Annotated in this window: 53 protein-coding genes, 7 tRNA genes, 2 pseudogenes and 1 riboswitch (2 of these 63 only partly in view); of the genes and pseudogenes, 30 read left to right on the top strand and 32 right to left on the bottom strand. The window is 65.9% G+C overall.

The window, feature by feature from the left end; genetic code table 11:
• Positions 1-198, bottom strand: partial view of an IclR family transcriptional regulator gene (locus ASPHE3_RS08340; protein WP_246084584.1) — the start only. It extends 591 nt beyond the left edge of the window; the window shows 198 of its 789 coding nt (coding positions 1-198); it begins with the start codon at positions 196-198; its stop codon lies beyond the left edge, outside the window.
• A 128-nt stretch (positions 199-326) separates the two neighbouring features.
• Between ASPHE3_RS08340 and ASPHE3_RS08335 the strand changes: the two genes are divergently transcribed.
• The 8 genes and pseudogenes from ASPHE3_RS08335 (at position 327) to ASPHE3_RS08300 (ending at position 9,789) form a co-directional block, all read left to right on the top strand.
• Positions 327-1,619: an MFS transporter gene (locus tag ASPHE3_RS08335; protein ID WP_013600777.1), complete on the top strand. Its 1,293-nt coding sequence runs from the start codon at positions 327-329 to the stop codon at positions 1,617-1,619.
• Between the two features lie 38 nt (positions 1,620-1,657).
• The gene (locus tag ASPHE3_RS08330; protein ID WP_013600776.1) at positions 1,658-3,379 is read left to right on the top strand and encodes an FAD-dependent monooxygenase; all 1,722 of its coding nucleotides are present in this window, start codon (positions 1,658-1,660) and stop codon (positions 3,377-3,379) included.
• 49 nt (positions 3,380-3,428) lie between these two features.
• A complete protein-coding gene (locus ASPHE3_RS08325) occupies positions 3,429-4,286 on the top strand; it encodes a fumarylacetoacetate hydrolase family protein (RefSeq protein ID WP_246084585.1) in 858 nt (285 codons plus the stop codon).
• Positions 4,283-5,551, top strand: coding sequence for a DUF3500 domain-containing protein (locus ASPHE3_RS08320; protein ID WP_013600774.1), 1,269 nt, complete (start codon positions 4,283-4,285; stop codon positions 5,549-5,551). The genes ASPHE3_RS08325 and ASPHE3_RS08320 overlap by 4 nt, the downstream gene beginning before the upstream one ends.
• On the top strand, positions 5,548-6,582 hold the full coding sequence (locus ASPHE3_RS08315; RefSeq protein ID WP_254363002.1) for a CaiB/BaiF CoA transferase family protein: 1,035 nt from the start codon (positions 5,548-5,550) through the stop codon (positions 6,580-6,582). The genes ASPHE3_RS08320 and ASPHE3_RS08315 overlap by 4 nt, the downstream gene beginning before the upstream one ends.
• 215 nt (positions 6,583-6,797) lie before the next feature.
• Entirely contained in the window at positions 6,798-8,000 is a 1,203-nt protein-coding gene (locus tag ASPHE3_RS08310) for an IS110 family RNA-guided transposase (protein WP_013599339.1), read from the top strand.
• 15 nt (positions 8,001-8,015) lie between these two features.
• A pseudogene (locus tag ASPHE3_RS08305) lies at positions 8,016-8,219 on the top strand (CoA transferase); the annotation flags it as partial.
• A gap of 1 nt (position 8,220) precedes the next feature.
• Entirely contained in the window at positions 8,221-9,789 is a 1,569-nt protein-coding gene (locus ASPHE3_RS08300; protein WP_013600773.1) for a carboxyl transferase domain-containing protein, read from the top strand.
• Between the two features lie 92 nt (positions 9,790-9,881).
• Here the strand turns inward: ASPHE3_RS08300 and ASPHE3_RS22480 are convergent, their stop codons facing one another.
• The 3 genes from ASPHE3_RS22480 to ASPHE3_RS22470 are packed head-to-tail and all read right to left on the bottom strand — an operon-like array spanning position 9,882 to position 10,854.
• Positions 9,882-10,349, bottom strand: coding sequence for a beta/alpha barrel domain-containing protein (locus ASPHE3_RS22480; RefSeq protein ID WP_217259050.1), 468 nt, complete (start codon positions 10,347-10,349; stop codon positions 9,882-9,884).
• Positions 10,350-10,369: 20 nt separating this feature from the next.
• The gene (locus tag ASPHE3_RS22475; RefSeq protein WP_049786050.1) at positions 10,370-10,621 is read right to left on the bottom strand and encodes a beta/alpha barrel domain-containing protein; all 252 of its coding nucleotides are present in this window, start codon (positions 10,619-10,621) and stop codon (positions 10,370-10,372) included.
• A gap of 14 nt (positions 10,622-10,635) precedes the next feature.
• Entirely contained in the window at positions 10,636-10,854 is a 219-nt protein-coding gene (locus ASPHE3_RS22470; protein WP_049786049.1) for a hypothetical protein, read from the bottom strand.
• An 86-nt stretch (positions 10,855-10,940) separates the two neighbouring features.
• On the opposite strand from ASPHE3_RS22470, the gene ASPHE3_RS08290 reads away from it, so the two are divergent.
• The 5 genes from ASPHE3_RS08290 (at position 10,941) to ASPHE3_RS08270 (ending at position 16,558) form a co-directional block, all read left to right on the top strand.
• Positions 10,941-11,618: a DUF4956 domain-containing protein gene (locus tag ASPHE3_RS08290; RefSeq protein WP_013600772.1), complete on the top strand. Its 678-nt coding sequence runs from the start codon at positions 10,941-10,943 to the stop codon at positions 11,616-11,618.
• A complete protein-coding gene (locus ASPHE3_RS08285; RefSeq protein ID WP_013600771.1) occupies positions 11,615-12,400 on the top strand; it encodes a polyphosphate polymerase domain-containing protein in 786 nt (261 codons plus the stop codon). Before ASPHE3_RS08290 ends, ASPHE3_RS08285 begins: the two co-directional genes overlap by 4 nt.
• Positions 12,401-12,464: 64 nt before the next feature.
• Positions 12,465-14,054: a carbohydrate-binding domain-containing protein gene (locus ASPHE3_RS08280; RefSeq protein WP_013600770.1), complete on the top strand. Its 1,590-nt coding sequence runs from the start codon at positions 12,465-12,467 to the stop codon at positions 14,052-14,054.
• 231 nt (positions 14,055-14,285) lie between these two features.
• Positions 14,286-15,026, top strand: coding sequence for a response regulator transcription factor (locus ASPHE3_RS08275; RefSeq protein WP_013600769.1), 741 nt, complete (start codon positions 14,286-14,288; stop codon positions 15,024-15,026).
• Positions 15,027-15,031: 5 nt separating this feature from the next.
• Positions 15,032-16,558 carry a sensor histidine kinase gene (locus ASPHE3_RS08270; RefSeq protein ID WP_013600768.1) on the top strand — a complete coding sequence of 509 codons (1,527 nt, stop codon included), beginning with the start codon at positions 15,032-15,034 and terminating at the stop codon, positions 16,556-16,558.
• 380 nt (positions 16,559-16,938) lie between these two features.
• Here the strand turns inward: ASPHE3_RS08270 and ASPHE3_RS08265 are convergent.
• Positions 16,939-17,020 (bottom strand) — tRNA-Leu (locus ASPHE3_RS08265).
• Positions 17,021-17,223: 203 nt separating this feature from the next.
• On the opposite strand from ASPHE3_RS08265, the gene ASPHE3_RS08260 reads away from it, so the two are divergent.
• Positions 17,224-17,829 (top strand): ANTAR domain-containing response regulator, encoded by a 606-nt coding sequence (locus tag ASPHE3_RS08260; protein WP_013600767.1) that lies wholly within the window; start codon positions 17,224-17,226, stop codon positions 17,827-17,829.
• Positions 17,830-17,974: 145 nt separating this feature from the next.
• On the opposite strand, the gene pyk is transcribed toward ASPHE3_RS08260, so the two are convergent.
• The 11 genes from pyk to hisI form a co-directional block, all read right to left on the bottom strand.
• Complete coding sequence (gene pyk, locus ASPHE3_RS08255; RefSeq protein WP_013600766.1) at positions 17,975-19,465, bottom strand: pyruvate kinase; 1,491 nt, start codon at positions 19,463-19,465, stop codon at positions 17,975-17,977.
• 64 nt (positions 19,466-19,529) lie between these two features.
• On the bottom strand, positions 19,530-20,987 hold the full coding sequence (locus ASPHE3_RS08250; RefSeq protein ID WP_013600765.1) for a glutamate synthase subunit beta: 1,458 nt from the start codon (positions 20,985-20,987) through the stop codon (positions 19,530-19,532).
• The gene (gene gltB / locus ASPHE3_RS08245; protein WP_013600764.1) at positions 20,980-25,593 is read right to left on the bottom strand and encodes a glutamate synthase large subunit; all 4,614 of its coding nucleotides are present in this window, start codon (positions 25,591-25,593) and stop codon (positions 20,980-20,982) included. The genes ASPHE3_RS08250 and gltB overlap by 8 nt, the downstream gene beginning before the upstream one ends.
• Positions 25,594-25,857: 264 nt before the next feature.
• Positions 25,858-27,024 (bottom strand): prolipoprotein diacylglyceryl transferase, encoded by a 1,167-nt coding sequence (lgt, locus tag ASPHE3_RS08240; RefSeq protein WP_013600763.1) that lies wholly within the window; start codon positions 27,022-27,024, stop codon positions 25,858-25,860.
• Between the two features lie 3 nt (positions 27,025-27,027).
• Complete coding sequence (gene trpA, locus ASPHE3_RS08235; RefSeq protein WP_013600762.1) at positions 27,028-27,837, bottom strand: tryptophan synthase subunit alpha; 810 nt, start codon at positions 27,835-27,837, stop codon at positions 27,028-27,030.
• Entirely contained in the window at positions 27,834-29,162 is a 1,329-nt protein-coding gene (gene trpB, locus ASPHE3_RS08230; protein ID WP_013600761.1) for a tryptophan synthase subunit beta, read from the bottom strand. Before trpB ends, trpA begins: the two co-directional genes overlap by 4 nt.
• Before the next feature lie 114 nt (positions 29,163-29,276).
• Positions 29,277-30,098, bottom strand: coding sequence for an indole-3-glycerol phosphate synthase TrpC (gene trpC / locus ASPHE3_RS08225; RefSeq protein ID WP_013600760.1), 822 nt, complete (start codon positions 30,096-30,098; stop codon positions 29,277-29,279).
• Complete coding sequence (locus ASPHE3_RS08220; RefSeq protein ID WP_013600759.1) at positions 30,098-30,385, bottom strand: HGxxPAAW family protein; 288 nt, start codon at positions 30,383-30,385, stop codon at positions 30,098-30,100. Before ASPHE3_RS08220 ends, trpC begins: the two co-directional genes overlap by 1 nt.
• 103 nt (positions 30,386-30,488) lie before the next feature.
• A complete protein-coding gene (locus ASPHE3_RS08215) occupies positions 30,489-31,127 on the bottom strand; it encodes a Trp biosynthesis-associated membrane protein (protein WP_013600758.1) in 639 nt (212 codons plus the stop codon).
• The gene (locus tag ASPHE3_RS08210; RefSeq protein WP_013600757.1) at positions 31,127-32,689 is read right to left on the bottom strand and encodes an anthranilate synthase component I; all 1,563 of its coding nucleotides are present in this window, start codon (positions 32,687-32,689) and stop codon (positions 31,127-31,129) included. The genes ASPHE3_RS08215 and ASPHE3_RS08210 overlap by 1 nt, the downstream gene beginning before the upstream one ends.
• A gap of 112 nt (positions 32,690-32,801) precedes the next feature.
• Positions 32,802-33,242 (bottom strand): phosphoribosyl-AMP cyclohydrolase, encoded by a 441-nt coding sequence (gene hisI / locus ASPHE3_RS08205; RefSeq protein WP_013600756.1) that lies wholly within the window; start codon positions 33,240-33,242, stop codon positions 32,802-32,804.
• Positions 33,243-33,354: 112 nt separating this feature from the next.
• Between hisI and ASPHE3_RS08200 the strand changes: the two are divergent.
• Positions 33,355-34,000: pseudogene (locus ASPHE3_RS08200) on the top strand (TIGR03085 family metal-binding protein).
• Positions 34,001-34,004: 4 nt separating this feature from the next.
• On the opposite strand, the gene hisF reads toward ASPHE3_RS08200, so the two are convergent.
• The 14 genes from hisF to ASPHE3_RS08130 form a co-directional block, all read right to left on the bottom strand.
• A complete protein-coding gene (gene hisF, locus ASPHE3_RS08195) occupies positions 34,005-34,781 on the bottom strand; it encodes an imidazole glycerol phosphate synthase subunit HisF (RefSeq protein WP_013600755.1) in 777 nt (258 codons plus the stop codon).
• Positions 34,782-34,824: 43 nt separating this feature from the next.
• The gene (hisG, locus tag ASPHE3_RS08190) at positions 34,825-35,685 is read right to left on the bottom strand and encodes an ATP phosphoribosyltransferase (protein WP_013600754.1); all 861 of its coding nucleotides are present in this window, start codon (positions 35,683-35,685) and stop codon (positions 34,825-34,827) included.
• An 88-nt stretch (positions 35,686-35,773) separates the two neighbouring features.
• The gene (locus ASPHE3_RS08185) at positions 35,774-36,037 is read right to left on the bottom strand and encodes a phosphoribosyl-ATP diphosphatase (protein ID WP_009358176.1); all 264 of its coding nucleotides are present in this window, start codon (positions 36,035-36,037) and stop codon (positions 35,774-35,776) included.
• A 102-nt stretch (positions 36,038-36,139) separates the two neighbouring features.
• Positions 36,140-36,628 carry a 6,7-dimethyl-8-ribityllumazine synthase gene (ribH, locus tag ASPHE3_RS08180; RefSeq protein WP_013600753.1) on the bottom strand — a complete coding sequence of 163 codons (489 nt, stop codon included), beginning with the start codon at positions 36,626-36,628 and terminating at the stop codon, positions 36,140-36,142.
• A 61-nt stretch (positions 36,629-36,689) separates the two neighbouring features.
• On the bottom strand, positions 36,690-37,460 hold the full coding sequence (gene ribA, locus ASPHE3_RS08175; RefSeq protein WP_013600752.1) for a GTP cyclohydrolase II: 771 nt from the start codon (positions 37,458-37,460) through the stop codon (positions 36,690-36,692).
• A complete protein-coding gene (gene ribB / locus ASPHE3_RS08170; protein WP_013600751.1) occupies positions 37,457-38,212 on the bottom strand; it encodes a 3,4-dihydroxy-2-butanone-4-phosphate synthase in 756 nt (251 codons plus the stop codon). The genes ribA and ribB overlap by 4 nt, the downstream gene beginning before the upstream one ends.
• Positions 38,209-38,850 (bottom strand): riboflavin synthase, encoded by a 642-nt coding sequence (locus ASPHE3_RS08165; protein ID WP_013600750.1) that lies wholly within the window; start codon positions 38,848-38,850, stop codon positions 38,209-38,211. The genes ribB and ASPHE3_RS08165 overlap by 4 nt, the downstream gene beginning before the upstream one ends.
• A complete protein-coding gene (gene ribD / locus ASPHE3_RS08160) occupies positions 38,850-40,028 on the bottom strand; it encodes a bifunctional diaminohydroxyphosphoribosylaminopyrimidine deaminase/5-amino-6-(5-phosphoribosylamino)uracil reductase RibD (RefSeq protein ID WP_081459830.1) in 1,179 nt (392 codons plus the stop codon). Before ribD ends, ASPHE3_RS08165 begins: the two co-directional genes overlap by 1 nt.
• Before the next feature lie 173 nt (positions 40,029-40,201).
• A riboswitch (FMN riboswitch) is annotated at positions 40,202-40,351 on the bottom strand.
• A 39-nt stretch (positions 40,352-40,390) separates the two neighbouring features.
• On the bottom strand, positions 40,391-41,071 hold the full coding sequence (gene rpe / locus ASPHE3_RS08155) for a ribulose-phosphate 3-epimerase (protein ID WP_013600748.1): 681 nt from the start codon (positions 41,069-41,071) through the stop codon (positions 40,391-40,393).
• A gap of 124 nt (positions 41,072-41,195) precedes the next feature.
• Positions 41,196-42,797 carry an RsmB/NOP family class I SAM-dependent RNA methyltransferase gene (locus tag ASPHE3_RS08150; RefSeq protein WP_013600747.1) on the bottom strand — a complete coding sequence of 534 codons (1,602 nt, stop codon included), beginning with the start codon at positions 42,795-42,797 and terminating at the stop codon, positions 41,196-41,198.
• Positions 42,794-43,714 carry a methionyl-tRNA formyltransferase gene (fmt, locus tag ASPHE3_RS08145; protein WP_013600746.1) on the bottom strand — a complete coding sequence of 307 codons (921 nt, stop codon included), beginning with the start codon at positions 43,712-43,714 and terminating at the stop codon, positions 42,794-42,796. Before fmt ends, ASPHE3_RS08150 begins: the two co-directional genes overlap by 4 nt.
• Positions 43,711-44,295 (bottom strand): peptide deformylase, encoded by a 585-nt coding sequence (gene def / locus ASPHE3_RS08140; RefSeq protein WP_013600745.1) that lies wholly within the window; start codon positions 44,293-44,295, stop codon positions 43,711-43,713. The genes fmt and def overlap by 4 nt, the downstream gene beginning before the upstream one ends.
• A gap of 63 nt (positions 44,296-44,358) precedes the next feature.
• Entirely contained in the window at positions 44,359-45,219 is an 861-nt protein-coding gene (locus tag ASPHE3_RS08135; RefSeq protein ID WP_013600744.1) for a hypothetical protein, read from the bottom strand.
• Positions 45,220-45,325: 106 nt separating this feature from the next.
• Positions 45,326-45,397 (bottom strand) — tRNA-Val (locus ASPHE3_RS08130).
• A gap of 327 nt (positions 45,398-45,724) precedes the next feature.
• On the opposite strand from ASPHE3_RS08130, the gene ASPHE3_RS08125 reads away from it, so the two are divergent.
• The 6 genes from ASPHE3_RS08125 (at position 45,725) to ASPHE3_RS08100 (ending at position 46,691) form a co-directional block, all read left to right on the top strand.
• Positions 45,725-45,797: transfer RNA gene (locus ASPHE3_RS08125), tRNA-Gly, on the top strand.
• Positions 45,798-45,844: 47 nt separating this feature from the next.
• Positions 45,845-45,915, top strand: a tRNA-Cys gene (locus ASPHE3_RS08120).
• 38 nt (positions 45,916-45,953) lie between these two features.
• Positions 45,954-46,028: transfer RNA gene (locus ASPHE3_RS08115), tRNA-Val, on the top strand.
• 57 nt (positions 46,029-46,085) lie between these two features.
• A tRNA-Gly gene (locus ASPHE3_RS08110) sits at positions 46,086-46,158 on the top strand.
• A gap of 41 nt (positions 46,159-46,199) precedes the next feature.
• Positions 46,200-46,271 (top strand) — tRNA-Val (locus ASPHE3_RS08105).
• Between the two features lie 156 nt (positions 46,272-46,427).
• Entirely contained in the window at positions 46,428-46,691 is a 264-nt protein-coding gene (locus tag ASPHE3_RS08100) for an antitoxin (RefSeq protein ID WP_013600743.1), read from the top strand.
• A gap of 131 nt (positions 46,692-46,822) precedes the next feature.
• Here ASPHE3_RS08100 and zapE read toward each other — a convergent pair whose 3' ends face one another.
• The gene (gene zapE / locus ASPHE3_RS08095; protein WP_013600742.1) at positions 46,823-47,860 is read right to left on the bottom strand and encodes a cell division protein ZapE; all 1,038 of its coding nucleotides are present in this window, start codon (positions 47,858-47,860) and stop codon (positions 46,823-46,825) included.
• A gap of 215 nt (positions 47,861-48,075) precedes the next feature.
• On the opposite strand from zapE, the gene ASPHE3_RS08090 reads away from it, so the two are divergent.
• The 3 genes from ASPHE3_RS08090 to ybaK are packed head-to-tail and all read left to right on the top strand — an operon-like array spanning position 48,076 to position 50,021.
• Complete coding sequence (locus tag ASPHE3_RS08090) at positions 48,076-49,002, top strand: sulfurtransferase (RefSeq protein ID WP_013600741.1); 927 nt, start codon at positions 48,076-48,078, stop codon at positions 49,000-49,002.
• A gap of 38 nt (positions 49,003-49,040) precedes the next feature.
• Positions 49,041-49,496 (top strand): SufE family protein, encoded by a 456-nt coding sequence (locus tag ASPHE3_RS08085; RefSeq protein ID WP_174266591.1) that lies wholly within the window; start codon positions 49,041-49,043, stop codon positions 49,494-49,496.
• Positions 49,497-49,514: 18 nt separating this feature from the next.
• Complete coding sequence (gene ybaK, locus ASPHE3_RS08080; RefSeq protein ID WP_013600739.1) at positions 49,515-50,021, top strand: Cys-tRNA(Pro) deacylase; 507 nt, start codon at positions 49,515-49,517, stop codon at positions 50,019-50,021.
• Here ybaK and ASPHE3_RS08075 read toward each other — a convergent pair.
• Positions 49,998-51,281 carry an alpha/beta hydrolase family protein gene (locus ASPHE3_RS08075; protein ID WP_041652029.1) on the bottom strand — a complete coding sequence of 428 codons (1,284 nt, stop codon included), beginning with the start codon at positions 51,279-51,281 and terminating at the stop codon, positions 49,998-50,000. The genes ybaK and ASPHE3_RS08075 overlap by 24 nt on opposite strands.
• 117 nt (positions 51,282-51,398) lie before the next feature.
• On the opposite strand from ASPHE3_RS08075, the gene ASPHE3_RS08070 reads away from it, so the two are divergent.
• From ASPHE3_RS08070 to ASPHE3_RS08045, 6 genes are all read left to right on the top strand, one after another.
• The gene (locus ASPHE3_RS08070; protein WP_013600737.1) at positions 51,399-51,890 is read left to right on the top strand and encodes a hypothetical protein; all 492 of its coding nucleotides are present in this window, start codon (positions 51,399-51,401) and stop codon (positions 51,888-51,890) included.
• 14 nt (positions 51,891-51,904) lie between these two features.
• Positions 51,905-52,426 carry a peptide-methionine (R)-S-oxide reductase MsrB gene (gene msrB / locus ASPHE3_RS08065; protein WP_013600736.1) on the top strand — a complete coding sequence of 174 codons (522 nt, stop codon included), beginning with the start codon at positions 51,905-51,907 and terminating at the stop codon, positions 52,424-52,426.
• Positions 52,427-52,569: 143 nt separating this feature from the next.
• Positions 52,570-53,949 carry a DUF6421 family protein gene (locus tag ASPHE3_RS08060; RefSeq protein ID WP_013600735.1) on the top strand — a complete coding sequence of 460 codons (1,380 nt, stop codon included), beginning with the start codon at positions 52,570-52,572 and terminating at the stop codon, positions 53,947-53,949.
• Complete coding sequence (locus ASPHE3_RS08055; protein ID WP_013600734.1) at positions 53,946-54,680, top strand: SDR family oxidoreductase; 735 nt, start codon at positions 53,946-53,948, stop codon at positions 54,678-54,680. The genes ASPHE3_RS08060 and ASPHE3_RS08055 overlap by 4 nt, the downstream gene beginning before the upstream one ends.
• Before the next feature lie 48 nt (positions 54,681-54,728).
• The gene (locus ASPHE3_RS08050; protein WP_041652684.1) at positions 54,729-55,838 is read left to right on the top strand and encodes a threonine aldolase family protein; all 1,110 of its coding nucleotides are present in this window, start codon (positions 54,729-54,731) and stop codon (positions 55,836-55,838) included.
• Positions 55,839-55,889: 51 nt separating this feature from the next.
• Positions 55,890-55,910, top strand: the 5' end (the start) of a protein-coding gene (locus ASPHE3_RS08045) for a DUF3000 domain-containing protein (protein ID WP_013600732.1). Its footprint extends 633 nt past the window's final position; only the first 21 of its 654 coding nucleotides appear in the window; it begins with the start codon at positions 55,890-55,892; the stop codon falls past the right edge of the window.

Here is a 55,910-nt window from a genome sequence, read left to right as displayed (position 1 = left end):
CTCGAGGCGCTCCAGCGCACCCCACTCCGTAAGATGGCGTACGATCCGCAGGGCTGTCGCCGTGGACAGGCCGGCGAGCCGGGAGATCTCCGCGAGCCCGAGGGTGCGGCGTTCATCAGAAAATTGGGCCAGGACGTTTAGGGCGCGGCGGACCACAGGTTCCCCGGGCTCGCCGCTATGACCGGGCCTACCAGACACCTGGATCCCCTCCTCGTGTGTTCTCGACCACCAATATTAGTTCACTCAGTGAAATGCGCTCTCCCGCCGAATTCCGCGTTCGGCGAAGGTAGTTGAGTTCACAATGTCCCTCTGGATTGGAATCAAAGATGAACTCCACCAGGAAGCCAGTATTTTGGATCTTCTTTATTTGTTGGCTCGGTCTCGTTGCCGATGGCTATGACCTTTATGTTTACGGCGCAACGCTGCCCGGGATCATCGGTCCTTCGCCATTTGGAGTCACTACGGGTGCCGCGGGGGCTGTTGGCAGTTTCGCCCTCGTTGGCATGCTGCTTGGTTCTCTCGTGGTTGGTACACTCACTGACCGGCTCGGTCGCCGGCGGATTTTTATCTCCGCGCTGGCCCTCTTTTCCGTTGCGATGCTCGCCTGCTCGCTGGCGCCGTCCTGGGAGGTGTTTGCTGCGTTCCGCTTCGTGGCCTGCTTCGGAATCGGAGGGCTACTCCCAACTGCTGTTGCCCTCACCAACGAATTTGCTGCCCCTGGCCGCAAGTCGCTAACGCTGGGTTTCGTACTGACAGCCCCTGCCATCGGGACCGTCCTCGCTTCCCTCACGTCGTTGGCCTTGCTTGAGAGCAGCGGGTTCCGTCCGGTCTACGCCGTCGGCGCGGCCGGTTTGCTGCTGATACCGTTCGCATACCTCCGGCTCCCTGAGTCCCCCTCGTTCCTGCGGGCCCGTGGCCGCGAAGCTGAAGCCGCTCGTATCGAGGCGCACTATTCGCTCACACCCGCTTCAGAGGCCCCAGTGGGTAGCGCTGAACCGACCTCCCCTGTCCGTGCTCTCGTCTCTCGGCAGCTCCGCCGGCCGACTCTCACGTTCTGGGCCGTCACCTTTCTGAGCCTGCTGACAATCTTCGGCGTCAGCACCTGGCTTCCACAGATCATGCGTTCCGCTGGATATGGCATCGGCTCCTCGGTGTCCTTCCTGCTCGCTTACTCCGTAGGGGCAGTAATCGGCACTGTAGTCGGCTCGGGAGCAAGCCAGAAGTTCGGCCCTAAGCCGCTGGCAATCGCCGGATTCGTGAGCGCAGCCGTCGCGCTGCTTCTGCTGTCTCTGAATCCGCCCAGCGCGGTCGTCATGATCCTGACAGCAGTCGCAGGGTTCGGCGGCCTCGGTACACAGAACATGATCAATGACTACATCGCCCAGTACTATCCGGCGGCCGTGCGTGCTACCGGTCTGGGATGGGCGCTGGCCATTGGCCGCGTCGGCGCTATCGTCGGCCCGACCTACGGTGCCCTCCTCGTGAGCGGAGGCGGCGGAGTCCCCGTTGCAGCAGCCGCTTTCGCGGTCCCCGCCGTCATCGGCGCTGCGTTCATGTTCACCCTGCCTTCCAAGACCCGCACCCAGTCGCCGACGCCTGCCGCTCAGCCGGTCGCCTGACCAATTTCTGAGTGTCTTCACATACACGAGAGCAAACCATGTCCCATATTTCATCCCCGCAGTCCCTGGGCGTTCTGCCCGGCACTGTTCCAGTCCTGATAGCCGGGGGTGGTCCGAGCGGCCTCTTCCTTGCACTTGACCTCGCTCATCGCGGTATCCAGAGCCTCGTGATCGAGCCCCGGATGTCTGTCGACCCCTACCGGCCCCGCGCGAAGACCACCAACGCGCGCACGATGACACACCTGCGCCGCCTCGGACTGGCAGATCGGCTTCGCGAGGCCGCACCGCTTCCCGTTCAGTACAGTCAGGACGTCATCTTCTGTTCGAGCCTCACAGGCCATGAGGTCGCCCGTTTCAAGAACGCCTTCCAGCTCGAGCTCGGCAACTACGGCCCGCAACCCGAGTGCGGTCAGCAGGTCCCCCAACCCGTCCTTGAGAATCTGCTTCGCGAGGCAGCCGCTGAATCAAACCTCATCACCCTGTACACCGGAGCCCGCGTCGACCGCGTCATCCCTCGTGGAGGCTTGGACGGCAGCCACATCGTTGAAATTTCAGACACTTCAGGGGGTTCCAGGAGCCTGGCTGCCAATTTCGTCATCGGAGCCGACGGAGGAACATCCATTGTGCGTAAATCTCTCGGGATCCAACTGCAGGGCTCCTCGGCAGCACGGTCAAACCACAGCGTACTCTTTCGTTCGCAGCACCTGGAGCGAACGGCAACACTGGGCCCTGCGGTCCAGTACTGGATTATGGATCCGCAGTCCCCCGGCATGATCGGCCAAGCGGATCTGCACGGCACCTGGTGGGCCATTTTCCAGGGCGTCGATCGCAGCGGGGCGAACACCGACCCTGCGGCGTCCATCCGAGCAATGGCCGGCACCGACATTGACGTCGAAATCATCGCCGAGGATCCGTGGACGGCCCGCATGTTGCTTGCCGAGCGATACGCCGAAGGTGGCATCTTCCTCGTCGGGGACGCCGCACACCTCAATCCGCCGTGGGGCGGTCACGGCTTCAACACGTGCGTCGGGGACGCAGCGAACCTGGCGTGGAAGCTGGCAGGCGTCCTACAGGGGTGGGCTGACCCAAAGCTGCTGGACAGCTACGAATCCGAACGACGCCCCGTTGCGGCACGGACTATCCAGGACGCGGCGTCCAACGGTAAGTCCCTCGCCTACGACTTCGCTGATTCAGCCCTCGCCGGGGACGGCCCGGAAGGTGAGGAGGCCCGCGCCAGGGCAAGCAGGGAACTCACTATCAAACGCAGCGAGTTCCACTCCCTCGGCCTCGTGCTCGGCTACACCTATGTCGGTTCCCAAATCGTCACACCTGACGGCTCCCAGCCACCAACCGAGGATCCCGTCGTCTATGAACCATCGACAACACCGGGTTGCCTCCTTCCCCACGCCTGGCTTGACGCCACGACATCCCTTTATGACGTACTCGACGACCGGGGCTTCACGCTGCTCGTGCCAGCCAACGGTGCCGAGCGGTTCGCCGGCCTCCTTGAGGAGCTGGCCTTATCCGGTATCCCGATCACGCTCCGGGTGTTGGAGGGAACGTGGCCGGTCGAACTGGGCGGACCGACGGCAATCCTGGTGCGCCCCGACCAGCACATCGCATGGCGGGGCGACAATCCACAGGCTGCCGCGGCCGCACTGCACACTTCCACTGGCTCAATAAACCATGTGTCTGTGCCCAGTGGTGATGCTTCCCCACCTGCGTCAGCCAGCTCCATCCGCGCCGGCGCAGCCCTCTAAGACACCCTTCCAACCACAACGGAACGAGAAGAACTTGAAACTCATCGGAGTGAAAACACCTACACACGCGGGCGTCCACCTGGCCGTCCTGGACAGGGAATCCAATAAGCTGCATGTCCTGGCGAGTGTCCAGGAGTTTTGGGCTGATCCCTACGGTGCCCTTACAGACGGTTCATCCCCCAACGAGGCCCCCCTCGATATGGAGGACGTTGAAGTCGTGCCACCTGTCCTGCCCGACGCCCGCGTGATCTGCATCGGCCTCAATTACCGGGCGCATGCCGCCGAGGGAACCTATAAAAATGAGGCCCTTCCGCCCCATCCCACGCTGTTCGCGCGCTGGACCCAGTCCCTCAGCGTTGGCGGACGCCCTGCACCCGTCCCTTCCAATGAAGATGGCCTGGACTGGGAAGGCGAAATCGCTGCATACGTGGGCCAGACACTTATTGATGCTGATGCCGAGACCGCGCGAAGCGCCGTTTTGGGGTACTCCGTATTCAACGACCTGACTTCTCGGCGGGCACAGAAACTGACTTCACAGTGGATCCTTGGGAAAAATGGCGACGCCAGCGGACCACTTGGTCCGCTCGTTACGGCAAACGAGGTGGGCGACCTGCGCGATGGACTGCGGGTCCAGACCCGTGTCAACGGCATCGTGGTGCAGGACGGAAACTGCCGTGACATGATCTACGAGCTCGGAGAAACACTTTCCCATATTTCTCATACGTTCACTCTCCGCCCCGGCGACATCATCTGCACCGGTACGCCCGAAGGCGTCGGATACGCACGAAACCCTCAGTGGCTCCTCCAACCCGGTGACACCGTCGAGGTCGAGATCGATAAACTCGGCGTCCTGACTACACCGATCGTTGGAAACGAAACCCGCCATACCGCAGGGAACGCTTCATGAGTGTGGATACGACCGCGGACTTCCGCCGCCACTTTTATGCACCGGACGATCCCCGGATCTCAGGTCTCAAGGGCCTTGACGCCCGCGGATACCGGGAGGCAGCAAAGGCGGATGCCTTCACCGGTGAGCTCATCCGGGGTTGGGAACCGCTCTACTTCCAGCCCTTTCGAGGAGTGACGAACAACGGGTCACTCAGGGAAGGCCTCTACAGGCTCCAGCCGGCCAGGACAGGTGAAGAGGCACCAGTCGCTGCGATGACGGCCGCGGGCCACGAGATGCTCGCCTATCTAAGCCCGGAGCAGCGGGAAAAGCTCTCCTATTCACCAGACGCGGTGGAATGGCAAACCTGGGCCAACCCGGAGTTCATGCAACACGACACTGGCCTGCGCCTCGAGGAACAAGACGAACGGACGCGCCAGCTTGTACTCGCTTTGGTGGAGGCGAGCCTGAGCCCGCGCGGCTACGAACTTGTTCGCGCCCTCATGCGGATCAACGGCTTCCTCGGCGAAGAGGTCGGCCTGCCCGCCCTCATGAACGAATACAGCTATAACATCGCTCTCTACGGGCAACCATCTCTCAGCGAACCCTGGGGATGGCAGCTGTTCGGTCATCACGTAGCACTGAACTGCCTTGTGGTGGGGACCCAAATGGTAATCACTCCGATTTTCTTCGGGGCAGAACCAAATGGCATCGACCATGGCCCTTTCGCGGGCACCTACGTTTTCACTGAAAGGATCGCCCTGGCGCGCCGTTTGATGGAGACGCTTCCCGCCCCCCAGCGCGCCGAGGCCCAGATCTACGAGCACATGGTGGACCCGACGATGCCGGAAGGCAGAATCCACCCCGGAGATGAGCGCCACCTCGCCGGTGCCTTCCAGGACAACCGGGTCATCCCCTACGAGGGAATCAGGGTACGGGACATGAACGAACAGGCACGGCGACTGGTCGATGCCATCATCGCGGACTTCACTGCATACCTTCCGGATGGCCCCGCGGCGGCGCGCCGCCGCGAGATAGCCAGTCACTACGACGAGACCTGGTTTTCGTGGATCGGCGGCTACGGCCCTGCGGACCCCTTCTACTACCGGCTACAGAGCCCCGTGCTGGTGCTGGAACTCGACCACCACTGTGGAGTGTTTCTCAACAACAAGGAGCCTGCCCCGTTCCACATCCACACCCTAATGCGCACCCCAAACGGCAACGACTACGGACGGGAGCTGCTCCGTCAGCACCAGACCGCATATTCGACAGGAACCGGTACATGAACATAGCAGACCATCCCGAAGGCCCCCTTGCCGGGCATACGGTTATTGATCTGAGCCGTGCCCTGGCCGGCCCGCACGCCGGCATGATGCTCGCGGACCTCGGCGCCCGTGTCATCAAGGTGGAAAACCCGGGAACCGGGGACGACACCCGCGGCTGGGGCCCACCCTTCGTCGGCCCCGAGGACGACCTCCAGTCCACCTACTTCATGTCCTGCAACCGCAACAAGGAGTCCATCGCGCTGGACTTGAAGAGCGCCGACGGGCAGACCGTCCTGCGCGGACTGCTGGAGCGGGCCGACGTCCTGATTGAAAATTTCCGCCCCGGCGTGATGGACCGGTTGGGCTTCTCCGCCGCGGCGATGCACGGTATCAACCCGCGCCTGATCATCCTCTCCATCACCGGGTTCGGCCACGACGGACCCGAGTCCCGGCGCAGCGGCTACGACCAGATCCTCCAGGGCGAGGCCGGCCTGATGTCCCTCACCGGTTCCGGCCCGGACGACCCCCAGCGCGTAGGCGTCCCCATCGCCGACCTGCTCGCCGGCATGAACGGCGCCACCGGAGTACTCGCAGCCCTCGTGGAACGGGACAAGACCGGCCGCGGCAAGGTGGTCCGCACATCGCTGCTGGCATCGCTGATCGGGGTCCATGCCTTCCAGGGCACCAGGACCACCGTTGCCGGTGAAGTTCCGCAGGCGCAGGGCAACCACCACCCCTCCATCGCCCCGTACGGTCTGTTCAACTGCAAGGACGGCAGTATCCAGATCAGCGTCGGTAGCGAAAAGCTCTGGGCCTCCTTCGCCGCCGCCTTCGGCCTGGACCCTGCCGCCCCCGGCTTCGCCAGCAACGCCGAAAGGGTGCGGAACCGTGCCGAGGTGATCGCCGCCGTCGAACACGTATTTGCCGGCTACGGCGCCGCTGAGCTGCTGGAAAAGCTGAACGACGCCGGGATCCCGGCCGGGAAGGTCCGCTCCCTGGACGAGGTGTACGCGTGGGAGCAGGTCGCCTCCTTACGATTTTGTTGTGGGTGATTTCGGAGCTGTCGTAGTGTTTCGATCACCCTCGGGTGGCGGGTATGGCCTAGGTCGCCCTGCCGCTTGGATGGCTCACTGGGAATGGCCGCCCGCTGCCCGCCGATGACTCGACCGCTGATTGAGAATTACGACATTGATCGTTGGGTAAGGACGTGCCGGCGTAGTTATCGACAGGGCCAACCGAAATTGGAGCTGATCGAAGGAGACTGAACATGCCGGCATTCTGGGTAGGAATCGACTCAGGCAAAAGAGCACATCATTGCGTCGTGATCGATCAGACGGGGACCGTGCTGCTCTCGAAACGGGTCGAGAACGACGAAAACGCAGTGCTCGAACTCATAGCCACGATCGCGGAGATCGCGGCCGGGGGCGAAGTCTGCTGGGCCACGGATCTGAATTCCGGCGGAGCGGCCCTGTTGATCGAGTTGTTGGCCGCGCACGCCCAGCAACTGCTCTATATACCTGGACGGATCGTGCATCACGCTGCGGAGACCTACCGCGGAGATGGCAAGACCGACGCGAAAGATGCCAGGATCATCGCTGACCAGGCACGGATGCGCACGGACCTCCAACCAGTCCGCCGCACGGACCAGATCAGCGTTGACCTGCGGCTCCTCACCGCCCGCCGTACGGATCTGATCTGCGACCGTGTCCGGGCGATCAACAGGCTCCGCGCCACCTTGCTGGAATATTTCCCGGCTCTCGAGCGTGCGTTCGACTACTCCAAACAGGCGCCCCTGGTCCTCCTGGGCGGCTACCAGACACCCGAGGGCATCCGGCGGATCGGACTAGCTCGGCTCACCGGTTGGCTGAGGAAACGCGGCTGCCGCAATAGTGCCAAGATGGCAGAGAAGGCACTGATAGCCGCAAACTCCCAGCACACCGTACTGCCAACTCAGACCACAGGCTCTGCCCTGGTCGTCCGGCTGGCCGGGCAAATCAGCACTCTCGATGCGGAGATCGCCGGCATCGATGCCCAGATCACGGACCTGTTCGGGAAGCACGACAGCGCCGATGTTTTGCTCACCATGCCGGGCTTCGGCCCCGTACTCGCAGCTACTTTTCTCGCGAACATCGGCGGCAACCTGGACGCGTTTGACTCAGTCGACCGGCTCGCCAGCGTCGCGGGGCTGGCTCCCGTCCCGCGCGATTCCGGACGAATCAGCGGGAACCTGCACCGACCACGTCGCTTTAACCGCAGGCTCCTGCGGACCTGTTACCTCGCCGCCCTCTCCAGCTTGAAGAACAGCGCGGCCTCAAGAACCTATTACGACCGGAAGCGCGGAGAAGGAAAGTCGCATAAACAGGCCCTCATCGCCCTCGCCAGACGTCGCATCAACGTCCTCTGGGCGATGCTCCGTGACCACACCATCTACCAGGAACCAATGCCACGCATCACCGCTCAGGCGGCTTGACAGAAACATTGAGATTCCCAAGGCCTCGTCGTGAATGTGGAGCACCCGCTGCTCGGCAAGGTCAGCCTGCCCGGCCCGCCGCTACGCTTCTTCGCGCCCGGCGGCACCGCCGAAACGACCATCACCGAGCACGCGGCCCCGCCCCTGCTGGACGCCGACGCCGGGCCCATCCGGGAATGGCTCGGCCTTGTCCCCGCCGACCCCGCGGGAGTGCATTAGCATGCCGACAACGGAAAAAGTCCGCCACCTCAGCGCCGCCGAGCTGCTGGACACCGTGGTGGATGAAGGGTCGTTCGTCTCCTGGGATGCCGAACCTCAGCAGCCCGCGTTGACTGACGACTACGCAAACGACCTCACTAAGGCCCGTGAGCGCAGCGGCGCCGACGAATCCGTGCTCACCGGTGCCGGACTAATCCGCGGCCGCCGGGTGGCGCTGATCGTCAGCGAGTTCAACTTCCTGGCCGGATCAATCGGCCACGCCGCGGCGGAACGGATCGTCGCTGCGGTGGAACGGGCCACGGCCGAAGGCCTGCCCTTGCTGGCCGGCACTGCCTCAGGCGGGACCCGAATGCAGGAAGGAACCCTGGCCTTCCTGTCCATGGTCAGAATCACCGCGGCCGTGCGGGCACATCGCCAGGCCGGGCTGCCTTACCTGGTCTACCTGCGACACCCAACCACCGGTGGCGTGATGGCCTCCTGGGGATCCCTCGGGCATATTAACGTCGCCGAACCCGGCTCCCTGCTCGGCTTCCTGGGCCCGCGCGTTTACGAGGCGCTGCACGGAGAAGCCTTCCCGGACAACGTACAGGTCGCCGAGAACCTGTTCAACAAAGGACTCATCGACGGCGTCGTGGAGCCCGGAGAGCTCGCCGGGTTGGTGGGCCGGGCGCTGGAAATCCTTATGCCTCCGCGGGCTTCCGGCTCCATGGGATGGCCGCAGGCGCCGGCCACCTTGACCGTCCGACCCGCCGACGTGGATGCGTGGACCTCAATAAAAATCTCCCGCCAGCCCCGTCGCCCCGGCCTCCGCCAGCTCCTCAGATACGGCGCCACAGATGCCCTCCCGCTGAACGGCACCGGGCAGGGCGAAAAAGACCCAGGCCTGCTGCTGGCCCTGGCCCGCTTCGGAACCCAGTCCTGCATCGTCCTCGGACACGCCCGTCCCCTGCGGAAGGCCGCCGCGGGAATGGGTCCCGGCTCCCTGCGCGAGGAACGCCGCGGTGCCAAACTCGCCGAGGAACTGCGGCTGCCGCTGCTCACCGTCATCGACACCGCCGGCGCAGCCCTCTCCCAGGAAGCAGAAGAAGGCGGTCTCGCCGGCGAAATCGCCCGCTCCCTGCACGACCTGATCGGCCTGCAATCACCATCGGTCTCCGTCCTGCTCGGACAAGGCGCCGGCGGAGGTGCGCTGGCGCTACTGCCAGCCGACAGGACCATCGCCGCCCAGCACAGCTGGCTCTCTCCGCTGCCACCCGAAGGCGCCAGCGCCATCGTCCACCGCACCACCGCCTACGCCCCCGCCATGGCACAGGCGCAAGGCGTCAACGTAGCAGCACTATACGCAAACGGGCTGGTGGACCACATCGTCGATGAACGGAACGACGCCTCACTGGAGCCCCGGGAATTCTGCTCACGCATGGCGCACGCCATCGAATACGAACTCGCCTCAGTAGCCGCAGTTCCCGTCTCCCAACTGGTCGCCTCGCGGGCCCGCAAATACCGCAACCTCGGAAGAACGATCCTGCGAGGACCAGTACCTGTCGTCCGGCTGCAGCACACCCCAACCTGACAAATGCCATGCCTGATCTTCGGCGGGAAGCCGTCCCACCGCCCACACCGCGGGGGCGGCCCTTATGGAGCCAGATGTTCAGGCTGGAAGTATCAGCCGGTCATGGCCTGGGCGATACGTGAGGGCGGGCGGTTCAAGAAGTCAGTCATGGTTTGACCCGCCCGCACCACTGCTTCCAGGTCAACACCAGTATTGATCCCCAGGCCGTGAAGTAGCCACAGGAGTTCTTCCATCGCAAGGTTGCCGGTGGCGCTTCCGGCGAACGGGCATCCACCGATGCCGCCGGTGGATGCATCGAAGTAGGTAACCCCGGATTGGATTCCGGCAAGGACATTGCTGAGCGCTTGCCCGTAGGTGTCATGGAAGTGCAGGGCAAGGCGTTCCAGCGGCACGCCGCCTTGCACGTGCTCCTCTACCAAGGCTTTTACGTGCCCGGCGGTGGCGACGCCAATGGTATCGCCGAGGCTGATTTCGTAACAGCCCGCGTCCAGCAATTGACGGGAAACTTCGGCCACTGCACTTGTCCCGACTGGTCCTTCCCAAGGGTCCCCGAAGCACATGGACACGTAACCCCGTGCTGTCATGCCGTTTTTGATCGCTTCAGTAACGACTTCGCCGCCGTCTCACACGCTGAGGCACGGCTCATGTTGAGGTTCTTCCGGGCGAACGCCTCTGTGGCGCTGACAAAGACCGCTACGGACTTCACTCCGCTCTCCCTGGCCCGTTCAAGTCCGCGCATATTGGGGACCAGAACGGGATGCCTGGTGAGGTCGTCAAGTTCCGTGAGCACCTCCGCCGCGTCGGAAAGTTGGGGCACCCACCTGGGCGACACAAAGCTGGTCGCTTCTACAACAGGCAGGCCAGCCTTAACAAGCTCTTTGATGAAACTTCGGCCTGATCTGGGCCCTCGAAGCCGCCGGCCTGCCGGCACTGCCGGCCAAGATCCTGGCCGAAACCGTCCTGCTGGCCGCAAGCTTCGCGGTGCAGCAGCGGTGGCTTTTCGAGCGAAATCCAGCCCGTGAAGCGACCGCCAGCACATCGAATGAAGTACCGGTCCGCACTCATACATCCGGCTAGGTTCCGTCACAGCACCTGCACAGCTTGGGCCCGGAAAGTAAAAACCAGCCCATATAAACACCCCGGAGAATCCCATGAACCCAGTAATCTTCATCCTTGCCGACCTCGCGGCCATCAGCCTCCTGACCTTCGCCCTGTACCTCCGGCGCCACCGCCGCCGCGACCTAGTGGTCTCGTACCTGGGCATGAACGTCGGCGTCCTGGCTGTCGCCACCGCGCTATCAGGATCAGCCGCCGGGCTCGGCCTGGGACTCGGGCTCTTCGGCGTCCTGTCCATCATCAGGCTCCGCTCCACCGAGCTGGCCCAGCACGAGGTCGCCTACTACTTCTCCGCCCTGGCCCTGGGCCTGATCGCAGGCCTGGGCATCGAACCCCTCTGGCTGACCGTTTCACTGATGGCCCTGATCCTGCTGGTCATGTTCGTGGGAGACCACCCCCGCGTCCTGCCGGCCCACCGCCACCAGACCGTAGTCCTGGACCGCGCCATCGCCGAAGACGGCGAACTCCACGCCCGGCTCGAGGAAGTCCTGCACGGCAAGGTCCACTCTGCCACCGTCCAGGAGCTCGACCTGGTCAACGACAAAACCATCGTCGACGTCCGGTACGCCTACTCCCCCAGCGTCTTCACGGCCCCCGCCGGCATCCCGGCCATCACGACTACGGCGCCTCACCATTCGGACAACCCGTCCGTAGAGCCGGGCACCACGGCTCCCGCCTACTCCCACGGCACAGCCCGGGCAGGTGCCGCATGAGCACCACCGGAACGGACGTCAGCGGCGCTCTTCGTTCCCTCCCCCCGGTAGGGCTGGAAGAACTCAACAGCGAAGCCGCGCTCCAGACCCGCGTAGACCGCAAATACGTGGTTCCCGCAGGGCTCGCCCGCCACCTGCTGGGCACGCTACAGGCCGATGTTCGAGTACTGGAAATGGGCGGCTCCCGCAGCTTCGCCTACGATTCCGTCTACTTTGACACCCCAAACCTCGACAGCTACATGCTCGCAGCCCGTGGCCGCCGGCGCCGCTACAAAATCCGTACCAGGACCTACGTCGACAGCGCGGTGAGCTTCCTGGAGGTCAAAACCGAAGGCGCCCGCGATGCAACCGTCAAAGAGCGCATCCCGTACCACCTTCAAGACCGCGCCCGGCTCACCCCTGAGGGCCTGGACTACGTCCGTGAAACACTCACTGCCTCAGTGGGTGCCATGCCGTCCGGCCGTCTCGGGCCAGTGCTGGAAACCCGTTACAACCGAACCACGCTGTACCTGCCGGAATCTGGAAGCCGGGCAACGATCGATACCGGCGTGACCTGGCAACGCCCCGCCCACTCCGCTTGGGTCCTGGAAGACGCCGTCATCCTCGAGACCAAATCCGGCTCCACTGCCGGCCCGCTCGATCGACACCTCTGGGCCCACGGCATCAGGCCCTCCCGGATCTCCAAGTTCGCCACCGGGATGGCCGCCCTTTGCCCGGACCTTCCCGCCAACCGCTGGAACCGCACGCTAACCCGCGACCTGTCCCTCCGCCCCACCGCTTAGCCCCCCGACTGGGCTTCCCCCGCCCCTCTTCAAGCCTCACCCAAGACTTCCCAAAGGACCCACCATGAAAAACCTCCGCACCCACCTCTCCGTCGCCGCCCTCGCCGTCACCATCGGCCTGGCCGGCTGCTCGGCAGCAAGTAACTCCCCCACCGGCGTCTCGGCCATCAGCGGCACCGGCACCTCCTCTGCCACCACCTCCGGCACCACGCAGGCCGTCTCCTTGGACACTCTGGCCGCCGACACCCACTACGACGCCGACGACCTCGCCTGGGACGCCGCCGCCGAAGTAGCCCTGACCCTCGCCGATGGCGCCAGCAGCGTGACAACCGGCCCGTCAGACTCCATAAACGTCGTCGACGGCGACACCGTCACGATCACCGCGGCCGGCACCTACCGCCTCAGCGGCTCACTCTCCGACGGGCAGATCGTGGTGGCAGCCGGCGAAGAAGATGTGGTCCGCATCATCCTTGACGGAGCGGACATCACCAGCACCACCGGCTCCCCATTTGTAGTGCAGAGCGCCAACGAAGCCATCCTCTACCTCGAGGACGGGACCTCCAACAGCCTCAGCGACGCCGCCACGTACGCGGACCAGGGAACGGACGCGCCGAACGCCGCGCTGTATTCCATGGCGGACCTCACCGTCGCCGGCACCGGTTCCCTGGCCGTTGACGGCAACTACAACGACGGCATCTCCTCAAAGGACGGCCTGGTCCTGGCGGCCGGCAACGTGACCGTGGACGCAGCGGACGATGGCATCGTGGGCAAGGACTACGCAGTCCTGCTCGACGGCGCCTACCAGGTGTCCGCCGCCGGAGACGGTTTCAAGTCTGACAACGAGGAAGACGAGGGCCGCGGCTGGGTCCTGCTCAACGGCGGCACCCTCAACGTCAGCGCCGGCGACGACGGCATCAAGGCCTTCAACACCCTCACCATCGCAGCCGGCACCACCACCGTGGAGGAATCCGAAGAAGCCCTGGAAGCCCAGCACATCGTGATGCAGGGTGGCACCGCCACCGTCACGTCCAACGACGATGGCGTGAACGCCTCAGGCGGCAGCAGCTCCTCCGGCACCTCCGCCCAAGGCGGGATGGGCGGCGGTGAAATGGCCGTTGGTGACTTCACCGTGGACGTCAGCGGCGGCCTGCTGACCATCAACTCCCAGGGCGACGGCCTGGACTCCAACGGCAACGCAAGCATCTCCGGCGGCACCGTCGTCGTCAACGGCCCCACCAGCAACGGCAACGGCGCCCTCGACGTCAACGGAGAACTCGCCGTGACCGGCGGAATCCTGGCGGCGGCAGGAAGCGCCGGCATGGTGGTCACCCCCGGCACCTCCTCCACACAGTCAGGTGTCCAGGTGACACTGGGATCATCAGTCGCGGCGGGAACCGTGGTCCAGGTCGCCGACTCCTCCGACACGGTGGTTGCGGCATTCGTCACCACCAAGGCAACCGCATCGCTGGTCTTCTCCTCCGCCGCCATCACCGAGGGACAGGAATACACCATCTACACCGGCGGCACCGCAACCGTGAGCGCGGGCATCGGCGAAGGGTCCCTGGACGGCGCCACAAAGCAGGGCACAGTCACGGCCGGCGAGTACACCGCAGCCCAGGGCCCCGGCGGCGGTGGCGGTGGGCCGCGCCGCTAACCTCAGGCGCACCCTTTTGCACGACGCTGCCGTACCTTCCCTTGGCCGATCCGGCTATAGAGGCGCCGTCGTTCATGTCCAGCAGGGCGCCGCCGGGAGCAACAATCCTCCTGCGCGCTGCCCAGACCTGTCAGGCCGTCCGTCCCGGCGGCACCAACTGGCTAAGCTATTCACAGCCTGAACACAGGAACGCCATAGCCGGACTTATAGGATCGATCGGAGAGTTGTTTCATGGCCACTTCGCACTCCATGACCAACAACCTCCCTCAGCTCTCCCACCCGGACGGGTCCCCTATCCGTGCACTGGTGGTCGACGACGAGCCAAGCCTTTCCGAGCTGATGAGCATGGGCCTGCGCATGGCCGGCTGGTCCGTCGCTGTCGCGGCTGACGGGCCGGAGGCGGTGAAGCTTGCAAAAGACTTCCGCCCTGATGTGCTGGTGCTGGACGTGATGCTTCCCGGGTTCGACGGCGTTGAGCTGTTGGGGAGGATCCGGGCCTTCGCCCCGGAGGTGCCAGCATTGTTCCTCACCGCCAAGGACGCCATCCAGGACCGGATCGTGGGACTGGCCGCAGGCGGGGACGACTACGTCACCAAGCCTTTCAGCATGGAAGAAGTCCTGCTCAGGCTCCATCGCCTGGTGCAGCGTTCCGGTGTTGCCGCGATGGACACCGCCGAGCTGGTGGTCGGCGACCTTGTCCTCAACGTCGACACCCGGGAGGTCACTCGGGCGGGTCAGGACGTCCAGCTCACGGCCACCCAGTTCGAGCTCCTCCGCTACCTGATGGAGAACCCCAAGCGGGTGATCAGCAAGGCACAAATCCTGGACCGGGTGTGGAACTACGACTTCGGCGGCCAGGCCAATATCGTGGAGCTCTACATCTCCTACCTGCGCAAGAAGATCGACGCCGTCCACCCGCCCATGATCCACACCGTGCGCGGCGCCGGGTACGTCATCAAGCCGGCAGAGTAGCCTCCATGGCCTCCCCCGAAGTTCCACACCCCCATCGCCGGAGCTGGCTCAAACCCGACACCTGGCACCTCCGCACCCGGCTGATCCTCCTGGCCATGACCCTGCTGATCGCCATCTGCGGCGCCGTGGGCGTCGTCAGCTACGCGTCCATGGACGCCTTCCTCACCCGCCAGCTCGATGACCAGCTCAGCCAGGCCGCTGAACGCTCGAACGATCCCGGCCGTCCCCCGGCGGGTGGCTTCAACGGACGCGACCCGCTGGACGCGCGCGGGCAGAGCGTGGGCACCCTGAACGCACGCATTGTGGACGGCCAGGTCAACAGCGCCGGTTTCCTTGCCCCGGACACCACACGGTCCCCGCTTTCCACCGAAGACAAGGAAACACTGCTCGCGCTCAGCAGTGACGGGCAGCCGGTCGACCGCGCCCTCTCCAACGGCAACTACCGGCTGGTGGCGGTGAAAACCAATTTTGGTGATGTCCTGGTAACCGGGCTCCCCCTCGCCGGCAAGGAAAGCACCCTCACGTCCCTGGTGTGGACCTTCGTGCTAGTCTCCCTGGGCGGCCTGCTGCTGGTTGGCTTCGTGGGAACCGTCCTGATCCGGCGCACCATGAAGCCCCTGGAACAGCTCTCCGAAGTGGCCACCCGCGTCTCCCGGCTGCCGCTGGATGCCGGTGAGGTAGCCCTGGCGGTGCGCGTGCCGCCGTCGAACTCCAATCCGGGAACGGAAGTGGGCAGCGTTGGCCATGCGCTGAACCTCATGCTGGACAACGTAGCCAGTGCACTGCAGGCACGGCAAAAGAGCGAAACCAAGGTGCGGCAGTTCGTGGCGGATGCATCGCACGAGCTTCGGACCCCGCTGACCGCCATCCGCGGCTACACCGAGCTGATGAGGATGACGGAGGACTTCACTCCGGACGGCGAGAAGTCTCTGGCAAGGGTGCAGAGCCAGTCCGAACGCATGACCGCGCTGGTGGAAGACCTGCTGCTGCTCGCCCGCCTGGACGAAGGGCAACCGCTGAAACTCAGCGAAGTAGACCTCACGCAGCTGGTGGTGGAGAGCGTTAGCGACGAGAAAGTAATGGCCCCCGGACACAGCTGGCGTCTTGAGCTGCCCGATGAGCCGGTGGTAGTCGACGGCGACGCCTCGCAGCTGCGCCAAGTGCTGATGAACCTGCTCTCCAACGCCCGCAAACACACGCCGCCGGGCACCACAGTGGTGACCAGTGTCAGCCGCTCGCCCGAGGGTGCGGCGATGGTGACGGTAACGGACGACGGCGGCGGCATCCCTGCCGAGTTCGTGGACCACGTCTTTTCACGTTTTGCCCGCGCAGACGCGGCCCGAAAGGGCTCAGGAGACCAGACGGGCGCATCAGCGGCCGAAGGCACCAGCGGACTGGGCCTGTCCATCGTCCAATCCATCGTTGAAGCCCATGGCGGACGGGTAACAGTAACGTCACAACCGGGACGGACACAGTTCGCCTTGCAGCTGCCTCTCCCGCGCACCAAGCAGGGCGACTTACAGCAGGCGTAATTCCTGCTTTCTTAAATAACACTGGACGTGATTTGGCAGTACAAAGCGCGGGGCGCGACTCCCGCGGGCACGCCTAGGACCGCCTCCCAAGGGGCACACCCTTAAGCGAGATCACCGAAGTCATGCTGTTCCCGCTGCCCCGAGCCATGAATAGGTGTAGGCCACGCCCGGCCTACCCGAAAGAACCAGAGCGAGGAACTGCATAACCCCACCCACAGCAGGCGGAAGGCCCACCTAGCCAAGGTCTTTAAGCCGCCACCCCACACACCTGAATAGGCTCCGCGGCAACCAGGCCACAGCTCGCACATCTAGCGTCAGAGCGACGCGACCACAAGCTTTGTCAACAGTAAGAAAAAACCCTCTGACCTGCGGAAGCACTGTGCCCGAGGTGGGACTCGAACCCACACACCTTTCGATACCGCATTTTGAGTGCGGCGCGTCTGCCAATTCCGCCACTCGGGCGCGGAATACACGAAGGAAACCCGTACGCCCACAGCTGATTGTGAGCAACGCGATCGCTTCACGTACGCGGAATTACTCTACATGCAGATAGGCTGAATTCCAGAATCGCGCCGCCGACGCCGCAACCGACCATGCAGATCAAGTACAGGACCGGGCGCACCTAAGATAGTGATGTCCCCGCCGTACCTTTCCAAGGAGATCCCGTGACTGAACAGACGGAGTCAAAACCCACGTCCCAGCCGGCGCGCCGCGTCATTGTGGCCGAGGATGAAACCCTCATCCGCCTCGACATCATCGAAATCCTGCGCGGCGAAGGCTACGACGTCATCGGCGAAGCAGACAATGGCGAGAAGGCCGTCCAGCTTGCCGAGGAACTCAAGCCGGACCTGGTCCTGATGGATGTCAAGATGCCCGTCATGGACGGCATTTCCGCCGCGGAGAAAATCGTCAAAGCCCGCATTGCACCCGTTGTCCTGCTGACCGCGTTCAGCCAGAAGGAACTCGTAGAGCGCGCCCGTGACGCCGGCGCCATGGCCTATGTCGTCAAGCCCTTCACCCCCGCTGACCTCATCCCGGCACTGGAGATCGCCCTCTCCCGCCACGAGGAAATCAAGGCACTCGAAAGCGAAGTCTCAGACCTCCAGGAACAGTTCGCCACCCGCAAGCTCGTGGAACGCGCCAAGAGCCTCCTGACCACCAAGATGGGCCTCACGGAACCTGAAGCCTTCCGTTGGATCCAGAAAACTTCCATGGACCGCCGCCTGAGCATGCGCGAAGTGGCCGAAACCATCATCAACCAGGTCAACTAACCTCGGCAGCAGCCCGGCAGGCAACGCACGACGGCGGCCTGCCGGGTTCCTGCCAGTCGGCGCCGCCCGCCAGCCCCACCAAAGCACACCGAAAAGGACCCCCGCCAACCGGCGGGGGTCCTTTTGCGTCAGGGAGTCAGAAAGCCTAGGCCTTCTTCTTCTTTTCCGGCCAGGGGCCGAGCTTTTCCTTGTTGCTGGTGGCGTCACCAACACGGGTGGAGTCGGCGAGGTCGCCCACCTTGTGCACCTTCAGCGAGTTCGTGGAGCCGGCCTTTCCGGGAGGCGAACCGGCGGCAATAACCACCAGGTCTCCGTCATCCACCAAGTCCATCTCCAGCAGGCTGCGGTCAACCTGCGCGGTCATCTCATCGGTGTGGTCCACCATCTGCACCAGCACCGGCTGGATCCCCCAGGTCAGCGCCAGCTGGTTCCAGACCTGCTCCACCGGAGTGAAGGCGAAGACCGGCTTGATGGGCCGCAGGCGGGACAGGCGGCGGGCCGAGTCGCCGGACTGGGTGAAAGCACAGATGTACTTGGCGTCCAGCTGGTCGGCGATTTCGACGGCGGCACGGGTGATGGCGCCGCCGCGGGTCTTGGGCTTGGTCCCCAGCGGGGGGACCCGCTCCAGGCCGTGGACCTCGGTGGATTCGATGATCCGGGCCATGACCTTGACGGTTTCGATCGGGTACTTGCCCACGCTGGTCTCACCGGAAAGCATGACGGCGTCCGCACCGTCCAGCACAGCGTTGGCGCAGTCGGAGGCCTCGGCGCGGGTGGGGCGCGGGTTGTCGATCATGGATTCCAGCACCTGGGTGGCCACGATGACCGGCTTGGCCCAGCGGCGGGCCAGTTCGATGGCGCGCTTCTGGACGATCGGCACTTCCTCCAGCGGAAGCTCAACGCCGAGGTCGCCACGGGCCACCATGATGGCGTCGAACGCGTCGATGATCTCCGGCAACTGCTCCACGGCCTGCGGCTTCTCGATCTTGGCGATGACCGGCACGCGGCGGCCTTCCTCGTCCATGATCTCGTGCACGCGGACAATGTCCGAAGCATCCCGGACGAAGGACAGTGCCACCAGGTCGACACCGCGGCGCATGGCCCAGCGGAGGTCGTCCTCGTCCTTTTCGCTCAGCGCGGGCACGTTGACGGCCACGCCGGGCAGGTTGATGCCCTTGTTGTTGGACACCATGCCGCCCACGGTCACCTCGGCCACAACCTTCACGTCGTCGACAGCGATGGCGCGCAGGGCCACCTTGCCGTCGTCGATCAGCAGGGCATCGCCCACGTTGACATCCTCGGTGAGGCTCTTCAGCGTGGTGGAGCAGATCTCCTTGGTGCCGGGCACGTCCTCGGTGGTGATGGTGAACGTGTCGCCTACAGCGAGGGCGTGCGGTCCGTCAACGAAGCGGCCCAGGCGGATCTTCGGCCCCTGCAGGTCGGCCATGATGGCCACGGCCTTGCCGAGGTCCGCTGCCGCCTTGCGGACGTTCTCGTAGGTGTTGTCGTGCACGGAGTAGTCGCCGTGGCTCATGTTCATGCGGGCGACGTCAACACCGGCTTCCAGCACCGCGAGGGTGTTTTCGTAGCTGGCAATTGCCGGGCCGAACGTAGCCACAATTTTTGCGCGTCTCATATACCTACCCTATTGGTCTCTTGCATTGGTTAAGTTGTCGTGGAGGTGAACCCTCGATGCATGCCTAGAGCACGGCGATGGCGCGGTCCGTCGGTGCCACGGGAGCGGGGAGGATGGTGCTTCCCATCAGGAACTTGTCCACCGCTGCTGCGGCGGCGCGGCCCTCGGCGATCGCCCACACAATCAGGGACTGGCCGCGGCCGGCGTCGCCGGCAACGAAGACGCCCTCCGTGTTGGTCATGTAGTAGCCGTCCCGGGAGACGTTGCCGCGTCCGTCGAATTCGGCGTTGACCTGCTCGGTGATGCCGGCCGGTTCAGCGCCAGTGAAGCCCAGGGACAGGAAGACCAGGTCCGCGGGAATGATACGCTCCGTGCCGGCCTTCGGCAGGCGCTTGCCGTCAACGAATTCGGTTTCCGCAACCTTGACGCCGGTGAGCTTGCCGTTCTCGCCGACGAATTCAACCGTGGAGGCGAGGTACGTGCGCTCACCGCCTTCCTCGTGGGCGCTGGCCACTTCGAAGAGGGTGGGGAACGTGGGCCACGGCTGGTGGCTGGCGCGCTCGGCCGGCGGCTGCTTGCCGATGGCCAGCGTGGTCACCGAAGCAGCACCGTGGCGGTGCGCGGTTCCCAGGCAGTCCGCGCCGGTGTCGCCGCCGCCAAGGATGACGACGTGCTTGCCCTGCGCGTTGATCTGGTTCTCGATCTGCTCTCCGGCAACAGCGCGGTTCGCCGGGACCAGGTAATCCATGGCGAAGTGGACGCCGTCCAGGTCCCGGCCCGGGATGGGCAGGTCGCGCGGAACGGTGGCCCCGGTGCAGATCACGACGGCGTCGTAGCGCCTGCGCAGCTGCTCCCAGGTCACATCCGTGCCCACTGCAACGCCGGTGCGGAAGCGGGTACCTTCCGCCTTCATCTGCTCGATGCGGCGGTCAACCTGTTCCTTCTCCATCTTGAAGTCGGGGATGCCGTAGCGCAGCAGGCCGCCGATCTTGTCATCGCGCTCGTAGACGGCAACGGTGTGGCCCACGCGGGTCAGCTGCTGCGCGACCGCAAGTCCAGCAGGGCCGGAGCCGACGACGGCAACGGTCTTGCCGGTCAGGCGTGCCGGCGGCAGGGGTTCCACCCAGCCGTTGTCCCAGGCTTCGTCGATGATGGAAACTTCCACCTGCTTGATGGTCACTGCAGGCTGGTTGATCCCCAGCACGCAGGACGCTTCGCACGGCGCGGGGCACAGGCGGCCCGTGAACTCCGGGAAGTTGTTCGTGGCGTGCAGGCGCTCGATTGCTTCCTCGCCCTTGTCCCGCCACATGAGGTCGTTCCACTCGGGAATGAGGTTGCCCAGCGGGCAGCCCTGGTGGCAGAACGGGATGCCGCAGTCCATGCAGCGGCCGGCCTGCGCCTTCAGGGTGCCCTTTTCCTGCGCCTCGTACACTTCCTTCCAGTCCATGATGCGGACGGGAACGGGACGGCGCGGCTGGGTTTCACGCTGGCGTACTTTCAGAAATCCGCGTGGATCAGCCACCGGTCACCTCCAGGATTCGAGACCATACTTCTTCGCCGTCGGGGTCAAGGCCCTCTTCGATGGCGTCGAGACGGGTCTGCAGCACGGCCGCGTAGTCGCGCGGCAGCACCTTGGTAATGCGGGCAGCGGTGTCATCGAAGTTCTCGAGGAGGCGCGCAGCCAGCTGGGAATCAGTTTCTTCAACGTGCTTGACCAGCAGGCCGTGCACGATGTCGCGGTCCTCGGCGTCCAGCTCGCGGAGCTGGAGTTCGCCGGACTGCAGGGCTTCCTTGTTGACGCGGGCAGCGTCAAGGTCAAGGACGTAGGCGGTGCCCCCGGACATGCCGGCGCCGAAGTTGCGGCCGGTGCGGCCGATGATCAGCGTCTGGCCGCCGGTCATGTACTCACAGCCGTGGTCGCCGATGCCTTCAACGACGGCGGTGGCGCCTGAGTTGCGGACCAGGAAGCGTTCGCCAACCTGGCCGCGCAGGAACAGTTCGCCGCTGGTGGCGCCGTAGCCGATAACGTTGCCCGCGATGACATTCGTCTCCGCCTTGAACACGTTGGTCCGGTCCGGGCGGACGATGATGCGGCCCCCGGAGAGTCCCTTGCCCACGTAGTCGTTCGAGTCGCCGTACAGCCGCAGCGTGATGCCTGCGGGCAGGAAGGCGCCCAGGGACTGGCCGGCAGTGCCGCTCAGGGTGACGTCGATCGTGTCCGTGGCCAGTACATCCGTGCCGAAGGTCTTGGTGACCACATGGCCCAGCATTGTGCCCACCGACCGGTCGGTGTTGATCACGTCCACGGCGATCTTCACCGGGCTGCGGTCCGTCAGTGCCTCGGTGGCCATGGTGATCAGCCGCTGGTCGAAGTGCTTGTCCAGCTCGTGGTTCTGGCCGGTCATGTTCCGCAGCGGGGCGTCGTCGTCAAACTCCAGTCCGTGCAGGATCGGGTCCAGGTCCAGGCCGTCGGCCTTCCAGTGGTCGATCGCTTCCCGGGCGTCCAGGACCTCAGCGTGGCCGATCGCTTCTTCCAGGCTGCGGAAGCCCAGCTCGGCCAGGATCTCGCGGACTTCCTCGGCAAGGAACTCGAAGAAGTTGACCACGAACTCCGGCTTGCCGCTGAAGCGTGCGCGCAGTTCGGGGTTCTGCGTGGCGACGCCCACCGGGCAGGTGTCCAGGTGGCAGACGCGCATCATGATGCAGCCTTCCACCACCAGCGGAGCGGTGGCGAAGCCGAACTCCTCGCCGCCCAGCAGCGCGGCGATGACAACGTCGCGGCCGGTCTTGAGCTGGCCGTCCACCTGCACCACCACGCGGTCACGCAGGCCGTTGAGCATCAGCGTCTGCTGGGTCTCGGCCAGGCCGAGCTCCCACGGGACGCCGGCGTGCTTCAGCGAATTCAGCGGCGAGGCGCCGGTTCCGCCGTCGTGGCCGGAAACAAGCACGACGTCTGCCTTCGCCTTGGTGACGCCGGCGGCAACTGTGCCGATCCCCACCTCGGAGACGAGCTTGACGTGCACCCGGGCCGAGGGGTTGGCGCGCTTGGCATCATAGATGAGCTGCGCGAGGTCCTCGATCGAATAGATGTCGTGGTGCGGGGGCGGGGAAATAAGTCCGACGCCGGGGGTCGAGTGCCGCGTACGGGCAACCCACGGGTACACCTTCTGCGCCATCAGCTGGCCGCCCTCGCCGGGCTTCGCGCCCTGCGCCATCTTGATCTGGATGTCGTCGGCGTTGGTCAGGTACAGGCTGGTCACGCCGAAACGGCCCGAGGCGATCTGCTTGACGGCAGAACGGCGCTTCGGGTCCAGCAGGCGGTCCACATCCTCGCCGCCTTCACCGGTGTTGGACTTGCCGCCCAGCTGGTTCATGGCGATGGCCAGCGTCTCGTGGGCCTCCTGCGAGATGGAGCCGTAGCTCATCGCACCGGTAGAGAACCGCTTGACGATGCTGGAGACGGGCTCCACTTCCTCCAGCGGAACCGGCGGGCGCTCGTTCTTGAACTTGAGCAGACCGCGCAGGGTCATCAGGTTGCTGGACTGATCGTCCACGCCCTTGGTGTAGGCCTTGAAGATGTCGTAGCGGCGCTCACGCGTGGCGTGCTGCAGCCGGAAGACCGTCTCAGGGTTGAACAGGTGCGGCTCGCCGTCGCGGCGCCACTGGTACTCGCCGCCGCCCAGCAGGGGACGGTGCGGCTGCTCGATGCCGCCCTCGGGGTAGGCCATCTGGTGCCGCGCCGAAACCTCGGCGGCGATGACGTCCAGGCCCACGCCGCCCAGCTGGGAGTGCGTGCCGGCGAAGAATTCGTCCACCAGGTCCTGGCCCAGGCCCAGTGCCTCGAAGGTCTGCGCGCCGGTGTAGGAGGCAACAGTGGAGATGCCCATCTTGGACATGATCTTCAGGACGCCCTTGCCCAGGCCCTTGATCAGGTTGTACACGCCGTCCTGCGGGGTGACGCCGGTGACGTCACCGGCAGCAATCAGCTGCTCCACCGATTCCATGGCCAGGTACGGGTTGACCGCCGAAGCGCCGTAGCCGATCAGGACTGCCACATGATGTGTCTCGCGGACGTCGCCGGCCTCGACCACCAGGGCAGTCTTGGTGCGGTTGGCGCTGCGCAGCAGGTGGTGGTGCACGGCGCTGACCAGCAGCAGGGACGGGATGGGCGCCCACTGGGCGTTGGAGTCGCGGTCTGACAGCACGATGTACTGCACGCCGCGGTTGATGGCGCCGGAAACCTGTTCGCAGATTTCGGTGAGCCGGGCACGCAGCGCGTTCTCGCCGCCTTCGGGGCGGTAGAGGCCGCGGACCTTCATGGCCACGCGGTTCCCGTCGGCGTCCTCAATGTTGGCAATCTTGGCCAGCTGGTCGTTGTTGATCACCGGGAACGGCAGCTGGACCTGCGGCTGGCGGACCTGCTTGGTGTCCAGGAGGTTGCCGTTGGGACCAATGGCACAAGTCAGCGACGTGACCAGCTCTTCGCGGATGGCGTCCAGCGGCGGGTTGGTCACCTGCGCGAAGGACTGCACGAAGTAGTCGAACAGCAGGCGGGGGCGCTTGGACAGCACAGCCACCGGGGTGTCAGAGCCCATGGCACCGAGCGGCTCGGCCCCGGTGCGGGCCATCGGGCCGAGCAGGATCTTCAGCTCTTCGGTGGTGTAGCCGAAGGTGCGCTGGCGGATGTTCACGGAAGCAGCCGTGTGGACCACGTGCTCGCGCTCGGGGAGGTCGTTGAGGTCGATCAGGTTGTCCTTGACCCACTCCGCCCACGGGTTGGCGGCGGCGACTTCGGCCTTAACCTCTTCGTCGTCGATGATGCGCCCGGACTCGGTGTCCACCAGGAACATCTTGCCCGGGGACACGCGGCCCTTCTTGACCACCTTGGAGGGCTCGACGTCGATCACGCCCACCTCGGAGGCGAAGACGATCAGGCCGTCCTCGGTGATCCAGAACCGGCCAGGACGCAGCCCGTTGCGGTCCAGGGTGGCCCCCACCAGGTTGCCGTCAGTGAAGGATACGGCGGCAGGGCCGTCCCACGGTTCCATCAGCAGGGAGTGGTACTCGTAGAAGGCGCGGCGGGCCGGATCCATGGTGGCGTGGTTTTCCCATGCCTCCGGGATCATCATCATGATCGAGTGCGTGATGGGCCGGCCGGATAGCCACAGCAGCTCGGCTACCTCGTCGAAGGACGCGGAGTCCGAGGCGCCGGGGGTGCAGATGGGGTACAGCTCTTCCGGGGTGTCTCCCAGCAGCGGGTTGGCCAGCTGGGACTGGCGGGCGCGCATCCAGTTCCGGTTGCCCTTGACGGTGTTGATTTCACCGTTGTGGGCGATGGTGCGGAACGGCTGGGCTAGCGGCCAGGACGGGAAGGTGTTGGTGGAGAAGCGCGAGTGGACAATCGCCAGCTTGGTCTTGAAGCGCTTGTCCGAAAGGTCCGGATAGAACGGTTCCAGCTGGGCGGTGGTGAGCATGCCCTTGTAGACGATGGTCCGCGAGGACAGCGACGGGAAGTACACACCGAACTTGTTCTGGGCGCGCTTGCGGATCCGCCAGGCGCGGGAATCCAGCTCGTTGCGGTCCAGTTCCTCGCCCGTGGCGGAAGCCAGGAAGGGCTGGGAGAAGTAAGGCATGCAGGCGCGGGCCATGGCGCCCACGAGGTCGGCGACCACCGGCACTTCGCGCCAGCCGAGGACCTTCAGGCCCTCGTCAGCTGCGAGGCCCTCGATACCTGCCTTGGCGGCGTCGGCTTCGCGCTGCTCGGCAGGCAGGAAGGCGGTGCCGGCCACGTACTGGCCGGGAGCGGGAAGTTCGAACTCCGTGACCGCACGGAAGAACTCGTCAGGGATCTGCATGAGGAGGCCCGCGCCGTCGCCGGTGCCCTCGTCCGCGCCCACGGCACCGCGGTGCTCAAGGTTGCGGAGGGCGGTGAGGGCGGCATCGACGATGTCGTAGCCAGGTTCACCCCGGAGGGTGGCGATGATCGCAAGACCGCAGGCGTCCTTCTCCTGCTCCGGGTTGTAGAGCCCCGCAGCCTCCGGCAGCGCCGCGAAGCGCTTGAACGGCGACATGGCAGTCTCAGGCTGATCCGGTTCAGACCAGCTGGGAGTGTGAAGAGTTTGGGTCATGGGAGACGTCCTTCCTCCTGATCGTGCGTATGGAAGGGACACCGTTGGCCCCACTCGTCGGGCGCCGCTCACATGGGCACAACAAAGTGTTACTTACTGGAAATTGTAGGTCAGCATGGCCTGCTGAACTAACAGTTACGCAGGCCCCTGCCCCGGGCAACACCGGACAGCAGCTATATGCTCTCCAGGGCGGCCCCGCTGCCACGACGCTGTGGTTATTGGGCGCTTCGAGCGGTGGCTCTGCTGCCCTGCCTGGCCTGCGCGCTACTTCGTAGTGCCGGCCTCCGGCGCGGTTCCTGTGGCCGTGCTGCCGGAACTTCCGGCAGCGGTCGCGTCCGGCCCGGGCTTGGGGCCCGCCGGCGCAGCCTCGGCCTCTTCCGTGGGGACGGGAGCACGCCGGGAACCGCTTTGGTTATCAGGGAGATTATCACGCGACTCACTATCTGAGACAACGGGGTCCGTATCACGGACCGCATTGCCGGCAGTTCCGGAGTCCGCCGCGCCCTCAATTTCGGCGGGTTCGCGGCCTGGAAGATATACGCTGTCCGGTTCCGTCCGCTTCTTCAAACCGAGCAGGATGAACGCGGTCAGGGCGGCCAGGAACACAAAGATGCTGGTCCATACGTTCAGCCGCGTGGTGATGCCGAACAGGGAGATCTGTTCGGCATCGTCGATCCGCATTGCCTCGATCCAAACCCGGCCCAGCGTGTAGTACATGGCGTACAGCCAGAACAGCCGGCTGCGGCGGAAGTTGAACTTCCGGTCCAGGGCGAGCAGGAGGACGACGCCGGCCAGGTTCCACAGCGATTCGTACAGGAACGTGGGGTGGAACAGGGTGTCCGCCGGGGTTCCGGCCGGAAAGTTGGGGTTGTCGGCGTCAATCTGCAGGCCCCACGGCAGGGTTGTGGGCCCGCCGAAGAGCTCCTGGTTGAAGTAGTTGCCCCAGCGGCCCACGGCCTGGGCCAGCAGCAGCCCGGGCGCCGCGGCATCCACGAAGGCGCTTAGCTTGACCCCGCTGCGCCGGCAGCCGATCCAGGCCCCCACCGCGCCCAGGACAACCGCACCCCAGATGCCCAGGCCGCCGCGCTGGATCTGCGGGATCAGGGAGAGGTCCCCGGTGCCGTCAAAGCCCGGGCCGAAGTAGGCGTCCGGGGACGAGACCACGTGGTACAGGCGGCCGCCGATGATGCCGAACGGGATGGCCCAGACAACGATGTCCCAGACACTGCCTTCAGGCGCTCCGCGCTTGGCCCAGCGGACGGAGGTCAGCCAGAGGCCCACCACGATGCCCGCCAGGATGCACAGGGCGTAGGCGTGGATGCGCAGTGTCCCCCACGGCAGGGGGATGTCGAAGCCGGACCAGTCGGGGCTGGGGATGCTGGCCGGCACCAAGGCCGGCACCAGCATGGCTGACTGGAGGAGGGTCTGCATCAACTACGCTTCTTCCTTGGCCAGGCCGGTGCTGAGGTCCTTGGTAAGGGCTGCGACTGCTTCCACGCCGCCGTCGCGGATGGCCGCCACCAGGGCGGTGCCAACGATCACGCCTTCGGCGTACGCTGCGATTTCGCGGACCTGGTCGGCGTTGGAAACGCCCAACCCCACGCAGACGCGCTCGGCGCCGGCCGCGTGAGCGGCGGCCACCACGTCCTTGGCCGCGGTGCTGACGGAGGTCCGCGCACCGGTGACGCCCATGATGGATACGGCGTAGACAAAGCCGCGGCTCGCATCCACGGTGCGCTGCATGCGTTCGGGCGTGGAGGACGGCGCCACCAGGAACACCCGGTCAAGCCCGTATTTGTCGGAGGCTTCCATCCACTCGGCTGCCTCGTCGGGGATGAGGTCAGGGGTGATGAGCCCTGCTCCCCCGGCTTCGGACAGGCGGCGGGAGAACTCGTCCACACCCATCCGGACCACGGGGTTCCAGTAGGTCATCACCAGCACGGCGGCGTCGGTCTTGCTGGTGATGCCGCGGACCACGTCGAACACCTGGCTGACGGAGAAGCCCTTGGCCAGCGCCTCGGTGGTGGCGGCCTGGATGACCTGCCCGTCCATCACGGGGTCCGAGTAGGGAATGCCGATCTCGATCAGGTCGGCGCCGTTCTCAGCCAGTGCGATGCCCGCGGCGATGGTGTCCTCCACGCTGGGGTATCCCGCGGGAAGGTAGCCGATCAGGGCGGCACGGCCTTCGGCGCGGGCCTTGTCGATGGCTGCCGCCGATTTGCTGGTGGTCTGTGCAGTGGTCACAGCTGCTCCCCCTCTTTGCCGATTTCCGACTCAGCGGAATCCTTGTCCAACAGGTTGAACCATTCGGCTGCGGTGGCAACGTCCTTGTCACCGCGCCCGGAAAGATTCACGATGATGATCTTGTCCTGGGCTGAACCGCCGGCCTCAGCGGCTTCGGCGGCCATGCGCTGGCCCACCTTGATCGCGCCGGCCAGGGCGTGCGAGGACTCAATGGCGGGAATGATTCCCTCGGTGCGGCACAGCAGGCGGAAGGACTCCATGGCCTCGCTGTCCGTGATGGGCTCGTAGCTCACCCGGCCGATATCGGCCAAGTAGGAGTGCTCCGGCCCCACGCCGGGGTAGTCCAGGCCGGCCGAGATCGAGTGGGACTCGATGGTCTGGCCGTCGTCATCCTGCATGAGGTAGGAGCGGGCACCATGCAGGACGCCCGGCTTGCCGAGGGTGATGGTGGCGGCATGGCGTCCCGTGTCTACGCCGTCGCCGCCGGCTTCGAACCCGTAGATCTTCACCGACGGGTCATCAAGGAAGCCGTGGAAGATGCCGATGGCGTTGGAGCCGCCGCCGATGCAGGCGCAGACAGCATCCGGGAGGCGGCCTTCCTGCTCCAGGATCTGGGCGCGGGCTTCCTCGCCGATGACCTCATGGAAGTACCGGACCATGGCGGGGAACGGGTGGGCTCCTGCTGCCGTGCCCAGGAGGTAGTGGGTGTTGTCCACGTTGGCCACCCAGTCGCGCAGGGCGTCGTTGATGGCGTCCTTGAGGGTCTGCGAGCCGCTGGTGACCGGGATGACGGTGGCGCCCAGCAGTTCCATCCGGGCAACGTTGAGCGCCTGCCGGCGGCAGTCCTCGGCCCCCATGTACACCACGCATTCCAGGCCCATCAGAGCGGCTGCGGTGGCGCTGGCAACGCCGTGCTGGCCGGCACCGGTCTCGGCGATGACGCGGGTCTTGCCCATGCGCTTGGCAAGCAGCGCCTGGCCCAGGACGTTGTTGATCTTGTGCGACCCCGTGTGGTTGAGGTCCTCGCGCTTGAGGAAGATCCGGACTCCCCCGGCGTGCTGCGAGAAGCGCTTGGCTTCAGTCAGCAATGAAGGCCTGCCTGAGTAGTTCTTGTTCAGGTCCGCAATCTGGGCCCGGAACTCGGGATCATCCTTGGCCTTGTTGAAGGTCTCCTCCAGCTCGTCCAGGGCGGCAATCAGGGATTCGGGCATCCAGCGTCCGCCGTAGCTGCCGAAGTACGGCCCCGGGGCGTGCTTGAGGGAGCCGCCCTGCAGGAATGCTTCAGCGGCATTGTTGTCAGCGTTTCCTGAGGGTGCTTCAGCCATCAGTCCCGTCCTGTTCCAGTTGGTCGTTCAAGGGTGTGCAGCCCGGCCGGTGGCCGGGCAAGTGCAACACGGCGGCGTGCCGGGTGGCCTGCCGTTCCGTATGCGGTGTGGCGGTCAGGCCCGTGCCGCGATGGCGGCAGCGCCGGCGGCTTTGAATTCGGCGATCCGGTCGCGGGGCGTCGAATGGCTGACCAGCGCTTCGCCTACCAGCACGGCGTTTGCGCCGCTGGCGGCGTAGTGCCTGACGTCGTCAACGTCCCGCACGCCCGATTCGGCTACCACAAGTGCCCCGGCCGGGATCTTCCCTGCCAGGGAGGCGAAAACTGAACGGTCGACGTCGAGCGTCTTCAGGTTGCGCACGTTGACGCCGATGATGCGCGCCTCAGCCGCGATGGCCCGTTCGATTTCCTCTTCCGTGTGCGTCTCCACGAGGACGTTCATGCCGAGTTCGTGGCTGAGGGCGCTGAATTCGGCGAGCTGGGCGTCGGAGAGCGCGGCGACGATCAGCAGGATCAGGTCGGCGCCGTGGGCACGGGCCTCCCAGATCTGGTACTCGTCCAGCGTGAAGTCCTTGCGCAGGAGCGGGGTGTCGACGGCGGCACGCACGGCATCGAGGTCGGCGAGGGACCCGTTGAAGCGGCGCTGTTCGGTGAGGACGCTGATGACGGAGGCACCGCCGTCGGCATACTGCCTGGCAAGGGATGCGGGATCACCAATGGCGGCAAGGTCCCCCTTGGAGGGGCTGCGGCGCTTGATCTCCGCGATGACTTTGAGCTCATCGCGTGATGCCGAGGGACCTCCCAGAACTGCCCAGGCGTCATGGGCAGGTGGCGCGGCCTGGGCCCGGTCCTTCAGTTCTGCCAGCGAAACGAGCCGCTTCCTGGCCTCCATATCCTCCCTGACACCGGCGTTGATGTCATCGAGAACAGTCGGCATCAGTGGCCGGAGTTCTTCAGCTTGCTGCCGTCCACACCGTAGCCGGCCTTGCGCATGACGAAGCCGAGGATGAGGCCGAGGACCATCACGCCGCCGCCGGCGATGAAGATGGGGGTGTTGGCGATCACGAATGCGATTGACATGATGAGCGCGCCCACCAGCATGACGATGACGCAGGTCCAGGCCGCCGGGCTGTTGCCGTGGCCAAGTTCCTGGCTGTGGTCGATGGCGCCGGGGGCTACCTGGCGGGTGCCGGACTTGGAAACGGACGCAGGTGCTTTGCTCATGGAAATCTCCTCAGGGTGAATACTGCTTACATTCTGCCATTTTTTGCCCGCGGACCTGTTATCGGACGGCGTCCCTGCCGGCCCCGGTTGTCCGCGCACCCGCTTAGGTGGGATCGTCCCCGCGGGAGAGCCGGTCCCAGCTGTCGATCTCGTCCACTGGACCGGCGGCTGCGGCACTGCCGGCACCGGGCGCGTCATATTTCGTCCGGGCCTTCCAGTGGCGCCCGGCCAAGGGAATCAGCAGTGCGGCGAGAGCCAGCAGGCAGCCAATCACGACGGCGAGGACGGGGAAGGCGGTGACGCCCACCTCTGCCTGGCTGCCGGTGATCCCTGTGGCTTCCGCAATGGAGCCCTGGGCCGCGGCCAGTGGGTTGGCGAGGACAGTGGCGGCGGCGGCCACAATGCCCACCGAGGCAAGGACGATGATGCCGGTAATCACCCAGCGCGCAACCCTGCCGGCAATGGCGGCTGCCAGGCCGCCCGCCAGTGCCACCAGCGCGAGGGCCGTGACCGTGGTGGCCGCCTTGCTTCCCTGGACCTCCAGTGACGTCTGCGCGGCGCCCGCCTGGCCTACCTGGTCCGGATCAAGGGTGACCGTCATCCAGGTCTGGGTGGTGGTGCCGAAGACAGCAAGCGCCAGGACGGCAATGAGCAGCACCAGCGTGGACTTGCGCGCCCATGCGGGCGCAGCGGGCTTCCCCGTCACGCGCGCCTGCCCGGCCGCGGCACCCGGACCGGTCATCAGGACTCCGATCCGCCAGGCAGGGAGTCGGCCGAAATATTCTCCAGCGAGCCCGCCGTGTGGACGGCCCGCAGCGGCGCGGCAGCCTTGTTCACGGTTTCCAGGGCTTCCGTCGGATTGACCGAATCAGCCACAATGCCGCCGCCGGCCTGCACATAGGCACGCCCTTCGCGGATGAGGGCCGAGCGGATGGCAATTGCCATGTCCATGTCACCGGCGAAGTCGAGGTATCCCACCACTCCGCCGTAGATGCCGCGGCGGTGCGGTTCCAGTTCATCCAGGAGGCGCAGCGCACGGGGCTTCGGTGCTCCGGAGAGGGTTCCGGCCGGGAACGTTGCCTTGAGCACATCGTAGGCTTTGGCATGCGGTGCGAGCTGCCCCACCACGGTGGAGACCAGGTGCATGATGTGGCTGAAGCGTTCCACCTCCATGAACTGAGTGACATCCACGGTCCCCGCGACGCAGACCTTGGAGAGGTCGTTGCGGGAAAGGTCCACGAGCATCAGGTGTTCGGCGCGTTCCTTCTGGTCCGCCAGCAACTCCTCGGCGAGGGCCTTGTCAGCTTCCACCGTTTTGCCCCGGGGACGGGATCCCGCGATGGGGTGGGTGATGACTTCCCCACCCGTTACTGTCACCAGGGCTTCGGGCGAGGATCCCACGATGGAATACTCCCGGCCTTCGGCATCCTCAAGGCTGAAGATGTACATGTAGGGGCTGGGGTTGGTGTTGCGCAGGACCCGGTACACATCCAGGGCTGAGGCCTTGCACTCCATCTCGAAGCGCCGGGAAATGACCACCTGGAACACTTCGCCGTCGACGATCGCTTCCTTGCCGCGGTCCAGGGCAGCCAGGTATTCGGCTTCATCCCAGCGCTCCTGCACGCTGGAGGCGAAGTCCAGCGCGGCGGGGGCCAGGACTGAGACGGGCTGCGCCACGGGGGTGCTGACTTTGGCGAGGAGGGCCTTGACCCGGGCCACCGCATCGTGCCAGGCCTCATCCACGCGCTCGGAGCTGTCGTCAAAGTTGATGGCGTTGGCGATCAGCAGGACGGTGCCGTCCACGTTGTCATGCACGGCCATGTCCGTGACCAGGTTCAGCGCCATTTCCGGCAGCTGCAGGTCATCCTCGGGCGGGCTGACCAGGCGTTCCCAGTGCCGGACGGTTTCCCAGCCCAGGAAGCCCACCAGGCCGGACGTGAACGGGGGCAGGCCCTCAAACCTGTCGGTGCGCAGTGCTTCGATGGTGTCGCGGACCGCGTCCACCGGGCTGCCGCCCACGGGAACGCCCACCGGCGGTTCACCCAGCCAGTGTGCGTGGCCGTCCTTGGTGGTCAGCGTGGCCCGGGACCTGGCGCCGATGAAGGAATAGCGTGACCATGCGCCGCCCACGGCTGCGGATTCCATCAGGAAGGTGCCGGGCTGCCCCTGGGCAAGCTTCCGGTAGAGGCCGATGGGTGTCTCGGCATCCGCGAGTACCTTGAGCCGGACGGGAATGACGCGGCTGTGCCCGGCCAGCTCCCGGAATTCCTCGAGGCCCGGGCTGATGGTTCCAAGGTCCTGCATGGCTATGGTGTTCCGCCTGTTCTCGTAGGGCCGTCTGCTTCGGCGCCTGTTGGTGTGCCCGCGGGGTGGCCGGTCCTCCCCCGCGCTCCGCAGTTGCCTGCGGTCAAATGATTCAGCTTGCCTGGCCCGTGGTGACAGCCAGTTCCCGGCCGTCGAAGCAGGTGCGGGTGCCTGTGTGGCAGGCCGCGCCCACCTGGTCCACGCGCACCAGCAACGCGTCGCCGTCGCAGTCCATTGCCAGCGACTTCACCCATTGCACGTGTCCCGAGGTGTCCCCCTTGCGCCAGTACTCCTGCCGGGAGCGGGAGTAGAAGGTGACCCGGCCGGTGGTCATGGTGCGGTGCAGCGCTTCGTCGTCCATCCAGCCGAGCATCAGGACCTCGTTGGTGTCATACTGCTGCACCACGGCCGCGACCAGGCCCGCGCTGTCGCGCTTGAGGGCTGCGGCAAGGTCCGCGGGAAGCGGGCTCGGGAACGGGGCGGCGGCCGGGCCGGGCACGGGGGCCGCGGGCGCGGGGCCGGAGGTGGAATCGGGGGCGGGCTGCTCAGACATCAGGTCAAGTCTAGTGCCTTCGCCACAGCCCGGATCCTGTGTGAACAACGGCACGCCAGCGGCGGCAGCCGCGCTGCCCAACTCCGTGCGTGTCGTGCTAGTTTCACAGGTGATGCATTTCGTCGAACCGTCCCGAGAAGTCCTGGCCGAAACCCTGCTTGCGGCCGGTCCTGATGCGCCCACGCTGTGCAAAGGCTGGCGCACCAGGGACCTCGCCGCGCACCTGTACCTGCGGGAACGCAAGGCGGCCGTGGGGCTCGGCCTGATCATCAAGCGCCTGGCCAAGGCCTCGGACCAGGCCACTGCCGGGCTGGCAGCCAAACTGACCACGGCCGAGGAGTACGCGAAGCTCGTCAACACGTTCCGCGCCGGACCGCCTGCCCTCTCGCCGATGAAGATCAAAGCGCTGGATGAGAGTGCCAACCTGATCGAATACCTTCGTCCACACCGAGGACGTCCGGCGTGCGGTGGACCGCTGGGCGCCCAGGGCGTTGGACGAGGCTTACTCCGAAGCACTGTGGGACGAACTGGTCAAGCGCGCCGCCATCCTGTACCGCGGCGTTGACCTGGGCATCGTGCTGGTTCGGCCGTCCGGACCGCGGCATGTGGCTAAGCGTGCTCCCGTTTCGGTGGCCATCGTGGGCGAGCCGGGCGAACTGCTGATGCATGCCCACGGGAGGACCCGCCACGCCCTGGTGACCTTCGAAGGCCAGCCGGACGCCGTCGCCCTCCTCCAGTCCGCCGAAGTAGGCCTCTAACCCCTCAGCGGACTTCGAACCCGGCTTCCCTGATGGCGTCCTTGACCTGCGCCATCATGTTGTCCGGTCCCCAGTGGAAGATCGATGCGGCCAGGACCGCGTCGGCGCCGGCCGCGACAGCCGGCGGGAAGTGGGCTGGCTCGCCCGCACCGCCGGAAGCGATGATGGGAACCTTGACGGCGGCCCGGACCAGCTTGATGAGCTCGAGGTCGAACCCGTCCTTGGTGCCGTCGGCGTCGATGGAGTTCAGCAGGATCTCACCGACGCCGCGGTCCGCGGCTTCCTGGGCCCATTCAATGGCGTCGATACCGGTGCCGGTGCGTCCGCCGTGGGTAGTCACTTCAAATCCCGACGGCGTGGGCTGGGAGCCGGGGCGGGTGCGCCGGGCGTCCACGGACAGGACCAGGACCTGGGAACCGAAGTGCCGGGTGATTTCGTCGATCACGTCAGGCCGGGCAACCGCTGCGGTGTTGATCGAGGCTTTGTCGGCGCCGTAGCGCAGCAGCTTGTCCACCTCTGCGACGCCCCGGACACCGCCGCCGACCGTCAGCGGAATGAAGACTTCCTCTGCGGTGCGGCGGACGACGTCGAAGGTGGTTTCGCGGTTTCCGGACGAGGCAGTGACGTCGAGGAAGGTCAGTTCGTCAGCACCGGCGTTGTCGTAGCGGTGGGCCAGCTCAACGGGGTCGCCGGCGTCGCGGAGGCCCTCGAAGTTAACGCCTTTGACGACGCGCCCGGCGTCCACGTCGAGGCAGGGAATGACGCGTACTGCTACTGCCATGGGAGCTCCTGGAAGTTTCTGGTTCTTTACTGCGCGGGCCGGGTCAGATGCGGCAGGCGTGGATGCTGCTGACCAGGATGGCGCGGGCGCCCAGGTCGTAGAGCTCGTCCATGATCCGGTTGGTTTCCTTCTTGGGCACCATGGAACGGACGGCCACCCAGTCGGAGTCGCGCAGCGGGGAGACCGTGGGTGATTCGAGGCCTGGCGTCAGCGCAGCCGCCTGCTCCACGAGTTCCTTGCGGATGTCGTAGTCCATCAGGACGTACTGGCGGGCCACGAGGACACCCTGGAGGCGGCGGATCAGGACTTCGATCTCCTTGGCCGTGCCATTGGCAGCGCCGCCCTGGCCCGTCCGCCGGATCAGGACGGCCTCGGACTTGAGGATCGGATCGCCGAAGATCTCCATCCCGGCGGCCTTGAGGGTGTTGCCGGTTTCCACCACGTCGGCGATGGCGTCGGCAACGCCGAGCCGGACGGAGGATTCCACGGCACCGTCCAGGCGGACCACCTTGGCGTTGATGCCGCGCTCGGCAAGGTATCCGCGGAGCAGGCCGTCGTAGCTGGTGGCGAGCCGCTTGCCCTCCAGTTCCTCAACCTTGGCGAAGTCCCCCACCGGCCCCGCGAAACGGAACGTGGAGGCCGCGAAGCCCAGCGGCAGCAGTTCTTCGGCTTCCACCTCGGCGTCCAGGAGCAGGTCGCGGCCGGTGATGCCGACGTCGAGCGTGCCCTGGCCCACGTACACGGCGATGTCGCGGGGGCGGAGGAAGAAGAATTCAATCTCGTTGTCCGGGTCCACCATGACCAGCTCGCGGCTGTCGCGGCGCTGGCGGTAGCCCGCCTCGGACAGCATGGCGGAGGCGGCTTCTGACAGTGAGCCCTTGTTGGGGACGGCTACGCGCAGCATGGAAGGTCTTTCTGGTGTGGGGAGTCTAGGGGTTCAGGCAGTGCGGGCCACGGCGGGCACCGGCGGCTGGGGCGCGCCGGGCCAGTGGCTACAGATGCTTGTAGACGTCTTCCAGGGTCAGGCCTTTGGCGAGCATCAGGACCTGCAGGTGGTACAGCAGCTGGGAGATTTCCTCGGCCGCGGCTTCATCGGATTCATATTCGGCAGCCATCCATACCTCGGCTGCTTCTTCAACGACTTTCTTGCCGATGCCGTGGACACCGGACTCCAATTCAGCGACGGTGCGGGAGCCTTCCGGGCGGGTGGCTGCCTTCTCGCTAAGCTCAGCGAACAGCGTCTCGAAATTCTTCACGCCCTCCAGCCTACTTGCTGCAGCCCGAAGGGCGCCTGTCCGGCCGTTGGATGACGGGCGCGATGTGAGTGAACACACACCGCGCCCGCCACCTGCCCGCTGCTAGTTGCCGTATTGCTTCAGCACGACGGCGGTGGCCAGGGCCGCGGTGACGGCCTCATGGCCCTTGTCTTCCTTGGAGCCGGGCAGCCCTGCCCGGTCGAGGCCCTGCTGCTCGGTGTCGCAGGTGAGCACGCCGAAGCCCACCGGGACGCCGGTGCGCACGCTGACGTCGGTGAGGCCCGACGTCGCTGCCTGGCAGACGTAGTCGAAGTGCGGGGTCCCGCCGCGGATCACGACGCCGAGAGCCACCACGGCGTCGAAGTGCGGCGCCAGCCGGGCGGCAGCGACCGGAAGCTCAAAGCTGCCGGGCACCCGCAGGACGGTGGGCTCGGCGATGCCGGCGTCCTTGGCGGCGCGCAGCGCACCGTCCAGGAGTCCGTCCATGATCTGGGTATGCCAGCTCGACGCCACAATCGCCAGCTTCAGCTGGGACGTTTCGGCCGGGTTGAGGGTGGTCAGGTCGATATCGGGGGCGCCGTGTCCGCTCATGATTCAGTTCTTTCCGTTCAGTCTTTTGTTCAGTCAGTGGTAGTGCCAGCCGCGGGCTGGGTCAGTCCTGCTCGTGGTCGAAGGTACCGGGCCCGGTCACTGGAACCACGGCCACATGGTTGTCCAGCAGCAGCCGGTGCTCCATACGGTCCTTTTTGGTCTGCAGGTACCGGATGTTCTGGTCGCGCGAGGGAACTTCGGTGGGAACCATTTCCACCACCTTGACCCCGGCTTTGGCCAGGCGGTTCTGCTTGTCCGGGTTGTTACTCAGGAGCCTGACCTCATGCAGGCCCATTTCGGCCAGCACCTGGGCGGCGGCTTTGTAGCACCGGGCATCCACGGGGAGGCCCAGCTGCTCATTGGCCTCTACTGTGTCGAAGCCGGCTTCCTGCAGCGCGTAGGCCTTGATCTTGTTGGCGAGGCCGATGCCCCTGCCCTCCTGCCCGCGCAGGTACAGCAGCGTTCCGCCGTGCTCCCGGATCATTTCCAGCGCATAGGCCAACTGTTCGCCGCAGTCGCAGCGGTAGGAACCGAAGACATCGCCGGTGAGGCACTCGGAATGCAGCCGGACCAGGGGTGCCTTCCCGTCCTTGGGCGGGTTTGGGGAGCTGACGGCAAGGTGTTCTGCCCCCGTGACAAGATCGGTCCAGGCCTGGGCGATGAAGTCCCCGAACGCGGTGGGCAGCTGCACCACCGGACCGCCGCTCACAGGATGGGGTACGGCACCGTTCCCTGGTTCCGCCTGATGGTGGCCGTTCGGCGATCCTGCCTGGTGGTGGCCGTCTCCCGCGTCACGCAGGTGCCCGTGTCCCGAAGCTCCCGAAGCCGTCATCGTATCTCCTCTTCTCCGCCCGCGCGTCCTGCCCGGGTATTGCCGTCGGCCGGTGTGCCCGCTGCTTCGAGGTAGGCCACGAGGTCCTCAATCGAGATCAGTGGGCACCCATGTTCAGCAGCGAAGGCGCGAAGCCCGTCCAGCCGCATCATCTCACCGTCGTCGTAAACAACTTCGGCAATTACGCCCACAGCTTCCAGTCCGGCGAGCCGGCACAGGTCCACGGCCGCTTCGGTATGGCCGGGGCGCTCGCGCACTCCCCCGTTAACTGCCCGCAGCGGGAAAATATGCCCCGGGCGGGTGACAGCCTCAGGTCCGGCCTGCGGATCCGCGAGCACACGGGCCGTCAGGGCCCGGTCGGTCGCGGAAATCCCGGTGCTCACGCCTACCGCGGCATCACAGGACACCGTGTACGCAGTGCCCTTGGCGTCCTCGTTGACCGCCACCATGGGAGGCAGTGCCAGGGCGTCCGCCCGCTCCCCGGACAGCGGAACGCAGATGACACCCGAGCTGTAGCGGATGGTCCAGCCCATCAGGGCCGGGGTGGCGTGCTGCGCGGCGAAGATTATGTCGCCCTCATTCTCCCGGTCCTCGTTGTCCACCACCAGGACAGGCCGGCCGGCGGCCATGGCGCGTACGGCTTCCTCGATGGTGTCGAGTCCAGTGGCAGCAGCCGGCCGGCCGGTGGTGGCAGGAGGGACGACGGCGGATCCGGGCACCCCTGCCTGTTCCAGCTCTACTGCCGCGTTCATCGGGCCCCTCCCTCAACAGCGGCGGTTGCCGGCGTGTTGAACGCAAGCAGTCGTTCGGTGTACTTGGCCAGGACGTCCACTTCCAGGTTGACCCTGCTGCCGGTGGTCTTGGTGCCGAGGCCCGTTTCGGCCAGGGTTGTGGGAATGAGTCCCACCTCGAACCAGGGGTTTACCTCCGCGGCGTCGCTGACGGCGGTGACGGTGAGCGAGACACCGTCAATGGCGATGGAGCCCTTTTCGGCGATGTAGCGGGCCAGGTTGGCGGGAACACCGAAGCGGAGCCGCTCCCAGTTCCCGAGCGGCTCGCGTTCAAGCAGTTCCCCCACGCCGTCCACGTGACCTTGCACCACGTGCCCGTCAAGCCGGCCGCCCGCCTGGACGCAGCGCTCAAGGTTCACGGAATCGCCCGGAGCAAGTTCGCCGATGGTGCTGCGGACCAGGGTCTCCCCCATCACGTCCACGCTGAATTCCTTGCCTGCTATTTCCGTGGCAGTGAGGCATACACCGTTGACGGCGATCGAACCGCCCAGGGCCAGTCCCTCCGTGGTGCCCGGCGCGTGCAGCCGGACCCTGGCACTGTCGCCGTCCCTTTCGACGGACAGTACGTGTCCCTGTTCGGCGATAATTCCGGTAAACATCAGTAGCCTCCCTGGGCTGGCTCCGCAATGGTGCGGGACGGTTGTGGGTCTAGGGCAACGGTTCGTTGCGGTCGAAGGTGGAGCCTCAGGTCCTGGCCCAGCGTTCGGACGGACCCGCCGTCGGACGGGTCCCAATCCCAGTGCTGGGCATCGGCGAGGGTGGTGATTCCGAGCCCCGTGAGGGCAGGAGTTCCGGAACCCAGCAGGGTGGGCGCCAGGTAGACGATGAGTTCGTCAACCAGTTCAGCGGCGAGGAAGGCACTGAGGATGCGTGATCCTCCCTCCACCATCAGGTGGCGGATCCCGTGCGCGTACAGGATGGAGAGGGCTTCGCGCGGATCCCGCGTGGGAAGGTGGACCACCCGTCCATCGCGTCCGTGGACCGCTGCGTCGGCCGGGATATCACGCATTCCCATTACAGCGCGCACCGGCTGTTTCGATGCGAGTTCTCCTGAGGGTTCCCGTGCGGTGAGGCGTGGGTTGTCCACCAGCACGGTCTGCGTCCCCACCAGGATGGCATCGATCCGGCCGCGGATGGCGTGGTTATCCGCCAGCGATTCGGGGCTGGAGATCCACTGGCTGGTGCCGTCCTCCGCGGCTATGCGGCTGTCGAGGGTCTGCGCAATGTGGAGCGTGACGAAGGGTCTTTTAGCCGCCACGGCCTCGAACCACTGGCGGTTCAGGTCGAGCGACTCGGTGGCCCCCAGTCCGCTGCGTACACGGACACCGGCTTCCCGGAGGGTAGTTGCCCCGCCGGCGGCAGGATCGTGCGGATCATCCACCGCATACACCACGTCGGTAATTCCGGCGGCAATGATCGCCGCGGCGCAGGGGCCGGTCCGACCCACATGGTTGCAAGGCTCGAGCGTCACCACCATGGTGCATCCGGTGAGGTCCAGCCCGGCAGCAGCGGCCTGGGCAATGGCGTCCGCCTCCGCATGGGCGGTTCCGGCACCGCGGTGGAAGCCGGTGACCAGGGGCCGGCCGCCAGGATCGACGACGACGGCGCCCACCAGCGGATTCGCACCCCGCGGCCCGCGCAGGGCTGCTTCCAGGGCAGCCTCCATGGCCTCGGTTTCGGCGTGGCTGAAGGCGCTGACGACGCCGGCGGCCGGCTGCAGCGGGTGGTGGAGGCCGGTGCCGGCCGGACGGGCAGACAATGTATTGCCCGCCGTCATGCCGCAACCAGTGCGGCGAAAGCGCCCTCCATTGAAGCGGCAGGACGTTCGGCATCAAAGAGCCATCGCTTGGGGTTCATTCCCGTGTCGTTCCTTCCCTCTCGAACCGCGATGGCTCCGGGGGTTAACGACAGCAGGAGACTGCGGGACCGCACGGGCCCGCAGATACAGCTGTACGTGCTTCTCTCATCCAGACTTTAACTGTCGGTACCGGAATTTCACCGGTTCAACCATCCGCCGGGATTTCCTTGCGGAAACCACCGGCTCGCGGGTCGCGGACTGTCACCGCCGGTTCGGACTTACACCGACCCCGGAGCACGTATGTGTGTTGCTATTGTGCCATAACCGGCACGGGCTCCTGTCTATTCCGTGGTCGCCGCACGTAACGTCCGGGACCCCTGCTCGCGCAACCGCCCGATGGCGGCAGCGGGGTCATCGGCGCCGTACACGGCCGAGCCGGCAACAAAGACGTTGGCACCCGCTTCGGCGGCCCGGACGATGGTTTCTTCGGTGATGCCGCCGTCCACCTGCAGCGCCACGTCCATTCCTGAGCCGTCAATGGCGGCCCTGGCCCGGCGAATCTTGGGCAGCGTGATGTCCAGGAACGCCTGTCCACCGAAGCCGGGCTCGACTGTCATGATGAGCAGCATGTCCAGCTCGGACAGCATGTCCACGTACGGCTCCACGGGGGTTGCCGGGCGCAGCGCCATTCCGGCTTTGGCTCCGCGGGAACGCAGTTCGCGCGCCAGCTTCACGGGGGCGATGGACGCCTCCGCATGGAACGTTACCGAGGCGAGGCCAGCGTCAGCGAAGCCGGGGGCCCACCGGTCGGCATCGGCGATCATGAGGTGCGCGTCCAGCGGCACCGGGCTGACGGCCTGGATCCGCTGCACCACGGGCAGGCCCAGTGTCAGGTTTGGCACGAAATGGTTGTCCATGACGTCAACGTGCACGGCATCCGCGCTGCTGATGCGCTGCAGCTCCGCCTCAAGGTTGACGAAGTCGGCGGAGAGGATGCTCGGGTTAATGCAGCATTGCGTCACGGTGGAACCTTTCACGGTCAGGGCTGGCGGGGTCGGAACTGGTCCGGCCGGAGCTGGTCCGGTCGGACGGACTGATAATCAGGGCCGGTTCCGGAGGGGCATTGGGAATCAGGCCCTTTGGGAATCAGGGCTTCTTGCGGATGAGGGCAAGGAACATGGCGTCCGTGCCGTGGACATGCGGCCAGAGCTGCGCGGTGGACTCATGTCCGGCCCCCAGCGCGCCGGGAAGGCTGACCCGGTCCAACGCCGCGCCGGCGTCCAGGAGTTCCAGGTCGTCACGCTTGCGCAGGGCATCGGCCACCACGGCCGTGGTCTCCGCCGGATGCGGGGAACACGTCACGTAAGCCACCACTCCGCCGGGACGCACGGCGGCCAGGGCCGAGGCGAGAAGCTCCCGCTGCAGCGGTCCGAGGTCGGCAAGGTCCTTCGGTGAACGGCGCCAGCGCGACTCGGGCCGGCGGCGCAAGGCACCCAGCCCGCTGCAGGGCACGTCAACGAGGACCCGGTCGAAGGATTCCGGCCTCTCCAGTCCCAGATCGCGGCCGTCGCCCGTCCGGACTTCCCAGGTCTCATGGGGGACGGCAGAGAGGGCCTGGCTGACGAGCCTGGCACGGTGCGGCGCCGTTTCATTGGCCAGCAGCGTTGCGCCCTGCTGTTGTGCCAGGGCGCCGAGCAGGGCGGCCTTGCCGCCGGGCCCGGCGCACAGGTCCAGCCAGGCCTCGGGCGTTCCGCTGTCCTGGCCGCCGGTGGACTGGCTGAGCTCGGCGGCTGCCATGGCGCGCGCCACCAGCTGGGAGCCCACGTCCTGGACGCGCATGGTTCCTTGCCGGACTGAGGAAAAGCGTCCCAGGTCCCCGCCGCTGGACAGGGCTGAGCCTTCGACCAGTTCGCCCGGAATGGCGCCGTTTTCCAGGGCCTCGTCAAGGTTCCCCAGGCCAGGCAGTGCCACCAGGTTGACCACCGGGGCTGCGTTGTCCGCCTCCAGGAGGTCGCTTATTTCTGTGGCGGAGCGGCCGTGCGCCACCAGGGACTGGCGCATGGCGCGGACGATCCATTCCGGGTGGGCAAACCGCAGTGCCGCAATTTTCGTCTCGTCGGTTTCACCGGCCACCAGCAGGTCCAGCCACTCTTCCAGGGTGTGGGCGGCGACTTTGCGGAGCACGGCGTTGATCAGCGCTGATGGGCCGGCACCGATGACCGCCCTGGCCAGTCCCACAGTCTGGTCCAGGGCGGCGTGTGCCGGCACGCGCATGGCCAGCAGCTGGTGCACCCCGATGCGCAGGGCGTCCAGGACGGCGGGATCGAGCTGGTCCAGCGGCCGGTCCACGCAGCGGGCCAGGATGGCGTCGTAGGTTCCCTGGCCACGAAGGGCGCCGTAGGTCAGTTCGGTGGCGAAGCCGGCATCACGCTTGTCCAGCCCGTGGTGGCGGATCCTGGCCGGCAGCACCAGGTTGGCGTAGGCGTCCTCTGCCGCCACGGCGCGCAGGACTTCAAAGGCCACCAGCCGGGCGGGATCTGCACGGCGCGTCCGCTGGGAGGGAGCATTCTCCGTGAAGCTCCGCTGCGGCCCGCGGTTGCGTTCGCGGCCCTGGGCGTTCCGCCGGCTGTTGTCCCGCGGACCCCCCTTGCCGCGTCCGCCTCCCTGCCCGGTGTTGCCGCCGGCATTGCCCTGCCCGCCGCGCCCCGCGTTTCCGCGCCCGCCTGGATTGCCGCCGGACCCGCTCATTCGAACACCACGCTTTCAAGGGAAGCCATACCGCGTGCCCAGTCGGCAGCGGCCATCATTTTCTTGCCCGCAGGCTGGATTCTGGTGAGTTCCACGGCATGCGAGCCCGTGCCCACGAGCACGCTCCTGCCCTGGACGGAAAGGGATCCCGGGGCCAGGCCGGCCACGTCCGGCCGCAGCCGCACCGGCTCCAGCTTCACGCGCTGCCCGTCCAGTACAGTCCAGGCACCGGGCTCAGGCGTGACGCCGCGCGCCTGGCGGCCAAGGGCCAGTGCAGGTTTCTTCCAGTCCAGCCGGCCGTCGTCGAGGGTCAGCTTTGGGGCGAGGGACACGTCACCCTGCTGCGGACGTGCCACGGCCTTGCCGGCCGCGACCGCCGCGAGGGTTTGGGTGAGGAGCACGGCACCGCTGTGCGACAGCCGTTCCAGCAGCTCCCCCGCGGTATCTTCCGGCCCCACGGTTTCCGTCAGGGTTCCGAAGACGGGGCCTGTGTCCAGCCCTTCCTCCAGCTGGAAGGTTACGGCGCCCGTGACGTCGTCACCTGCCATGACGGCCCGCTGTACCGGGGCAGCGCCGCGCCAGGCAGGCAGCAGCGAAAAGTGCAGGTTGATCCAGCCGTGCCGGGGAACACCGAGCGCGGCAGGGGGAACCAGCCCGCCGTAGGCAACGATTGCGGCTACATCGGGGCTGAGTGCGGAAATCCTGGCAATGGTGTCGGCACCGATCCGGGCGGCATGGATGACCTCAATGCCGAGTTCCGCTGCCCGGGCGGCAACCGGCGAGGGGGTCAATATCCGCTTCCGGCCGATGGGCGCGTCCGGCCGGGTCAGGACGGCCACGACCTGGAAACCTGCCTCCACCAGTGCGTTGAGGGACGGGACGGCGACTGCGGGGGTACCCGCGAAGAGGACCCTCACCCCTTGGCACCGGCCGCGCCGCCGAAACTCGCGCCCCCGAAGCTTGAGCCGACTGTTTTGGCGCGCTTCGCTGTGGTCCGTTTCGTGACGGCGTCATAGTTCGCGTTGCGGATGGAGCGCAGGGCGGACTTGCGGTCTTCACCCTCCAGCCGGTCCGTGTAGAGGATGCCGTCCAGGTGGTCGTTCTCGTGCTGGAAGCAGCGTGCCAGCAGCCCTTCGCCCTCAACGGTGACCGGGTTGCCGTTCATGTCCACGCCGGTGACGCGGGTGGAGCGGTAACGGCGGACGGGGAACCCGAGGCCGGGGATGGACAGGCAGCCCTCTACCTGGTCCTGCTGGAAGTCGTCGCTGTTTTCCAGCACCGGGTTGATGATGTGCCCCTCGACCCCGTCGATGCGGTAGGTGAAGACCCGTTTGCTGACGCCGACCTGGGGCGCGGCGAGCCCGGCGCCGTCCACGTCCTCCATGGTTTCGGTCATGTCCGCCACCAGCTTTGCCAGTTCAGGCCCGAATTCCGTCACAGGTTCAGCGACTGTGCGGAGCACAGGATCACCGATGATGCGGATATTCAGAATTGCCATGGGCGGTTTTTCCTTACGGTAGGCGGCGAAGGGGACCAATCCAGTTTAGGCGCAGCCCGGCACTCAGGCGGGCTGCGCCTGCGCCAGCGGAGGCGGAGCAATGGGCAGCAGCGCGGTGCCTGCGGAGATGGTGTCTGCGGAGAGCTCCCACACCCGGCGCAGCGCACAGAACTTCCACCAGTGGTGCTTTAGGACTTCGGGGTTGGCGCGCACGGGCCGGACTTCGGTTTCGCCGATGGCCACCGCGAGCAGTACCGGATTTTCCCCGTATTTCCAAGGCTCCCAGGTTCCTGCTTCCGGATCCACCAGGCTCTCCTCGGCCTTCATGCCTGCCACCAGCTGCATCACTACTTTGTCGTCGAGCGGTTTGACGAGGCCGTCTCGAGTGGTGCCCTTGGTCTTGTAGTCAATGAGGCAGATCCGGCCGTTGATCCGGGCCACCAGGTCCAGCGTCCCGGCGTACCCTACGGCGTTGTTCCAGACTGTGATTTCCGGAGCAATAGGTTCCACCCGGAAGAGCTCCCACCATTCGTCGAACCGGACAGCGAAGGCTTCCTCCCCGTTGGCGGCCAGCGCCTCACGTGCCTCCTTCATTGCATGGGGACGGCCAAGGGCGCGCAGCGCCACCTGTTCGCAGTAGTAGTGCACGCGGTCCCCGCGCTTTGCGGCGTCATCCCGGTACGCCTCGGCGGCTTTTGCCGCCCGGTTGACGGCCTGCTTGATTTTGGCCGGACTGCCAAGGCAGTCGGCAAGCAGGGGATCGTTGGCGAGGCTGTTGGCGCCCATGTATCCGAACCAGCCGTCAAGCCCATGCGGCTGCTGTCCTATCACTGTTGTGATGGACGGTACGGAGAAGTGTTCAGTGGTGGACCGGGCGTACATCCGCCCGTATTCCGTAGCGTGGGCAAGAAGTGGAGCAGTCATAGGAAAGACTCTTTCACAAGGGGCTGACAGTGTGGCCAGGATCAGGTGCCGGGCACAAAAAAGGTCCGTTTCCGCTGCGGATGAGCGGAAACGGACCAGTGTGCTGTGGGCGATACTGGGTTCGAACCAGTGACCTCTTCGGTGTGAACGAAGCGCGCTACCACTGCGCCAATCGCCCTGATGCATTTGAATGTTAGCGGACCTTGCGGCCATTTCGGAAATCGGCCGGAACCCGGCACCGGAAAGGCACCTGTGAAACGCGGCAGCCTGCCAGGAACTCCGCCTGCGCGCTCCGCAACCCGGACGTCCGCACCAGCGCCGCCCGCCCGGCGTCGCGAATTACATGCCTGTAACTTGGAGAAATCCGCGCCACTGCTGGGAAGCAGTGGCCTTGCCCCTTCATAAGGCGGGGGCGATTTGGAGAATCCCCCAACCTCCTATATTGTTTTTACTCGTTGGAACGCGAGGAAATGCCGGGAACGGCAAGGAATCAACCCTCCAAAATGCGGACGTAGCTCAGCTGGTAGAGCACCACCTTGCCAAGGTGGATGTCGCGAGTTCGAATCTCGTCGTCCGCTCGCAGGACACTGTCACGGCAAAGGTTCCCAGGAATCGGCGCCTACACGGTGGGTTGGCCGAGAGGCGAGGCAGCGGCCTGCAAAGCCGTATACACGGGTTCGAATCCCGTACCCACCTCGGTGAAAACCATGGTTTCCGGATCTCCGGATGGACATGGGCGATTGGCGCAGCGGTAGCGCGCTTCCCTGACACGGAAGAGGTCACTGGTTCGATCCCAGTATCGCCCACCAAGCAAGGAAACTTGCTTCATGCAGTACGGCCGGCATCTGCCGGGGCGCACTTCATATGCGGACGTAGCTCAGCTGGTAGAGCACCACCTTGCCAAGGTGGATGTCGCGAGTTCGAATCTCGTCGTCCGCTCTCTTACTTCTTACAATCCCAACAGCCGGTCTTACGGTTCGGGGCGATTGGCGCAGCGGTAGCGCGCTTCCCTGACACGGAAGAGGTCACTGGTTCGATCCCAGTATCGCCCACAGCAAGCAGCTCCCCCGGAGCTGCTTTTTTCATGCCCGGCTGCATCCGCTGCTGGCGAACGGCCAAACCCCCCGATTTCCTTGGCAGGCCCTGCCCGCGGGGCTAGGATCGAATGCGGAGGAGCGACCTGGCTCCGCGATTGAAGGGAGGTGCTCGTGGGACTGATTGACGATCTAAAGGGCAAGGCTCAGGGTCTCATCCGCGGCAACGAGCAGGCCATCAAGAACGGCATCAACAAGGCCGGTGATTTCGTCGATACCAAGACCGGAGGCAAGTACTCCGGCCACGTCGACAAGATCCAGCATGGCGCTTCCAAGCTCATTGACAAGAACGGTACCCCCGGCCAGGCACCTGCCGCCGGGCAGGTTCCGCCGGTCACTCCCGTCAACCCGGTTCCGCCGGCTGACAGGACACCGTAACAAGGATTTGGCCAGGGCTTTGCCCTAGCACGTCAAGGGGGTGCAGGTCCCGCCGGGAGGCGGCACCTGCACCTTTGGCATTTAAGGACGGTGTCTAAGGACGACGGCGGTGGCCAGCCAAGGCAGGCAGGTCAGGAGGGTTCGTGGTTCTGGCCCTCGCGGGCCAGCGCGGTGAGCCGCGAGACTGCACGGAAGTACTTCTTCATATAGCCCCCGGTCATCATTTCCTCGGTGAACAGCTTGTCGAACGGCACGCCGCTGGCGAGGATGGGGACGTCCTTGTCGTAAAGCCGGTCAGCCAGCACCACGAACCGCAAGGCAACGGCCTGCTCGGTGATGGTTTCCACGTTGCGCCACACCACGCCGTCGATGCCGTCAATCAGCTTGCGGTAGCGGCTCGGGTGCACACCGGCGAGGTGGTGGATCAAGGTGCTGAATTCGTCCTGGGCAACAGTCTTGCCGTCGAACTCGGCCTTCATATGGGAGGAGAGCTCGCTGTTCTTCAGCGGCGCCGGGGCTGCGGGCAGACCGCGGTGGCGGTAGTCCTCGCCGTCAATCCGGATGACGTCGAACTGGTCCGCGAGCACCTGGATTTCCCGCTGGAAGTCCACCGCCGCAAACCGGCCGTCACCCAGCGAACCGGGCAGTGTGTTGGACGTGGCGGCCAGCTTCACTCCGGCGTCGGCAAGTTCGCGCATGAGCCGGGACATCAGGACAGTGTCGCCCGGATCGTCGAGTTCGAATTCGTCGATGCAGACCAGCTTGTAGCTGCTCAGCGCCTCCACGGTCTTGCGGAACGACAGTGCCCCTACCAGGTTGGTGTACTCCACGAAGGTGCCGAACGCCTTCGGTCCGGGCGACGCGTGCCACAGCGAGGCCAGCAGGTGGGTCTTACCCACCCCGAACCCGCCGTCGAGGTAGATGCCGGCGCGTGAATCGTCCTTCTTGGCGAACAGTTTCCTGAACAGTCCGCCGCCGTTTCCGGACCCTACGCCGTCGGCAAATCCCTCCAGGGCCCGGACGGCAGCTGACTGGCTGGGCTGCTTGGGGTCGGGGCGGTAGCTCGCGAAGGACACCTGCCCGAACCGCGACGAGGGATAGAAACCCTTGAGGAGTTCATCCACCGAGACTGCCGGAGTGCGGGCGGCAAGCTGTTCGATCTGTACCAAGGTGGTCCGTTCTGCTGGTGGTCTGGTCCCCAGAAAGGATACCGGCAATGCGGCCCGCCTTTACTGTCACAGGGTCGCCGCCGGTACAGCGTGATGAAGGCAACATTTCGTCCTGTTAACGGAATACGGACACGGCGGAGGGTGCTGGCTAGTGTGGGAGCAGGTCCCAATGCCGGTCCCGCGGTCACCCGTGTTCTCAATGAAAGGCCAACATCATGCCCTACCCCGCAGAACAAAACGAGAAGTTCGCAGCCTATGCCCACCCCGAGCGGCTGGTTTCCACCGAGTGGCTTGCCGCGGCGCTGGAGAGCGGCGCCACAGCCAACGGTGAGCTGGTGGTGGTGGAATCCGACGAGGACGTCCTCCTGTACGAAACCGGCCACATCCCCGGCGCGGTCAAGATCGACTGGCACACGGACCTGAATGACGAAGTCACCCGTGACTACGTGGACGGGGCTGCGTTCGCGGAGCTGGCGGCGTCGAAGGGCATTTCGCGCGACAGCACCGTGGTCATCTACGGCGACAAGTCCAACTGGTGGGCAGCGTACGCATTGTGGGTCTTCACCCTCTTCGGCCACCAGGACGTGCGGCTCCTCGACGGCGGCAGGGACAAGTGGATCGCCGAAGGACGGGCACTCACCACGGAGAAGCCCGCACCGGCCCGGGGCGACTACCCGGTTGTCGAGCGCAATGATGCGCCCATCCGCGCCTTCAAGGAAGACGTCCTGGCCCACCTGGGCAAGGGTCCGCTGATCGACGTCCGTTCCCCCGAGGAGTACACCGGCCAGCGCACCCACATGCCGGCCTACCCGGAAGAAGGCGCTCTTCGCGGCGGCCACATCCCCACCGCCGCTTCAATTCCCTGGGCCCGTGCCGCAGCTGCCGACGGCACCTACCGCAGCCGTGAGGAGCTCGAGGCCCTCTACCTTGGCGAGGCGGGCCTGGGTGAAGGCGACGACGTCGTGGCCTACTGCCGCATCGGCGAACGTTCCAGCCACACCTGGTTCGCCCTGAAATACCTCCTGGGCTTTGAGTCCGTCCGCAACTACGACGGCTCCTGGACCGAGTGGGGCAATGCTGTGCGTGTACCGATCGTCAAGGGTGCCGAACGCGGCTCTGTTCCGGTCACAGTGGGCGCCTGACAGGGCGGGACGCGCCGTACCTGCGTAGACTTGAACCGATGACTACTCAAGCTTTGCCCACCGCGCTGGCGGCGATCGTGGACGACTTCCAGGCCCTGTCCGAACCCGAGCGGCTGCAGCTGCTGCTGGAGTTCTCCCAGGGACTGCCGGAACTGCCCGAGCGGCTCCGGGACCACCCGGAACTGCTGGAACAGGTGGTGGAGTGCCAGTCCCCGCTGTTCCTGACCATCGAGACGGAAGAGGTCGGCCCCGCAACCGAGGTTCGGCTGTTTTTCAAGGCCCCCGCCGAGGCCCCCACCACCCGTGGTTTCGCCGGGGTGCTGCATGAGGGCCTGGACGGCCTCACTGCCGAAGAGATCCTTTCAGTCCCGGATGACATGCCGGAACTGCTTGGCCTGACCAGGGCCATCACTCCCCTGCGCATGCGGGGTATGACCGCCATGCTGGGACGGATCAAACGCAAAGTCGCGGCGGCCTCGGCAGCCGGCAGCTGACACCGCAGCCAGGCATTCATGGCTCGCAGGAACGCGGCACAGGGAACCCCGGCAACAGCGGCACTGGCCGCGGCCGGGGTTTCCTTTGTGCTGCATCCCTATGCCCACGACCCCTCCGTTGCCAGCTACGGCATTGAAGCGGCCGAGGCGCTGGGCATGGACCCGTCGAAGGTCTTCAAGACCCTGATGGTGGAGGTGGAAGGCAGGCTGGCCGTGGGCATCGTACCGGTCAGCGGAAGCCTTGACCTGAAGGCATTCGCGGCAGCCATGGGCGCCAAGAAAGCGGCCATGGCTGATCCCGCAGCGGCGCAGCGGCGGACGGGCTACGTGCTCGGCGGCATTTCCCCGCTTGGCCAGCGGCTGCCCTCCCCCACTGTGCTGGACTCCAGCGCCCTGGCGCTGGACACACTGCTGGTTTCCGGCGGAAAGCGCGGCCTGGACATCGAACTGGCGCCCGCCGACCTGGTCCGCCTCACCGGCGCCAGCACCGCAGCCATCAGTTCATTGGGCGGGCACGGCGGGTGAAGCCAGAGCGCCCGGATTCAGCCTGGGTGCCAACTGTTGCCGCAGCCACGCCTTGACCCGGCTTTCCCAGCGCTCCCGGTCCACATTCCATTCCTTGGTGTGCCGGGCCCGCTGGAAGGGCTCGAACGTCACCATTTCCGGGTTGCGTTCGGCCAGCTGCGCGGAGGGGCCGTAGGGCACGTACTCGTCATCCACGCTGTGCAGGATCAGCGTGGGCGTCCGCAACTCCACGGCCCGGGACACCCAGTCCATCGCCTTCAGGTCAACAGGCGCGGACAACCCGGTGAGCCGGCGCCCCAGGGGGTGGCCGAGCATGAGCTGGCCGTACCTGCCCACCAGCGAGGGAATCCTGTTCAGCTGGGCGTGGTGCGCGAGGACGTTCACCCAGTCCGTAACGGGCGCGTCGAGGACCATGGCGCGGATCAGGTGCCGGAAGCGGGACAGGTCTGCGGTTTGGAGGCAAATGGCGCCGCCCATGGACCACCCGAACAGCACAACCTCTTCCGCACCATTGGCCAGCGCATATTCGATGGCTGCCTCGATGTCGCGCCACTCCGTGGAGCCCAGGCCGTAGCGTCCGTCGTCGGCCGACGGCGCCAGGCCATCGTTGCGGTAGGAAACCAGCAAGCTGGTGAGTCCCAGCTCCAGCGCCGGGCCCACTGCCCGCAGCGCCTCCTGCCGGGTGGCACCGCGGCCGTGCACCATCACGGCCCAGGTACGGGCGGTCCCGCCGGCGCGGACCAGCCAGGCCGGCGCCTGCCCGCGGTCCACGTCGATCAGCACATCTTCGTAGGGGATTCCGACGGCGGCAGGGTCCGGATGGATGGCCCCGCTCCACCAGCCACGGCGGGCTGAGGAGAGGTCGCCTGCGTAGACCGCCTCCACCTCCCGAAGGACCGTACGGTCCGCCGGGGAGTAGGAGACGATGCGGCCGATCCGGGCGTGCCCTTTCCCGCCGTCGAAAAAGAACCCGTAAACTCCGTCCACCGTGGTGTCCCCGGTAGCGGCAAAGATGGCGTGGTGCCGCTGGCCGTCCCTGATGACGGCGAGCACTTCCTGGTCGGCGGTACGCTGCCGGGCCGGGGTGATGACCCTCCGGGCGAAGTAGACGGCGAGCGCCGACGAACCCGTGGCCAGGAGCCCCGCCACGCTGCCGCCGCCGATTGCCCCGCCGATTGCCCACTTTGCCCGCGCCGACATTCCGCCGGAATCCGGGGGGCTGTGGACGGGGGCCGGTGGGGTTCGATCGAAAAGTGCCATGGAACTATTGTTACTGCCCCGGCACCGAAGCCCGTACTCTACGGACACTTCCAGCGCCTGTCCGCCCGTGTGGGGAGCCTCATGCGCAGGGGCACCGCGCAGGACTAGGCTAGGCCCATGAGTGAACCCATCGTCATCCTGACCGAAGAACCCCTGGGGGCGGACGACCGCCGGAACATCGAACGCCTGGTGGACGGAGCGGCAACCCGCCTGGTGGTGCTGGTGCCGGCAAACACCGAGCGGCACCTGCTGGTGGACTTCCTCGAAAACCTCTCGATGCTGGACATCGCCAAAGCCTTCCGTGAGTTGACGGCGCACGCGCCGGACCCTGCCCAGGAGCGGGCACAGGCAGCAGAGACCCTCGCTGTGTCGCTGACGGCGCTGGAGGGGCTTGGCTCGGGCGTCAGCGGCGAGGTGGTGGATGGCGGGGCCGTGGAGGGACTGGTGGCCAAGGTCCGCGAGACCGGCGCCGCCCAGGCCGTGGTGATTACCCGGCCCCACGCCGTAGCAGACACCTTCCACACGGACTGGGCGAATAAGGCGCAGGACCAGCTCGGCGTGCCGGTGCTCCACCTGTATGCAGGCTCGGGATTTATCGGCGACTCCTGAGCGTTGACCACACTATGAGCATCTTCGGAAACAGCATTTTCGGACACAACGCCACAGATTTGTCCACCACGGCGCCGGAGGCAGCACCGGCCGGTTCGCCCGCTGCCAAGGTTGCCAAGACCGACGCCGAGTGGCGCGAGGAACTGACGCCGGAGGAATACCATGTCCTCCGGCAGGCGGGGACCGAGCGTCCGTTTACCGGCGAATACTGGGACACCCACACCGCCGGCGTCTACCAATGCCGCGCCTGTGGCGCAGAACTGTTTACCAGCAACGAAAAGTTCGATTCCCACTGCGGCTGGCCGTCCTTCTGGGCTCCGCTGGCCGAGGGCAACGTCCGCTACATCCACGACCGGACGCTGGGAATGGACCGCGTTGAGGTTCGCTGCGCCGCCTGCGACTCGCACCTGGGGCACGTCTTTGAAGGCGAGGGCTACGGTACTCCTACCGACCAGCGCTACTGCATCAACTCGGTCTCCATCCGGCTGGTTCCGGCGGAAGATCCACAGGTCAGCGGGCCAGGGGACGATTCCTGAGCCCTTAGGGAAGCACCGTCTCCACGGCCCAAGAACGGCCCTGAGGCACAGCTTTTCTTAGGCTCAACGCTTTTTCGCATTAGCCCTGCTGGTTGCTTGCTACGCTCCCCTTAGTTAGCAAGCAACCAGAAAGGCAGCCGACGATGACCGAAACCCTGACCACCGCCGTGACCGGGATTTCCGCGGATAACCAGGACTGGCTGCGGCTCAAGGCCGCCGCCACTGCCATCCAGCACCTCCAGGCCCAGGACGGGTCCATCCCGGATCCTGCCGCCCATGCTGAGGCGGCGGCGTGCGTCAGCGGCCTGGTCAACGCCGTCCGCTCCCTCACCCCTGCCTTTCCACATGACGCCGCCTACCTGGAAGCAGTCTGCGTGGACTTCGCCGCCTGGGCGGACGCCGGATTCGGCACCCCCGATTTCCTGTCCTCCCTGCTGGCCTTCCAGCCACAGGAGCAGCGCCGGGACGGCCTCCAGCACCTGGTGGTCTTCCCCATGTACACGCAGAACGGCAGCAGCAGCCGCCTGGTTGAGGCGGTACTGGTGGAAGTCATCTGGCCAGAATTCATTGCCGGGCTGGAGGCCGGGGACTACTCGAACAAGCTGTTCGTCCCCATCCGCTTCGTGGACTTCACCGCCGGCTATGACACAAACTCGGCCGTGCTGTTCCCCGAGACGGTGGCGGTCAGCAGGACCCCCACCTTCACATGGGGAGCCATCTTCGCTGACCGTGAGGCCGCCAGGTTCCGCCGCGTCCTGAAAGCCGCGGCCGAAACCACGTCCCTTGAGCTGCCCGAAGGGGCGGCGGAGTTGCTCGCGGACCAGGACCTCACCGAGGCGACGTTCGTCATGTGGGACCTGATCCACGACCGGACGCATATGCGCGGCGACCTGCCGTTCGATCCGTTCATGATCAAGCAGCGGATGCCCTTCTTCCTGTATTCCCTGGAAGAACTGCGTTGCGACCTGACCGCTTTCCGTGAGTCAGTGCGCATCGAGCACAACGAGGACGCCGACCCCGAGGCCCGGCGCCACGCCAAACTGGTGCAGTACGCCATCATCTTCGACCGCATCTTCCGCTTCGCGATCACGGGCAGCCGGGTCCGCAATTACGACGGCCTGGGCGGGCAACTCCTCTTCGCCTGGCTGCACCAGCAGCGCGTCCTGCACTGGACGGACACCCGGCTCACCATTGACTGGGACGAGGTACCCAACGCCGTCATCGCCCTGGGTGCCAGCATCGACGATCTTTACTGGCGCTCCATCGACCGCCCTAAGACCGCCCACTGGCTCGCTGCCTACGAGCTGATCTCCGCGACGGTCACGCCGCACCCGGCATCGGTCTGGGCACAGGGACCACAGGCCCTGCCGCTGGCGGGACCGCCGCGCGGGCTGACGGACCAGGTGCTCGACGACGAATTCCCGCTGTCCATGTTCTACGAAGCACTGGAGAAGAAGATGCGGCCCGTCATCGAATCCACGGCCGGCATCACCGGCGCCACCGCCCTGGCCACCGCACAGTGAACCGCCCGGCCAACATCCTGGTCACGGGCGGCAGCGGGGCGTCCGGCATCGCTGTGGCCCGGGCACTGCACGCCGCAGGACACTGCGTCTTCACCGTCGGTTCCGACCTGGCCAGGATCAAGGCAGCTGCAGGACAGGCGGGCGACGGCGTCGCTCCCTTCGTCTGCGACCTCAGCAGGCTTGGTGAGGTCCGGCAGTTGCGGAAAGACGTTTCGGCCGCTGCCGGCGGCAGCATTGACGCGGTGATCCACCTGGTGGGCGGCTGGCGCGGCGCGCAAGGCATCACCGACCAGAGCGACGACGACTGGGACTTCCTGGAGCGGGGAGCCATCACCACGCTTCGCAACGTCTCACGCGTTTTCTACGACGACGTCGCAGCCTCCCCAACAGGCCGCTTCGCCATCGTGTCCTCCACCGCAGTGGACAGGCCGACCGCAGGAACGGCCAGTTACGTTGCCGCGAAAGCGGCCGCCGAAGCGTGGACCATGGCGATTGCGGACGGCTTCCGCCGGGCGGCTCCCCGCGACGGAAGCGGCGCGGACGACGCCCGCCAGGCAGCCGCCGTCGTCCTGGTGGTCAAAGCCCTGGTGGACGACGGGCTGCGCCGCAGCCACCCTGAGCGGTCCTTCCCCGGCGCCACGGAGGTGGCAGACCTGGCGCGCGCCGTCGTCGGACTGTTTGAGGCACCGGCCGGCGACCTGAACGGCCGGCGGCTGCTGCTGGCGGAGTGACAGTGCAGCCCTGCAAGAGTTACCTAGACTGAAAGCGTGAGCAAAGCCATGACAACAACCGCTGAAACTGCGGCCGGAATCCGCCTCCACGATCCCAACGTCCGGGGCTTCGCCTCGGACAACTACTCCGGCGTGCATCCGGAGGTCCTCGCCGCCCTCGCCGCAGCCAACGACGGCCACCAGGTCTCCTATGGCGAGGACGACTACACAGCCAGGCTGCAGGAACTGATGGAGGACCATTTCGGAACCGGCATCGAGTGCTTTCCCGTCTTCAACGGCACCGGCGCCAATGTCCTGTCACTGCAGTCCCTGCTGCCACGGTGGGGAGCAGTGGTGTGTGCCTCCACCGCCCACATCAACATGGACGAAAACGGCGCCCCCGAGCGCGTCGGCGGCATCAAGCTCCTCCAGGTGCCGACGCCGGACGGCAAGCTCACGCCCGAACTGATCGATCGCGAGGCGTGGGGCTGGGGCGACGAGCACCGGGCCCAGCCGCTGGCTGTTTCCATCACCCAAACAACCGAGCTTGGCACCTGCTATACCGCCGAGGAAGTTCGTGCCATCGCTGACCACGTCCATGCCAAGGGGATGAAGCTCCACATGGACGGCGCCCGGCTGGCCAACGCCGCCGCCCACCTGCAGGTCCCGCTGCGCGCGTTCACCCGGGACGCCGGTGTGGACATCCTGTCCTTCGGCGGCACCAAGAACGGCCTGCTCTTCGGCGAAGTGGTGGTGGCCCTGAACCCGGAAGCCGCCCACGGGCTCATTTACCTGCGCAAGATGAACATGCAGCTGGCATCGAAGATGCGCTTCATGTCCGCCCAGTTCATCGCGCTCCTTGAAGGCGACCTGTGGCTGCGGTCCGCCGCGCATGCCAATGCCATGGCCGCCCGGCTCCGTGCCGCCGTCGACATCATCGACGGGGTGCAGCCCACCCAGAAGACTGAATCCAACGGCGTGTTCGCTATCCTTCCCGAAGGCGTGGCGGACAGGCTGCGGGCCTCGTTCCGGTTCTACGACTGGAACGAGGCCACCAGGGAGGTGCGCTGGATGTGCTCCTTCGACACCACGGAAGAGGATGTGGATTCCTTTGTTGCCGCACTCCGCGACGAACTCCGGAGGCACCCGGATGGCGCAGCCGGCGGACAGTCCGCCTAGCTGCCGGCGGCGAGCCTACCGGCCATGCCAGGCCAGGTTGCGTAACCTGCGATGGTGAACGCACTTGACCAG

It is taken from the genome of Pseudarthrobacter phenanthrenivorans Sphe3, from assembly GCF_000189535.1.
GTDB lineage: Bacteria > Actinomycetota > Actinomycetes > Actinomycetales > Micrococcaceae > Arthrobacter > Arthrobacter phenanthrenivorans.
Note: the sequence above shows the minus strand (reverse complement) of the source record. Positions and strands in the feature narration are given on the sequence as shown.

Excerpts from the sequence above, each read along its gene's own strand:
- ASPHE3_RS08335 (WP_013600777.1), top strand. The coding sequence starts at position 327 with ATGAACTCCACCAGGAAGCCAGTATTTTGGATCTTCTTTATTTGTTGG.
- ASPHE3_RS08330 (WP_013600776.1), top strand. The coding sequence starts at position 1,658 with ATGTCCCATATTTCATCCCCGCAGTCCCTGGGCGTTCTGCCCGGCACT.
- ASPHE3_RS08320 (WP_013600774.1), top strand. The coding sequence starts at position 4,283 with ATGAGTGTGGATACGACCGCGGACTTCCGCCGCCACTTTTATGCACCG.
- ASPHE3_RS08315 (WP_254363002.1), top strand. The coding sequence starts at position 5,548 with ATGAACATAGCAGACCATCCCGAAGGCCCCCTTGCCGGGCATACGGTT.
- ASPHE3_RS08310 (WP_013599339.1), top strand. The coding sequence starts at position 6,798 with ATGCCGGCATTCTGGGTAGGAATCGACTCAGGCAAAAGAGCACATCAT.
- ASPHE3_RS08300 (WP_013600773.1), top strand. The coding sequence starts at position 8,221 with ATGCCGACAACGGAAAAAGTCCGCCACCTCAGCGCCGCCGAGCTGCTG.
- ASPHE3_RS22480 (WP_217259050.1), bottom strand. The coding sequence starts at position 10,349 with ATGTGCTTCGGGGACCCTTGGGAAGGACCAGTCGGGACAAGTGCAGTG.
- ASPHE3_RS22470 (WP_049786049.1), bottom strand. The coding sequence starts at position 10,854 with ATGAGTGCGGACCGGTACTTCATTCGATGTGCTGGCGGTCGCTTCACG.
- ASPHE3_RS08290 (WP_013600772.1), top strand. The coding sequence starts at position 10,941 with ATGAACCCAGTAATCTTCATCCTTGCCGACCTCGCGGCCATCAGCCTC.
- ASPHE3_RS08285 (WP_013600771.1), top strand. The coding sequence starts at position 11,615 with ATGAGCACCACCGGAACGGACGTCAGCGGCGCTCTTCGTTCCCTCCCC.
- ASPHE3_RS08280 (WP_013600770.1), top strand. The coding sequence starts at position 12,465 with ATGAAAAACCTCCGCACCCACCTCTCCGTCGCCGCCCTCGCCGTCACC.
- ASPHE3_RS08275 (WP_013600769.1), top strand. The coding sequence starts at position 14,286 with ATGGCCACTTCGCACTCCATGACCAACAACCTCCCTCAGCTCTCCCAC.
- ASPHE3_RS08270 (WP_013600768.1), top strand. The coding sequence starts at position 15,032 with ATGGCCTCCCCCGAAGTTCCACACCCCCATCGCCGGAGCTGGCTCAAA.
- pyk (WP_013600766.1), bottom strand. The coding sequence starts at position 19,465 with ATGAGACGCGCAAAAATTGTGGCTACGTTCGGCCCGGCAATTGCCAGC.
- gltB (WP_013600764.1), bottom strand. The coding sequence starts at position 25,593 with ATGACCCAAACTCTTCACACTCCCAGCTGGTCTGAACCGGATCAGCCT.
- lgt (WP_013600763.1), bottom strand. The coding sequence starts at position 27,024 with ATGCAGACCCTCCTCCAGTCAGCCATGCTGGTGCCGGCCTTGGTGCCG.
- trpB (WP_013600761.1), bottom strand. The coding sequence starts at position 29,162 with ATGGCTGAAGCACCCTCAGGAAACGCTGACAACAATGCCGCTGAAGCA.
- trpC (WP_013600760.1), bottom strand. The coding sequence starts at position 30,098 with ATGCCGACTGTTCTCGATGACATCAACGCCGGTGTCAGGGAGGATATG.
- ASPHE3_RS08220 (WP_013600759.1), bottom strand. The coding sequence starts at position 30,385 with ATGAGCAAAGCACCTGCGTCCGTTTCCAAGTCCGGCACCCGCCAGGTA.
- ASPHE3_RS08215 (WP_013600758.1), bottom strand. The coding sequence starts at position 31,127 with ATGACCGGTCCGGGTGCCGCGGCCGGGCAGGCGCGCGTGACGGGGAAG.
- ASPHE3_RS08210 (WP_013600757.1), bottom strand. The coding sequence starts at position 32,689 with ATGCAGGACCTTGGAACCATCAGCCCGGGCCTCGAGGAATTCCGGGAG.
- hisI (WP_013600756.1), bottom strand. The coding sequence starts at position 33,242 with ATGTCTGAGCAGCCCGCCCCCGATTCCACCTCCGGCCCCGCGCCCGCG.
- hisF (WP_013600755.1), bottom strand. The coding sequence starts at position 34,781 with ATGGCAGTAGCAGTACGCGTCATTCCCTGCCTCGACGTGGACGCCGGG.
- hisG (WP_013600754.1), bottom strand. The coding sequence starts at position 35,685 with ATGCTGCGCGTAGCCGTCCCCAACAAGGGCTCACTGTCAGAAGCCGCC.
- ribH (WP_013600753.1), bottom strand. The coding sequence starts at position 36,628 with ATGAGCGGACACGGCGCCCCCGATATCGACCTGACCACCCTCAACCCG.
- ribA (WP_013600752.1), bottom strand. The coding sequence starts at position 37,460 with ATGACGGCTTCGGGAGCTTCGGGACACGGGCACCTGCGTGACGCGGGA.
- ribB (WP_013600751.1), bottom strand. The coding sequence starts at position 38,212 with ATGAACGCGGCAGTAGAGCTGGAACAGGCAGGGGTGCCCGGATCCGCC.
- ASPHE3_RS08165 (WP_013600750.1), bottom strand. The coding sequence starts at position 38,850 with ATGTTTACCGGAATTATCGCCGAACAGGGACACGTACTGTCCGTCGAA.
- ribD (WP_081459830.1), bottom strand. The coding sequence starts at position 40,028 with ATGACGGCGGGCAATACATTGTCTGCCCGTCCGGCCGGCACCGGCCTC.
- ASPHE3_RS08150 (WP_013600747.1), bottom strand. The coding sequence starts at position 42,797 with ATGAGCGGGTCCGGCGGCAATCCAGGCGGGCGCGGAAACGCGGGGCGC.
- def (WP_013600745.1), bottom strand. The coding sequence starts at position 44,295 with ATGGCAATTCTGAATATCCGCATCATCGGTGATCCTGTGCTCCGCACA.
- ASPHE3_RS08135 (WP_013600744.1), bottom strand. The coding sequence starts at position 45,219 with ATGACTGCTCCACTTCTTGCCCACGCTACGGAATACGGGCGGATGTAC.
- ASPHE3_RS08090 (WP_013600741.1), top strand. The coding sequence starts at position 48,076 with ATGCCCTACCCCGCAGAACAAAACGAGAAGTTCGCAGCCTATGCCCAC.
- ASPHE3_RS08085 (WP_174266591.1), top strand. The coding sequence starts at position 49,041 with ATGACTACTCAAGCTTTGCCCACCGCGCTGGCGGCGATCGTGGACGAC.
- ybaK (WP_013600739.1), top strand. The coding sequence starts at position 49,515 with ATGGCTCGCAGGAACGCGGCACAGGGAACCCCGGCAACAGCGGCACTG.
- ASPHE3_RS08075 (WP_041652029.1), bottom strand. The coding sequence starts at position 51,281 with ATGGCACTTTTCGATCGAACCCCACCGGCCCCCGTCCACAGCCCCCCG.
- ASPHE3_RS08070 (WP_013600737.1), top strand. The coding sequence starts at position 51,399 with ATGAGTGAACCCATCGTCATCCTGACCGAAGAACCCCTGGGGGCGGAC.
- msrB (WP_013600736.1), top strand. The coding sequence starts at position 51,905 with ATGAGCATCTTCGGAAACAGCATTTTCGGACACAACGCCACAGATTTG.
- ASPHE3_RS08060 (WP_013600735.1), top strand. The coding sequence starts at position 52,570 with ATGACCGAAACCCTGACCACCGCCGTGACCGGGATTTCCGCGGATAAC.
- ASPHE3_RS08050 (WP_041652684.1), top strand. The coding sequence starts at position 54,729 with ATGACAACAACCGCTGAAACTGCGGCCGGAATCCGCCTCCACGATCCC.